The following is a 55,049-nucleotide window of genomic DNA, read 5'->3' as shown; positions in this document are numbered from 1 at the left end:
TGGATGCGGCCCTGCTCGTCATCGAAGCCGGGCGCTGGGACGACGAAGACACGCTGGCGTACGACGCACTGAAGGAAGCCGGCGTGCCCGTCGTGCTCGCGGTGAACCAGGTCGACCGCATCAAGGACAAGACCACGCTGCTGCCCTTCCTCGCGAAGATCGCGAAGGAACGGGACTTCGCCGCGGTGCATCCGATTTCCGCGCTGAAGAAGAAGGGCCTGGAGCCGCTGGTCGACGACCTGCTCAAGCTCGTGCCCGAGCAGGCCGCGCTGTACGGCGAAGACGAGATCACCGACAAGAGCCAGCGCTTCCTCGCCGGCGAACTGGTGCGCGAACAACTCATGCGCCAGCTCGGCGCCGAATTGCCGTACGCCACGACCGTGGAGATCGAGAAGTTCGAACTCGATGGGCGGATGTGGCGCATCAATGCCGTGATCTGGGTCGAACGCGACGGGCAGAAGGCCATCGTGATCGGCAACAAGGGCGAGCGCCTGCGCGAAATCGGCACGCGCGCGCGCGAACAGATGGAGCGCCTGTTCGACGGCAAGGTCTTCCTGGAGACCTGGGTACGCGTGCGCGAAGGCTGGTCGGACGACGAAGCCGCGCTGCGTACGCTCGGATACCACGACTGACGCGTGCGCATCGCCGGCGAAGCGGCGTACGTGCTGCACGCGCGCCCCTGGCGCGAGACGAGCCTGCTCGTCGAAGTCCTCGCCGACCAACAGGGCCGCATGGGCCTGATCGCGCGCGGCGTGCAAGGGCCGAAGCGGCACGTGCTGCGCGCGGCGCTGCAACCGATGCAATACATCCGGCTGGATGCAGTGCTGCGCGGTGAACTCGCGCAACTGCGCAGCGCCGAAGCGCTCGATGCCGCGCCGGTGTTGCAGGGCGACAACGCGCTCGCTTCCTTCTACGTCAACGAACTGGTCCTGCGCCTGGCGCCGCGCGGCGATGCGCTGCCGGAATTGTTCGATGCCTACGGCGAGGTGCGCACGCACCTGGCGAGCGATGCGCCGCTGGCGTGGACGCTGCGTCGATTCGAACGCGACCTGCTCGAAGCCCTGGGCTTCGGTTTGGTCCTGGATGCCGACACCGACGGCGTGCCGCTCGATCCGGCCGCACGCTATCGCCTGGATCCGGAACAGGGCGCGCGGCGCGTCCGCCACGACCGCGGGCAAGCCGATCGCGACAACGCGGCCACCGGTCGCGCGTTGCTGGCGCTTGCCGGCGACGTGCAACCCGAAGGCGACGACCTTGCGAGCCTGCGACGCACGATGCGCGAGGTGCTGGCGTATCACCTGGGGGCGCGCGGCCTGAAATCCTGGGAGATGCTGGCGGACCTGGGGCGCTTGTCGAAGCCGCGCTGATTCAGGGCGCGATCTGTTGCAGCACCGCTTCGGCCGCCAGTTGTTCGGCTGCGCGGCGCGAGGTCCCCTCGCCTTCGCATTCCACCGCGGGCTCGGCCACGGCGCAGGCGACGCGGAAGATCTTCGCGTGCTCGTCGCCGCTTTCGGACACCAATCGATAAACCGGCAGCGGTTTGCCGCGCCCCTGCAACCACTCCTGCAGACGCGTCTTCGCGTCCTTGCCGATCTTGTTCGGCGGCGGCAAGGCATCGATGGCCGCTTCGAACCACGGCAACACCGCGGCGCGACACGCCTCGAAACCGGCATCCAGGTGGATCGCGCCGACGATGGCTTCGACCGCATCGGCGAGGATCGAGTCGCGGCGATGCCCGCCCGACTTCATCTCGCCGGGGCCGAGCACCAGGTACGCGCCGAGATCGAGCGTGCGGGCGATCGATGCGAGCGCCGATTCGCGCACCAGTTCGGCGCGCGCGCGCGTCAGCGTGCCTTCGTCGGCGCGCGGCCAGCGTTTGTAAAGGGCTTCGGCGACGAACAGATTGACGAGCGAATCGCCAAGGAATTCCAGCCGCTCGTTGTGCAGCGGCGCGGCGCTGCGGTGCGTGAGCGCCTGCGCCAGCAGGCCCGGATCGACGAAGTCGTATCCGGGCAGGCGGAGGGCGTCAGTCGGCCGGACCACCGTGGGTCATGTCCTTTTCCGCGACGAAATTCCCCACCACATCCAGGTTGGCGATCAACGGACGGCGCACTTCGTACGACACCGTCATGTGCCAGCCGCCTTCCATGCGCTCGATCGAAACGTTCTCGGGCTTCACGTTTTCCGAGTAGTTCACGTCGAGGCGGCGGAAGAACATGGTCTTGAGGCGATCGGGCGGGGCGTTGTTGACGCCCGGCTCGAGCGAGACGCCCTCGAGCGACTTCTTCACCGTGTAGAACTCGATGTACATCGGGATGGTCTTCATGCCGACGTACACGCCGACGCCCACGACCGCGAGGATCATGATGAATCCCAACATCGAGATGCCGCTCTGCGAACGCTTCATGTTGTCCCCTTCCCCTCGGGTCGATCGAAATGCGGCGACGGTTACGGGATGTTCGAGCCGATCCTCGAGAAATCCACGCCGCCGGCCTGCTTGTCCCAGTTGAACCAGATCAGGAACGCTTTTCCGCGGAGGTTTTCCTCCGGCAGGAAGTGCACGGCCCAGAAACGGCTGTCCTCGCTATTATCACGATTGTCGCCCATCACGAAATAGTGACCGGGCGGGACCACCCATTCCCCTTCCCCCTGCATGGAGAACGGAGAGTCCTCGCGTTCCAGGACGGGGTGCGGCCGACCCGGCAGCCCTTCCTGCCGAAGGTCCGCGCCGGTCATGTCCGCCCCCTGCCCCTTGCCGGCATATTCGCCGATCTGCTGGTACTTCAGCGCGACGCCGTTCACGAACACGGTGTTGTCGCGGTAGGCGACCGTGTCGCCCGGCAGGCCGATGACCCGCTTGATCCAGTCCTGGTCGGGGTGGTGCGGCGGGCGGAAGACCACCACGTCGCCCCGCTTGGGCTCGCCGATGGCGACGAACTTCTTGTTGGAGATCGGCAGCCGGAGGCCGTAGGCGAACTTGTTGACCAGGATGAAGTCGCCGATCAGCAGCGAGGGCATCATCGAACTGGAGGGGATGCGGAAGGGCTCGGCCACGAAGCTGCGCAGGCCCAGCACGATCGCCAGGACCGGGAAGAAGGCGCGCGAGTAATCGACGAGCAGCGGCTCCTTCTCGTCGAGCAGGCCGGCCTCCTGCTTGCGACGCTTCGCGAACAACAGTTTGTCCCCCAGCCAGATGATCCCGGTGAGCAGGGTCAGCACCACCAGGATCGTTTCGAACCACACCATGCCAGCTCCTTGTTGCCGGTCCGTGCCGGGGCAAGCTTACTTGTTATCGACCTGCAGGACGGCGAGGAAAGCTTCCTGCGGGATCTCGACGCGTCCGACCTGCTTCATCCGCTTCTTGCCCTCTTTCTGTTTCTCGAGGAGCTTCTTCTTGCGGGTGGCGTCGCCGCCGTAGCACTTGGCCAGCACGTTCTTGCGCAGCGCCTTGACCGTGCTGCGCGCGATGATCTGCGAGCCGACCGCGGCCTGGATGGCCACGTCGAACATCTGCCGCGGAATCAGTTCGCGCATCTTCTCGGTGAGGTCGCGTCCGCGGCGGTCGGCGTGCGCGCGGTGGGTGATGATCGACAGCGCGTCCACCTTGTCGCCGTTGATCAGCGTGTCCACGCGGACGAACGGGCCGGGCTGGAAGCGGACGAAGTGGTAGTCCAGCGAGGCATAGCCGCGCGAGACCGACTTGAGCCGATCGAAGAAATCCAGCACCACTTCGGCCATCGGCAGCTCGTAGCTGATCTGCACCTGGCTGCCCATGTACGTGATGCCGACCTGCGAGCCGCGCTTTTCTTCGCACAGGGTGATCACGTTGCCGACGTAGTCGGGCGGCGTGAGCACGTTGGCGCGGATGATCGGTTCGCGGATTTCCTCGATCTGGTTCACCGGCGGCATCTTGGCCGGGTTGTCGAGCGGCATGACGCTGCCGTCGGTCTTGAGGATTTCGTAGATCACCGTCGGCGCGGTGGTGATCAGGTTGAGGTCGTACTCGCGCTCCAGGCGCTCCTGCACGATCTCAAGATGCAGCATGCCGAGGAAGCCGCAGCGGAAACCGAAGCCCATCGCCTCGGAGCTTTCCGGTTCGAAACGCAGCGCGGCGTCGTTGAGGCGCAGTTTTTCGAGCGCTTCGCGCAAGGCCGGGTAATCCTCGGCATCCACCGGGAACAGGCCCGCGAACACGCGCGGCTGCATTTCCTGGAAACCGGGCAGCGGCGTGGTCGCCGGATCGGCGGCCAGGGTGAGCGTGTCGCCGACCGGCGCGCCATGCACGTCCTTGATCGACGCGGTGATCCAGCCCACTTCGCCCGCGCCGAGTTTCTTCAGCGGCTTGCGCTTGGGCGTGAACACGCCGACGCCTTCGACCTGGTGCGTGCGGCCGGTGGACATCACCAGCATCTTCGCGCCCGGCACGATTTCGCCCTGCATCACGCGCACCAGGCTCACGACGCCGAGGTAGTTGTCGAACCACGAGTCGATGATCAGCGCCTGCAGCTTGTCGGTGTCGCGCGGCTTCGGCGGCGGGATGCGATGCACGATGGCTTCGAGCACGTCGGCGACGTTCAGGCCGGTCTTCGCGCTGATGGCCACGGCATCTTCGGCGTCGATGCCGATGACCGCTTCGATCTCTTTCTTGACGCGGTCGACGTCGGCCGTCGGCAGGTCGATCTTGTTCAGGACCGGCACGACTTCCAGCCCCTGCTCCACCGCGGTGTAGCAGTTGGCGACCGACTGCGCTTCCACGCCCTGCGCGGCGTCGACGACGAGCAGCGCGCCTTCGCACGCGGCGAGCGAACGCGAGACTTCATAGGAGAAGTCGACATGCCCGGGGGTGTCGATGAAGTTCAATTGATAGGTGATGCCGTCCTTCGCCGTGTAGGGAAGCGAGACGGACTGGGCCTTGATGGTGATGCCGCGCTCGCGCTCGATGGGGTTCGAGTCGAGGACCTGCGCCTCCATCTCGCGGGCTTCGAGGCCGCCGCAGAGCTGGATGATGCGGTCGGCCAACGTCGATTTGCCGTGGTCGACGTGGGCGATGATGGAAAAATTGCGAATGTGCTGCATCGAGCCTGGGCCGGGGAAAAAGCTCGCCATTATCGCACTGATTGGAGCGGGCACTGATTACAGCGACTTAGCCCGCGCCCGCCCCTTGGGCGGGGTGGACGCGGGTGCAGCTCGATGCGGCGGACGGATTTACTGCGTCTCGGCCGCCGGGCGCGGGGAGACGGCGACGTAGCGGCTGGTCCCGCCGCGCTGCACCAGCAGCATGGCGGTGTCGCCGGGCTTCACGGCCGCCAGTTCGCGATCCAGTTGCGCTGCCGAACCGACCGAATTGCGGCCGACCGCCAGGATGATGTCGCCCGGCTGCAGCCCCGCCTTGCGGGCGGCCAGGCCCTCGATGCGGGCGATCGCCACGCCCTCGTTGTCCTCCAGGCCGAGCCGGCGGCGCTGCGCGGCGTCGACGTCTTCACCGACGATGCCCAGCGGGTTGCGGTAGGTCGGCGCCGGCGTGGCGGAAGTCGGGATCACGCGCGGTTCGGCCACGGCGAGTTCGCCGAGCACCACGGTCACGTCGCGCGCCTTGCCGTCGCGCAGGATCGAGAGCGTCGTCTTCGCACCCGGCGGCAGCGCGCCCACCAGCGGCGGCAACGACGAGGCATCTTCGATCGGCGTGCCGTTGAACGCGCGGATCACGTCGAGCCGCTGCACGCCGGCCTTCGCCGCGCCGCTGCCCGGCTGCACTTCGCGCACGAGCGCGCCGCGTGTATCGGGCAGGCCGAGTGCGCGGGCCTGGTCGTTGTCGATGCCTTCCAGGCCGATGCCGAGCAGGCCGCGGCTCACGCGGCCCTTCGCCTTGAGCTGGTCGACCGCGTTCATCGCCACGTCGATGGGAATGGCGAAGCTCACGCCCATGTAGCCGCCGGAGTTGCTGAAGATCTGCGAATTGATGCCGACCACCTGGCCGCGCGTATCGAGCAAGGGACCCCCGGAGTTGCCGCGGTTGATCGCGACGTCGGTCTGGATGAAGGGGACGTACTGCTGGTTGGCGTAGGGATTGGAACGGCCGACGGCGCTGACGATGCCCGCGGTGACCGAGTGGTCGAGCCCGAAGGGCGAACCGATCGCGACGACCCACTGGCCCGGACGCAGTGCGCGCGAATCGCCCGCGCGCAGGAACGGCAGGTTGGTGGCGGCGATCTTGAGCAGCGCGACATCCGACTGTTCGTCGCTGCCGACCACCTTGGCCTTGTACTCGCGACGATCCGACAACCTCACCGTGACTTCGTCGGCGCCGTCGACGACGTGGTGGTTGGTCAGCACGTAGCCGTCGTTGGAAATGATGAAACCCGTGCCCATCGACACGCCGCGATCCTGGCCGCCGCCGCCGGGCGGCATCTGCGGCATCGGCATGCCCGGACCGAAGAAGCGCTTGAAGAACTCCGGCATTTCCTCTTCATCGTCCATCGCCGGCTGGTCGCCGGTGTCGGCGCCGATGTTGGCGGTGACATTGACGACCGCGGGACCGACCTGGTCGACGAGATGGGTGAAGTCGGGCAAGCCCGTGACCATCTGCGGCGCGGGCGCGGCCGCGGGTGCCGTGGTCTGCGCGGCCAGGTCGGTCGACAGCAGCACGGCGGAGGTGGCGGCCGCGGTCATCGCGACCAGGAATGCGTTGCGAGCGGGGAAGTGACGGAGCAGTTTGCGCATCGGGACCGGGGCCTCGAAATGGCGTGAACGAAGGGATGCGTGCGCCGGCGTGGCGTCAGGGTTCCGGCGGCGACGCCGGTGCGGTGTCGTCGTTCGCCGGTTGCAGCGTCGGGCCGGGCGAGAAGGGATAGAACGACGGGCCGGCGAAATCCGCCGACAGGGTGCCGCCGCCGTTCAAGCGCGGCAGCACGGCACGCGGCCACGGACGCGCGGGCTCGGCCTGGAGCGCTTCGCCCTGCAGCAAGCTAGTTTGCAACGTGCCCGGCTGCAGTGCCTGGCTCGCATGCACCTCGGGAACATCGGCGACCAATGCCGTGTTGATCGCGGTGACCGGTTGCGGCGCTTCGCCGGTGAACGGTGCGTTGGATTTGGACGCGCCCGAATGCGCGCCGACGGCGGCGCTCACCACGCGATCGGTGGCGGCGCGTGCGCGTTCGACGTTGCGCGAACGCTGCGCGACGCGCTCGGACAAGGGACGCGCGACGGCGGCGATCGCCACCGCGGCGGAGGCTTGCTGCAAACCCGGATCGGGCGTCGACGGCGATTGCGCGGGCGCCTGTTGCAGCGACTGCGCGGCCACTTGCGCAGGCGATGCCTTGTGCGCGGCGTCCAAACCGATCGGCATGCGCGCCAGCACGAAGGCGACCAGCGCGGCGGAGGCCGCCATGCCGACGCTGCCCCAGCGGATGCCACCACCGGCCGCGCGACGTGCAGGCACGGCGGCGACGGCGGCTTCGTCGCGCAAGGCATCGCGCACGCGCTCGGGGAAGGACAGCGGCAGCGCGGCGCTCTGCCCGCGCAGCGCATCGCCGATGCGTTGCCAGCGATCGCAGGTGCTGCGCCAGTTCTGGTCGTGGTCCAGGCGCTTGAGCGCGAAGCGCGCGACGTCGCCGACGAGCTCGCCATCGAACAATGCGCTGAGCGCTTCGCGATCGGAATCGAAATGGTTGTTCGGGGTCGTCGTGTTCATCGGGTGGCACGCTCGCGTTTCGGTTCGGTGTCGAGCACGGGGCGCAATTCCGCGTCGATGGCCTCGCGCGCGCGGAAGATCCGCGAGCGCACCGTGCCGATCGGGCATTGCATCCGTTCGGCGATGTCTTCGTAACTCAGTCCGTCCACTTCCCGCAGGGTGATGGCTTCGCGCAGTTCGGTGGGCAGGCGCTCCACCGCACGCATCACCGTTCTTTCGATCTCCTGCCGCATCAGCTCGCGCTCCGGGGTGTCGGTGTCGCGCAACCGGATGCCGGAATCGAACTGCTCGGCGTCGGAGACGTCGATGTCCTCGGTCGGCGGGCGGCGGTTGTGCGCGACAAGGTGGTTCTTGGCCGTGTTGACTGCAATCCTGTGGAGCCAGGTGTAGAACTGCGCATCGCCGCGGAAGTTCCCGATCGCGCGATACGCGCGGATGAACGTCTCCTGTGCGACGTCCTGGACTTCGCTCCAGTCGTGGATGTAACGCGCGATCAACGCCTGCACGCGATGCTGGTACTTCCGTACCAACAGATCGAAGGCGACGCTGTCGCCACGCTGCACCCGGGCGACGAGCGCCTGGTCCAGCTCCTGCGATTCGTTTTCGGTGGCCATGGCCGCGCCGGGGACTCCTGGATGCTCAGCTCGGCCGAGGCCGGGCATATGGACAAGTCGGCGGCGGGAAAGTTCACGGTGCCCGCCGCGCGCCGGTTCGGGCTTCACCCCCGCCTTCGCCCGACACGAGAAGACTAATGGGGGCGGCATTGACGGCATCCAAACCTCGCCGGGATCATAGACGCCTCTCCCGTACCTCGACGAATGGTGGCCGCATGCTTGCTGGTCTCGACGGTTTGCGCTTCAGCCACTGGCGTGCCGAATCCGCCGCCGACGGCATCGTCGTGCTCAGCTTCGACCGCGCCGGCGAAAGCGTGAATACGCTCGCGCAGGACGTCCTGCTGGAGCTCGACGCCATCCTCGAGCGCCTGGCGCTGGATCCGCCCAAGGGCCTGGTGCTGCGCTCGGCGAAGGTCGCCGGCTTCATCGCCGGCGCCGATATCCGCGAATTCGCGGCCTTCGACGCGAAGGGTACCGTCGGCGATGCGCTGCGCCGCGGGCAGCAGGTGTTCCAGCGGCTGGCGGAATTGCGCTGCCCCACGGTCGCTGCGATCCACGGCCATTGCATGGGCGGCGGCACCGAACTGGCGCTCGCCTGCCGCTATCGCGTGGCCTCCAACGACGCGTCCACGCGCATGGGGCTGCCCGAGGTGAAACTCGGCATCTATCCGGGCTGGGGCGGCAGCGTGCGCTTGCCGCGCCTGGTCGGCGCCCCCGCGGCCTTCGACATGATGCTGACCGGCCGCGCGTTGTCGGCCAAACAGGCCAAGGCGATCGGCCTGGTCGACAAGGTGGTCGAACCGGCGATGCTCACCGACGCGGCGATCGAACTCGCGCGCAAGGGCGCGGTGCATCCGTTCAAGCAGCGCGCGCTCGCATGGGTGACGAATACCTTCCCCGTGCGGCAGGCGCTGGCGCCGATGCTCGCCAAGCAAGTCGCACGCAAGGCGCGCAAGGAACACTACCCCGCGCCGTACGCGTTGATCGAAACCTGGCGTCGCGCGAGCGGCGGCGTGCAGTCGCTGCTGTCGGCCGAACGCAAGTCGGTGATGAAGCTCGCCTCCACGCCGACCGCGCGCAACCTCACGCGCGTCTTCTTCCTGCAGGAGCGTCTGAAAAGTCTCGGCGGCAAGGATCACGGCATCGTGCGCGTGCACGTGGTCGGCGCAGGCGTGATGGGCGGCGACATCGCGGCGTGGTCGGCCTACAAGGGCTTCGAAGTCACGCTCGCCGATCGCGAGCAACGCTTCATCGACGGTGCGCTGACGCGCGCGCAGGACTTGTTCGCCAAGCGGGTCAAGGAGGAGGCCAAGCGCCCGGCGGTGTCGGCGCGCCTGCGCGGCGACCTGCTCGGTGAAGGCGTGCACAACGCCGACCTGGTGATCGAAGCGATCATCGAACGGCCCGACGCGAAGCGCGCGTTGTACGCGGAAATCGAGCCGCACCTCAAACCCGATGCGTTGCTGACGACGAACACCTCGTCGATTCCGCTGACGGAGTTGCGCGAGGGCCTCGCGCAACCGGCGCGCTTCGCGGGCCTGCATTACTTCAATCCGGTGGCGTTGATGCCTCTGGTGGAAATCATCCGCCACGACGCGATGGCCGAAGACACCGAGCGTCGCCTGGCCGCGTTCTGCCGCGCGATCGACAAGTTGCCGGTGCCCGTCGCGGGCACGCCGGGCTTCCTCGTCAACCGCGTGTTGTTCCCCTACATGCTCGAAGCGATGGCCGCGTATGCCGACGGCATCCCCGGCCCTGCGATCGACAGGGCGGCGGTGAAGTTCGGCATGCCGATGGGGCCGATCGAATTGGTCGACACCGTCGGGCTGGATGTCGCGGCCGGTGTCGGTCGCGAACTGGCGCCCTTCCTCGGGTTGCCGATTCCCGCGGGACTGGAGAACAAGCTCGAATCGGGCAAGCGCGGCAAGAAGGACGGCCAGGGCTTTTACACCTGGGAAGAAGGAAAGCCGCGCAAGCCGGAGTTGCCGAAGGATTACAAGGCACCCGACGATCTCGAGGACCGCCTGATCCTGCCGATGCTCAACGAATCGGTCGCCGCCCTGCACGATGGCGTGGTCGCCGACGGCGATCTGCTCGATGCGGGCGTGATCTTCGGCACGGGCTTCGCGCCCTTCCGGGGCGGCCCGATCCAGCACATCCGCGCGGTCGGCGCCGATGTGATCGTGGCGAAGTTGAAGGCGCTGGAAGGCAAATACGGTGCGCGTTTCGCGCCGCGCGCGGGATGGGATTCGCCGGCGCTGCGCTGAGGCGCGGTTACATCGTGTGCGTCGGCTTGTCCGCCGTGAGCGTGCCCGCGAGGATCGTCTCGATCTTGTGGCGCACCGCTTCGCCTTCGGCGCTGTCGGCGAACTGCACGCCGATGCCCGCGGCGCGGTTGCCCTGCGCACCCGGTGGCGTGACCCAGACGACCTTGCCGGCGACCGGCAGGCGGTCCTTCTCTTCGAGCAGCGTGAGCAGCAGGAAGACCTCGTCGCCGAGGAAGTAACGCTTGGGCGTCGGCACGAAGATGCCGCCGGATTTCAGGTACGGCATGTACGCGTTGTACAACGCCGACTTGTCCTTGATGGCCAGCGACAGGATGCCCTGCCGTGCCCCGCCTGCCCCTGCGACTGCGCTCATCCCCTGCCCCCTCGTGCGACCGGCACCGGCGCATCGCCGCGCCAGGCCAACAACAATTCCGTGACCGCAAGATCGGCGCGCACCGTGGTGCGCAGCAACTCGCGGGTGCGGTTCGCTGCATCGAACCACGCGGCCAGACTGCGGGTTCGCCCCGGATCGGTCAAGCGCGTGGCGCGTTGCAAAGCCAGGTCCGCCGCATGTCTTAGACGCATTCCGGCGTATTCATCGGCCACCCACGCCTGCGCGGTGGCGAGCGCGCCGGCGGTGCCCTGTTCCAGTTTGTCGAGGTCGGCGGCGACCTGTCGACGCAACGCGAGCCCGTCGTTGCGCAACCAGTCGTCGGCCAGGCCCGGATGGCCGCGCGCTGCGTCGAGCGCTTCCTCGGCGGCCGCGGGCTTGTGGCCTTGCGTGGCAAGCCAGGCCAAGGATTCGTCGCGCGGGGGCAGATGGAATTCGACGCGGTGCGTGCGGCTGCGGATCGTCGCGGGCAGGCGCGAGGGATGCGCGCTCAGCAACCACAGATAACGACCGGGTTGCGGTTCTTCGAGCGTCTTGAGCAATGCATTCGCGGCGGCGTGGTTGATCGCGTCGGCCGGCGTGATCAGCGCGACCTGCGCGCCGCCGTACTGCGGCGTGAGCGCGAGGCGCTGGGAGAGTTCGCGGATCTGCTGGATGACGATCTCGGTGCGCAGCTTCGTGCCTTCGGTATTCGGCAGGAAACTCACGAAGCTGTAATCCGGGTGCGTGCCTGCGACGAACAACTGGCAGCTCTTGCACGTGCCGCAGGGGAGCCCTGAATCGGGCGGTTGACGGCACAACACGCGCTGCGCCAGACGTTCGACGACCGCGCGCTTGCCGATGCCCGCCGGCCCGACGAACAACACGCCATGCCCGAGCCGGCCGGCTTCATGCACCGACAGCAGGTGCGAATAGATGCGCTGCTGCCAGGGCGCGAGCGGCGTCACAGGGCGCGCTCGATGTAGTGCTGCAACAGTGCCGACGCGCGCAGGGCGACATCCTCGGCGGAGGCCGACGCATCGATGACGCGGATGCGCTCGGGCTCGGCGCCGGCGCGCGCCAGGTAGGACGCGCGGACGCGCTCGAAGAATTCGTCGCGCTCGCTTTCGATGCGGTCGGGCACCAGGTCGCGCCCGCGCGTGCGCTCGCGGCCCTGCTGCACGCGCAGGTCGAGCAGCAGCGTCAGGCCCGGCTGCACGACGACAAAACGGCGTTCGAGTTCGGCGATCAGCGCAGGATCCAGCCCGCGTCCGCCGCCCTGGTAGGCGTAGCTGGAATCGGTGAAGCGATCCGACAACACCCAGGCATTGCGTTCCAGCGCGGGCAACACCGTTTCGCGCACGTGCTGCGCGCGTGCTGCGAACATCAGCAGGAGTTCGGTTTCCGCGCAGGCCGGTTCATGCGTGGGATCGAGCAGCAGCGCACGGATGCGTTCGGCCAGCGGCGTGCCGCCCGGTTCGCGCGTGCAGACCACTTCGGCGCCGGTGGCCGCCAACGCATCGCGCAGCGCGTTGAGCACCGTGGACTTGCCCGCGCCTTCGCCGCCTTCCAGGGAAATGAAGCGCGGTTGCGTCACCAGGCCGTTCACTGCGCACGATTCCTTGCGCGATAACGCGCCATGTACGCGCGCCACGCGGCCTGGTGGTCGGCGTAGTTGCTGCTGAAGACGTGGCGCCCGCTGCCGTCGCCGACGGCCATGAAGTAGAGCGCGTTTCCGCCCGCAGGATTGACGACCGCGCGTAGCGCGTCGATGCCGGGCATCGCGATCGGCGTCGGCGGCAGGCCGGCGATCTTGTAGGTGTTGTAGGGCGAGTCGGCCTGCAGGTCCGCCTTGCGGATGTTGCCGGCGTAGGCGCTGCCCATGCCGTAGATGATCGTCGGGTCGGTTTCCAGGCGCATGCCGAGCCGGAGCCGCCGCGCGAAGACGCCCGCGATCTGCGGACGCTCATCGGCCACGCCGGTTTCCTTCTCGACGATCGAGGCGAGGATGAGGGCTTCGTCCTTCGACTTGAGCACCGTGTCCTTCGCGCGCGCTTCCCATGCCGCGTCCAGCGCGCGCGTCATCGCATCGTGCGCGCGTCGCAGGATGTCCAGATCGCTGTCGCCGCGGACGTACTGATAGGTCTCGGGCAGGAAGCGCCCTTCGGGATGTTCGCCCGCGTGGCCGAGCTTCGCCATCAGCGCGGCATCGGTCATCTCCGCGGTTTCGTGCTGCAGCGTGGTGTCGCGCGCGAGGGCGGCGCGGACATCGCGCATGGTCCAGCCGGGCACGATCATGAAGCCGCGGCTGATGACCCGGCCGTCTCGCAAGGCCTGCAGCAGGTCGCGCGGCGACATGTCCGGTTCCAGCGCGTACTCGCCCACCTGGATCTTGTTGGCCGCGCCGAGTTCGCGCGCGAGCGCCAGCCATTCGACCCGATGCCCGGTCTGCACGCCCGATGCGCGCAAGCGCGCGACGACCTTGGCGAGCGAATCTCCGGGCTTCACCACCAGGGTTTCCCCTTGTTCGATGCCCGCCATCGGCGCATCGGAGAATCCGGTGTAACGCTGCCACGCCCAGAAGGCGGCGCCCGCCAGTGCGAGCAGCACGACGAGCACGAAAAGCTTGGATATGCCGCGACTGCGGCGTGGGCCGGGCGGACGCCGGCTGCGTCGACTGCGTGTCACGCCACCTCCATGGTCATGGCAAAGGTCCTGCGGAGAAGCCCGGATGCGCACGCGACAAGTGCTGCACGAGCTCCGCCACGGCCGGGTGCGGTGCGAAGGTGCGCGCCTGAAGCCGGGCCACGGGCAGGATACCCCGCACGGCGTTGCAGAGCAGGACAGCGTCGGCGGTTTCGACGTCGACCGGGGCCAGGCGGTCTTCCGTCGCGCCGGTTTGCGACAGGAGCCACGCACGGCAGGTGCCGGCCACCCCGCATCGGTCGATGCGCGGCGTGGTCCAGCGATCGCCGCGGAGCACGAACAGGTTCGCGGCGGTCGCGCAGACCGCGTCGCCGTCGGTGCTGCACATCAGGCCTTCGTCGATGTCGGCATCGTTCCATTCGGCCCGCGCGAGGACCTGCTCGAGGCGATTGCAATGCTTGAGGCCGGCGAGCGCGGGTTGCACCGCGAGCCGGGTTTCGCACCAGCGCAGGACCAGGCCGCCTTCGCGCGCGGGCGCGGGAAGCGGATGGCGCGACAGCCGCCACACCGGCGGCGCATCGAAATCGGGCGCGTACCCGCGACCGCCTCCGCCGCGCGTGACGATCAGGCGCGCGACGCCGTCGCCCAAGTCGTCGAACAACTCGGCCAGCACGCCGTCGATCGCGGTGTCCGACGGCAACGACAGGTGCAACCGTTCGGCACCGGCTTCCAGGCGCGCACGATGCGCCGCCCACCACGGCACCGTGCCTGCCTGCACGCGCATCGTTTCGAACACGCCGTCGCCATAGGCGAATCCGCGCGCGTCGCCCGGCAAGGCATCGACGCGGTGATCGCCGATGAACGAGCGCCCGCTCATTCGCCCGCGCCCAGTGCGCGCAGCAACCCGCGCGCCTTCGCCCGCGTTTCGTCGAGCTCACGCTGCGGAATCGAATCGATGACGATGCCCGCGCCCGTGCGGAAGCGCAGCGTGTCGCCTTCGAGTTCCGCACTGCGGATCAGGATGTTGAGGTCCAGGTCGCCGTCGCGGTTCAACCAGCCGAATGCGCCGGTGTAGGCGCCGCGCCCCTGCCCTTCCAGCGCGGCGATGATCTGCATGCAGCGCACTTTCGGGCAACCGGTGATCGTGCCGCCGGGAAATACGGCGCGGATCACGTCGCCGGGGGTGGCGTCCGCGCGCAGGCGTCCGCGCACGTTGCTCACGATGTGGTGCACGTGCGCGTAGCTTTCGACCGTCATCAACTCGTCGACCTCGACGCTGCCCGGCGTGCACACGCGGCCGAGGTCGTTGCGCTCCAGGTCGATGAGCATCACGTGTTCGGCGCGCTCTTTCGGATGGCCGACCAATTCGCGGATGCGCGCGGCTTCGTCGTCGCCGGGCAAGCGCGGGCGGGTGCCGGCGATCGGACGCGTTTCCACTGCATCGCCGCGAATCGACACCAGACGCTCGGGTGAGGAACTGACAATGGCCCAGTCGGGCCCCGCGAACAGGCCGGCGAACGGCGCCGGATTCGCGGTACGCAAACGCGCATGCAATTCGGCGGGTGGCAACGGCGCATCGAAGCGCGCACGCCAACCGCGCGAGAGATTCACCTGGAACACATCGCCCGCGGCGAGGTGTTCGATCACGCGTTCGACGCCGCGCGTGAAGCGCTCCGGTTCGTCTTCTTCGATCGACGCGGGCGCGCGCCATTCCGGCAAAGGCGGCAACGAAGCCGCAGCCTGTGCGTCGGCGAGGAGCGTTTCGATCCACGCGCGTTGCCCCGCTTCGGCGATGGCGAACACTTCGCCCGTCGCGTGATCGCGCAACACCGCCGCGGGGCTGCGCATCGCATACGCGACGGGCACGTGGCCCTGCGCTTGCGGCAGGCGGAGCACGGGTTCGACTTCACCCGCGAGTTCGTAGGCGAGGAACACCACCCAGCCGCCGCGGAAGGGCCAGCGCGGTTCGTCGCGCGGCACGCGCGCGGCCTGCCACTGCGCATCGAGCGCCGCAAGGAAATCGCCGTCGCGCGCGGCGCCGTGCTGGTCGCGCACGACACCGTCGCGATCCAGCCGCACGGTTTCGCCGCCATCGACGAACAACATGTCCCAACGCCCCTGCGCGGTGCCGTGTGCGCTGGATTCCAGCAGCACCGGATAGCGCGCCGGCGCCTGCCGGTGCAGGGCCAGCAGGTCGAGGGCCGGGTCGAGTTGGTGCGTGACGAGCACGGGCCCGTCTCCTGCCATCAAATGCGGCGGAACACCAAGGTGCCGTTCGTGCCGCCGAAGCCGAAGCCGTTCGACACCGCGATGTCGATGTGCTTCTCGCGGGCCACGTTGGGCACGTAATCCAGGTCGCAGCCTTCGCCCGGGTTTTCCAGGTTGATGGTCGGCGGAATGATGCCCTGGTGCAGCGCCATCACCGAGAACACCGCTTCGGCACCGCCAGCCGCGCCGAGCAGGTGGCCGGTCATCGACTTGGTGGAGCTGACCATCGTCTTGTACGCGTGTTCGCCGAGCGCGCGCTTGATCGCGAGCGTTTCGGCCACATCCCCAAGCGGCGTGGACGTGCCGTGCGCGTTGAGGTACTGCACCTGGTCGGCGTTGATCTTCGCGTCGCGGAAGGCCGCGGCCATGCAACGCGCGGGGCCGTCGCCATCTTCGCTGGGCGCGGTCATGTGGAAGGCATCGGAGCTGGCGCCGAAACCGGCGAGCTCGCAGTAGATGCGCGCGCCGCGCGCCTTCGCGAATTCGTATTCCTCCAGGATGAGGATGCCGGCGCCGTCGCCGAGCACGAAGCCGTCGCGGTCCTTGTCCCACGGGCGCGAGGCGCGCGTGGGATCGTCGTTGCGCGTGGACATCGCCTTCATCGAGCAGAAGCCGCCCATCGAGGTCGGCGTCGAGCCGCGTTCGGCGCCGCCGGCGAACATGACGTCGGCGTCGCCGTGCTGGATCATGCGCATGGCGATGCCGATCGAATGGTTCGACGTCGCGCAGGCGGAGACCGCGGAAAAATTCGGACCCTTGGCGCCGGTGAGCAGCGACACCTGGCCGGGGACCATGTTGATGATCGTGCTGGGCACGTAGAACGGCGAGATCTTGCGCGGGCCGCCTTCGTGCGCCTTGATCGTCTGCTCTTCGATGCCGAGCAGGCCGCCGATGCCCGAGCCGATGATCGCGCCGATGCGCTCGGCATTGGACTCGTCGATGACCAGGCCCGCGTCGTCGCGCGCCATCAGCGAAGCCGCCACGCCGTAGTGGATGAACTCATCCATCTTCTTGGCGTCCTTCGGCCCCACCCAGCGGGTGACGTCGAAGTCGCGCACTTCGCCGGCGATGCGCGTGGTCAGGTTGGACGCATCGAAGTGCGTGACCGGGCCGATGCCCGAACGCCCGTTGACGATGCCGTCCCAGGTGCTTGCCAGGTCGTTGCCCAGCGGCGAGACGATGCCCATTCCCGTTACGACGACGCGACGCATAGAGTGCTCCTCAACTTCTTGGACCCGCCGTACGAGAATTCACGTACGGCGGCGAATGCAATCGCAGAAACACACAGGGCCGCGAAAGCGGCCCCGTGGCTGCGACGTCATGCCCTGCTTCAGGCCTTGACGTGCGCCTTGATGTAATCGATGGCCTGCTGCACCGAGGTGATCTTCTCGGCCTCTTCGTCCGGGATCTCGCACTCGAATTCCTCTTCGAGCGCCATCACCAGTTCGACGGTGTCGAGCGAGTCGGCGCCGAGGTCGTCGACGAACGAAGCGCTGTTGGTCACTTCTTCTTCCTTGACGCCAAGCTGTTCGATGACGATCTTCTTGACGCGTTCTTCGATGCTGCTCATGGATCGTGCTCCTCCAGGGAGTCTGTTCAGGCGGGTAGTGTAGTGGAAGCCGGGGGGCGGCGCGTGGGGGCCTGGCCCGGCAAGCCGGTGGGTGGAATTGGTGTGGCGGCTTGGCCCAGCCGTCAGGGCATGTACATGCCGCCGTTGACGTGCAGGGTCTCGCCGGTGATGTAAGCCGCCGACGGCCCGGCCAGGAAGGCCACGGCGCGGGCGATGTCGGCCGGCTCGCCGAGGCGGCCCAGCGCGATCTGGCCCACGAGCGCGGCCTTGGCGTCCTCGGGCAGGCCCGCGGTCATGTCGGTGGCGATGAAGCCCGGGGCGACCACGTTCACGGTGATGCCGCGGCTGCCGATTTCCTTCGCGAGCGACTTGCTGAAGGCGATGATGCCGGCCTTCGCGGCGGCGTAGTTCGCCTGCCCCGCGTTGCCGGTGACGCCGATGACCGAGGCGATGTTGATGATGCGGCCCTTGCGCGCCTTCATCATCGGGCGCATGACGGCCTTGGAGGTGCGATACACGCTCGTCAGGTTGGTGTCGAGGATCGCCTGCCAGTCTTCGTCCTTCATGCGCATCAACAGGTTGTCGCGCGTGATGCCGGCGTTGTTGACGAGGATGGAGACGCCGCCGAATTCCTTGCCGATCGCATCGATGAGCGCTTCGACCGACGCGCCGTCGGTGACGTTCAACATGCGGCCGTGGCCGCCCTTGGCCGCGAGGCGTTCGCCGATGGCGGCCGCGCCGTTGTCGGTGGTGGCCGTGCCGATGACGGTCGCGCCCAGTGCGGCGAGTTCGTCGGCGATCGCCGCGCCGATGCCGCGGCTGGCGCCGGTCACCAGCGCGACTTCGCCCTTCAAGGTTTGTTCGCTCATGCCTGGCTCCATTCGGTGAGCGCGGATTCGAAGTCGGCGGACGTGCCGATCGCACGCGCGTCGAGCGTTTTGTCGATGCGCTTGACCAGCCCCGTCAACACCTTGCCCGGCCCGCATTCGACGATGCGCGTGGCGCCGCGCGCGGTGAGCGCCTGCACGCAACCGGTCCATTGCACCGGCAGGTAGAGCTGGCGCACGAGCGCATCGCGGATCGATTGCACGCCCTCGTGCACTTCGGCGTCGACGTTCTGCACCACCGGGCGATCGGGCGCCGACCACGCCAGTGCATTCATCGCTTCGGACAGGCGGTTGGCGGCTTCGCGCATCAGCGGCGTGTGCGACGGCACGCTGACGGCGAGCTTCACGGCCTTGCGCACGCCGCGTGCGGCGAGCAACTCGAGCGCGCGATCCACCGCGGCCGCATGGCCACCGATGACGATCTGGCCCGGCGAGTTGAAGTTGGCGGGCACGACGATGTCGTCGCCCGAGGCTTCCTTGCAGACTTCCAGCACGAGCGCGTCTTCGGCGCCGAGCACGGCGGCCATCGCGCCGGTGCCGGCGGGCGCGGCGTCCTGCATCAGTTGGCCGCGCAGGCGGACGAGCTTGGCGCCGTCGTGCAGCGACAACGCACCGGCGGCGACGAGCGCGGCGTATTCGCCCAGGCTGTGGCCTGCGAACAACGCCGGCTGCGCACCACCGCGCGCCTGCCACGCGCGCCATGCGGCGACGCCGGCGGCGAGCAGCGCAGGCTGCGTGAATTCGGTCTTGTTGAGTTGCTCTTCCGGGCCCTGCTGCGAGAGCGACCACAGATCCGCGCCTGCGCCTTCGGAGGCTTCGTCGAACGCCGCGCGCACGCGCGCATCGCCCGCGGCCAGGTCGGAAAGCATTCCGACCGATTGCGAGCCCTGTCCGGGAAATACGAAGGCGAGTTGGGGATTGCTCACGCGGTCACCCGTTGCAAAGAGGGCGGCATGATAAGTGCGTTCGCCGCGGGGCGTCTGTACGACGACGTATGTAACGTGTGAACTGCGGAGTCCGACACGCCGCCGATGCGGCGCGAACGATCAGTAACGAAGCAGCGCCGAGCCCCACGTGAAGCCGCCGCCGAAGGCTTCCAGCAGCACCAGCTGCCCGCGCTGCACCTTGCCCGTGCGCACCGCTTCGTCCAGCGCCAGCGGCACCGAACCCGAAGAGGTATTGCCGTGCTTGTCGACGGTGACGACCACGCGGTCCATCGGCATGTCCAGGCGCTTGGCCGTGGCTTCGATGATGCGCAGGTTGGCCTGGTGAGGGATCAGCCAGTCGATGTCGTGGCGGTCCATGCCGTTGGCTTCGAGCGCTTCTTCGACCACCGAATCCAGCGCCTTCACCGCGTGCTTGAACACGTCGTTGCCGGTCATCTGGATGCGTACGCCGCCGTTTTCCTCGGCCTTGAAGCCGACCGAGACGCCGACCGGGCTCCACAGCAATTCCTTCCTGCTGCCGTCGGCGTGCATGTGCGTGCTGAGGATGCCGGTCTCGGTGTCGGCCTTGAGCACGACCGCGCCGGCGCCGTCGCCGAACAACACGCACGTGGTGCGGTCGGTCCAGTCGACCATGCGCGTCAGCGTTTCCGAACCCATCACCAGCGCGGTTTTCGCCGCACCGGAACGGATGAACTTGTCGGCGACCGTGAGCGCGTAGATGAAACCCGAGCAGGCGGCGTTGACGTCGAAGGCCGGGCAGCCGAGCGCGCCGAGGCGGTGTTGCACCAGGCACGCGGTCGACGGGAACACCAGGTCCGGCGTCGTCGTGCCCAGGATGATCAGGTCGAGCTCGGAGGCCTGCACGCCCGCGGCTTCGAGCGCGCGAACGGCTGCGTGGTACGCGAGGTCGCCGGTGGTTTCGCCTTCGGCGGCCACGTGGCGCTCGCGAATACCGGTGCGCGCGGTGATCCACTCATCGCTGGTATCGACGAGCTTGGCCAGATCGTCGTTGGTGAGGACCTTTTCCGGCAGATAGCTACCGGTACCGGCGATGCGCGCGAACACTTGCTGGGTCATGCCCCTGCCCTGGATGGAATTGGCCCGGGGGCGCCGGCGCTTTGGCGCGCCGGCGCCGCGATCGTCACTCTTCGACGACGCGGTTCTTCGACGGCACGACCTTCTTGCCGCGGTAGTAGCCGTCGGCGGTCACGTGGTGGCGCAGGTGCGTTTCGCCCGTGGTCGGGTCGGTCGACAGCTGCTTGGCCGTCAAGGCGTCGTGCGAACGGCGCATGCCGCGCTTGGACGGGGAAACACGGGACTTCTGGACAGCCATGGTCTTGCTCCGATGAAAGCTTTTTGAATTGTCGAAGGGCTGCGATCAGCCTTTCGGTTTGTCCTTCAGCGCCGACAGCCCGGCAAACGGGCTTGCGCGCTGCATTTCTTCTTCCGATGCGGTCCAGTCGCGCTCGACCGCCTCGGTACCGGGCGCCACGGGGACCACGGGGACGGCGAGGATCAGTTCGTCCTCCACCAGCTCCGCGAGCCGCAGCAGGCCATCGTCGCCGACCAGCAGCGCCTCGTAGCCTTCCGGCAATGCATTCTCCCCTTCCTCGTCGCGGATCAGACCGAGCCGTTGCACGATCGATACCGGCAGTGCGAATTTCTTCAGGCTGCGCTGGCATTCCAGCGGGAGCCTGGCATCGATCCGCAACTCGACGAAGGGGATGCGCAACATGTCCTGGCCGAATTCGACCTCGACGCGTGCGCTGCCTTCGGTGTCCGCGAGTGCGCCCTTCAACCGCTGCATGCCGGCCAGCGGCAGCGCGCCTTCGAAGGTGCGTTGCGCGGCGACCATGCGCCAGGCGTCCAATTGTTCCGGAAGCCCGCGTGGGTGACCGGCCGAATGGGTGGGCGTATCGGCGGACATAAGCCGGGAATTGTTAGGCACGCACCCCATCGGTGTCAAACCGCCGGACTTCGAACTGCTTGATAAGGCAGGGAATCGGACGGCAGACTGCCGAGCAGATTGTCCTCGGAAGCCTGCGTGACCACCACCCTGCTCATCCTCATCCTTGCGGTGGTCGTCACGGCCGCATTCATCCTGGCCCTGCGGCGCCGGGCGAACCGGGGCCGCCAGCGGGCCGTGGCCGCGCTCCTGGACTCCGCCGACGCCCTGGAAGCCCGCCTGCGCGTGGCCCGGGCCGAGATCGAGGCCGTCGCCGGCGACGACGACAACCCGGTCCAGCAGGCCCTGCGTGAAATGCTCCGCCAGCGGCTGTGGCTCCAGAAGCACGGCCAGACCGCCTCGCTGGGGGAACTGCAGACCGTGCGCACGTCGATCGACGCCGCCCGCGCCCGCATCGAGGCCCAGCTGGCCCTCATCGAACGCGCCCGCGCGCCGCTGGCCTGACCATGCACCTGATCCTCGCCTCCACCTCGCCCTACCGGCGCGAGTTGCTCGGCCGCCTGCGCCTGCCCTTCGATGTCGTGCGGCCCGAGGTCGACGAAACCCCGGCCCCGGGCGAATCCCCGGCCTCCCTCGCGCTCCGCCTGGCGCGCGCGAAAGCCGAAGCCGTCGCCGCCGCGCACCCCGGAAGCTGGGTGATCGGGTCGGACCAGGTCGCCGACCTCGACGGCACGCCGCTCGGCAAATCGGGCGATCGCGACACGGCGATCGCGCAACTGCTGTCGATGTCCGCGCGCACCGTGGTCTTCCGCACCGCGGTGAGTGTGCGGTGCGACGATGCCGCCTTCGATTCGGTCGATTGCACGCGCGTGCGCTTCCGTCGTTTGTCCCTAGATGAAGTGCAACGCTACGTCGATGCCGAGCAACCCTTCGATTGCGCAGGGAGCTTCAAATCCGAAGGCTTCGGCATCGCGTTGTTCGATGCGATCGAAACGCACGATCCCACGGCGTTGATCGGCCTGCCGATGATCGCCACGGCGCGCATGCTGCGCGCCGCGGGCTTCGCGCTTCCCTGAGGATCAGTCGACGATCCGCAGCGGTTGCTCGGACCATTGTTCGACACTGCCGTCGCGCCCGGTCAGCCGCAACCCGAGCCAATGCATGCCCGGCGACACGGCGCCCACGCGCACGCGCGCGGTCCACGCCACGTAGGGGTGTTGCGGATCGTTCGAATCGCGCCAGTAACCGCGGATGCCGACGTGTTGCTGCCCGTAATCGGCCAGGCCGACCACTTCGCCATCCAGCGTGACTTCCACGCGCGCGATGCCCACGCCATCCTTGAACGCCCAGCCCGCCGCTTCGAAATCGCGCGACACGCGCGCCTTCGCCAGCGGCGAATCGATGTAGGCCATCGCCGGCGCCGTGCATTGGCCCGCCGCGCGTTTGGCGGGCATGCGAAACAACAGGAACCGCTGCCGCCCGTGGTCGATGTTCACCACGCGCGGCGGCGGCAGCGGACCGAGCATGTCGCACAGGGCGTGGTAGTGCTGCAGCAAGTCGCGATACCGCACTTCCGAGGCCCCCACCACGAGCAGCAGTTCACGTGCGCCCAGCGACGCGCGGTCGTGGACGCTCAGCTTCCACAAATCCAATTGCGGCGCGCGCCCGTGCGCCATGTTGAGCGCATGCGGCAGGACTGCGATGTCCGGATCGTCGAGCGCGAATCCGAGTTCCGCGCCGACCTTGAAATTGTCGGCGACGATGCGCGCATCGGGCCGCAGCTTGGCGCGTTCCTCGCGCACCGCGTCGGCGAGCGCACTCCAGCCGGCGAAATTGGCCGGATACCATTTCGCCGCCGCGAACCGCGCACGCGCGACCGGACTGGAAACCACCAGGTAATACCCGAGGATCGCGACCAGCCCCGCCACCGCGAGCGCCCAGGTCGCGCGCCGCCAGCCGCGCGGCCATTGCGCGAGCGTCGCCGGCACGAGCGGCACCAGCGCGTACAGGCCGGCGAGCGTCCAGTGGAAACTGATGCGCTCGTTGTCGGCGAAGAAGCCGAGCAGGCAGAACGCCACCACCGTGCCGCCGCCGAGCAACGCGAAATACCGGGCATGGTTGCGATCGTCCGCGCCCTGCCCGTGCCAGCCGCGCACCGCCGCGTGCGCCATCGCGGCGAACAACAGCGGCGTGGCGAGCAGCGCCTGGATGACGAAGAACCACGCGCCGTCGAAATGGAAATTCCACGGATGGCGATCGACGAGCTGGAAGCGCAGGCCCGCATCGGCGTTGTCGAGGTTCCACACGACCAGCGGCGTCCATGCGACCGCGCCGATCGCGAGCGCGACCCACGTGCGCACATCCTTCAACACATGGCGCCCGCGCGGGATCATCAGCAACGCGACCAGGCCCACGCCGATCACGGCCGCGAAGCGATAGTGGCTCAACGCGCCGATGGCCAGGCCCGCGGCGAGTTCGAGCGCGCCGGCGGGATCGACCTTGCGCAACAACCGCGCACCGGCATCCACGCACAACAAGGTCGCCAGCGCGAGCGGCACGTCGGGCACCGCGAGCAAGCCGAGCGTGCCGCCCAGCGGCAACAACACTGCGAGCAAGCCGGCCTGCCATGCGAAGACATCGCACGTGCGGTCGCCATCCTTCGGCGCGCACGCATGCCGGGCGATGCGCACGATCAGCCACGGCAAGGCCATGCCGATCAACAGGAACGGCCAGCGCAACCCGAAGACGTTGGTGCCCGCCACGGCCGTGCCCAGGCGCGCGAGCCACGCGGTGAGGCCCGGAACGTCGGAATAGGCGAGCGCCAGATGCCGGCCCTCCTGCCAGTAGAAGGCTTCATCGACGAACGGCGGCAGGCGCACCGCGACCCACAACTTGATCGCAGCCACCACGGCCCATGTCCACAGGAACGCGCGTCGCGCGCGCCGTGCGTCTTCTTCGTTCCGCATCGACCCCGGCCTCGTTAGACTCGAACTCGTACACTCCATCGAACATCGTGCCCAACCCAGCAGGAAGCGTATGTCTGCACTCCCGGCCGCGAAGATGCTACCCGATGCGCTCCGCCAGACCCTCGGGGATGCCCAGGGCCAGGTCAACACGCTGGTGCTGGGCAAGCCGCAGGCGGTCCGGCTGGCCTTCGTGGCCTTGCTGTCCGATGGCCACCTGTTGATCGAAGACCTGCCCGGCCTGGGCAAGACCACGCTCGCCCATGCGATGGCGGCCACGCTCGGCCTGGGGTTCCAGCGCGTGCAGTTCACCTCGGACCTGTTGCCTGCCGACATCCTCGGCGTCTCGGTGTTCGATGCGCAATCCCGGCGTTTCGATTTCCATCCCGGACCGATCTTCGCGCACGTGCTGCTCGCCGATGAAATCAATCGCGCGCCGCCACGCACGCAGAGCGCGCTGCTCGAGGCGATGGCCGAACACCAGGTCACCGTCGACGGACGCACGCATGCCCTGCCCTCGCCGTTCTTCGTGATCGCCACGCAGAATCCGGTGGACCTGGCGGGCACGTATCCGTTGCCCGATTCGCAGCTCGATCGCTTCCTGCTGCGCCTGACGCTCGGTTATCCGGGCGAAGAGGCCGAACGCGCCTTGCTCGCGGGGACCGACCGACGCGAGTTGATCGCGCAGGCCAAGCCCGTGCTCGGCAACGCCGACGTGCTCGCGCTGCGCACTGCCGCGAACGATGTGCACACCGGCGAGGCGCTGGTGTCCTACGTGCAGGCCTTGCTTGCGCGCAGCCGTCGCCATCCGGGCGTGCGCGTCGGGCTGTCGCCGCGCGCCGGCCTGGCCTTGCTGCGTGCGGCGCGCGCGTATGCGTTGTTGCTCGGTCGCGAACACGTCGTTCCCGAAGACGTGCAGGCCTTGTTCGCGCCCGTCGCCGCGCATCGCCTGGGCGCGGACGCCGATGTCGGCGATGGTGCGTCGCTGGCGCGCGCGATCCTGCACGCGGTTCCCGTCGACTGACGATGCGTGCCACGCTGCACGCGCTGCGCGCATGGATCGAGACCTTCGCGCGCCCGCGCGGGCCCGAGGCGGTGCCGATCCAACTCCATCGCGGCCGCATCTACGTCCTGCCCACGCGCTTCGGGCTGTTCTTCTGCGCCGCGCTGATGGCGATGGGGCTGGGCGCGCTCAACTACAACAACAATCCGGCGCTGTTGCTGATGTTGCTGCTCGCCGGCGCCGCGATGACGAGCCTGCTCAGTGCGCACCTGCAGTTGAGCGGCATGCGCTTCGTCGCCGTCGGCGGCGACCCGGTTCCCGCCGGCACGCCGATCCTGGTGCGCATCCATGCGCGCGCCGATCATCGCGGCCGCGCGCGGCGCGGCTTGCGCGTGGATTGCGCCGGCGGTGCCGGCAAGTTGTCGCTGCAAGAAGGTGCGGGCGAGGTGGAAATCGCGCTGCCGACTTCGCAGCGCGGCTGGTTCGACCTTCCGCGCCTGCGCGTGTCGACCACGCGCCCGCTCGGCATCGTGCGCGCGTGGTCGTGGATCTGGCCCGAGCAACCGTTGCTCGTGTATCCGCATCCCGAAGCCGATGGCCCACCGCTGCCCGAAGGCGCGGGCGAGGCCGCCGCCGCGCGGTTGCATCCGCTCGGCGACGACGTGCACCACCTGCGCGCGTACCGCCGCGGCGATCCGCCGCGCACCATCGCGTGGAAACCCACCGCGCGCCTGGGCAACCTGCTGGTGCGCGAATACGAACGGCCGCAATCGGCGGACATCGTGCTCGACTGGCAGGTGTTGGCCGGGATGGACACCGAGGCACGCATCCGTCGGCTCGCGCGCTGGGTCGATGAAGCCGAACGCGATGCGCGGCGTTATCGCCTCGTCGTGCCCGGCCATGCGCCGATCGGCCCGGCGCACGGGCCCGCGCATCGCCACGCATGCCTGCGCGCCCTCGCCCTGCTGCCGGGGCACGCATGAGCGCCTCGCCTTCCACCTCGCGCATCCGCCTGGATCCGCGCTCGCGCGCGACGGTGCTCATCGCGGGCGCCGCGTGCGTCGCACCCTTGTTGCTGCGGCTGGATCCGAAGCTCGCGACCGGCATCCTCGTTGCCGGCATCGCCGTCGCGGTGGGCGCATGGCGGCGTCCGTTGCCGGCGTGGTTGCGCGTGATCCTTGCGCTGGGCATGTCCGGTGCGGTGTTCGCGACGATGGGCGTGAACTTCGGCCGCGACACCGGTTGCGCGATCCTCGCCGCGATGCTCGCGGTGAAACCTGCCGAGACCGACAGCGTGCGCGATGCACGCAGCCTGCTGGGCTTCGCGCTGTTCGCGCCGTTCGCGACTTTCCTCCTCGACCAGGGGCCCTTGTCGCTCGGCCTGGGCCTGGTCGCCGCGGTCTGCGCTTTGATCGCGATGCAGCGCCTGTCGGACCTGGAATCGGGCGAACTGTCCGACGCCACGCCGTGGTTCAAACGCCTGGCGAGCACCGGACGCATGATCGGCCTCGGGCTGCCGATCGCCTTGGCGGCGTTCTGGCTGTTCCCGCGCCTGCCTACGCCGCTGTGGGGCGTGCCCGACCGCGCGATTTCGCGCCCGGGCCTGGCCGACAGCATGTCGCCCGGCCGGTGGGAAGACCTGATGTTCGACGATACGCCCGCCGCACGCGTGCGTTTCTTCGGCCGCACGCCGCCGAAGGACGCGATGTATTTCCGCGGGCCGGTATTCAGCGATTTCGATGGGCGCACGTGGTCGCGCGGCGCATGGGCGTCGGGCTATCCGGCCGCCGCGGTGGCGGGCGCGCGCGTGCAGTGGAACTACGAGTTGTCGATGGAACCCACCGACCGCCGGCAATTGATCGCACTGGACGTGCCGCTGTCGGCGCCGGCCAACGCGACCCTCGGGGAAGACCGCGCATTGCGCGTGGAGCGGCCGCTGGATTCGGTGACGCGCTGGCGCATGCGATCGGGCAACGTCGCGCAGTTCGGGGCGCAGCCGCTCGCGCCGTTCCTGCGCGCACGCAACCTTCGCTTGCCTGAAGGCTTCAATCCGCGCGCGGTCGCGCTGGCGCAGCAATGGCGGCGGGATGCGGGGAACGACGACGCGGCGATCGCCCGCCGCGCGCTCGCGTGGTTCCACAAGGAGTTCGGATACACGCTGGCCTCCTCGCTCGCGGGACGCAATGCGGTCGACCAGTTCCTCTTCGTCGACAAGCGCGGGTATTGCGAGCAGTTCAGCTCGTCGTTCGTCGTGCTCATGCGCGCGGCGGGGATTCCGGCGCGCGTGGTGGGCGGTTATGCCGGCGCGGACTACAACCCGGTCGGCGATTACTGGATCGTGCGCCGCTCCGACGCGCATGCCTGGGCGGAAATCTGGATCGCCGGACGCGGGTGGGTGCGCATGGACCCCACCGCGGCGGTGGCGCCCGAACGTGTGTTCGGCACCATCGCCGATCGCGCGGGCGCGGGCGACCTGCTGGCCTCGCTGCAACCGGTCTTCAATGTCGGCGACTGGATGTTGAATGGCTGGAACGACTTCGTGCTGGGGTTCAACGCCGATCGGCAGCGGGCGCTGTTCCGTCCCTTCGGCCTGGGCGACATCGATACCGAGATGTTGTTGATGCTGTTCTCGCTGGTCGCGTTGTCCTGCCTGGCCGCGACGGTGTGGCTCCTGAGCCGCGACGTGCGGGAGCGCGACCCCTTGCTGCGCGCCTGGCATCGCCTGGCGGGTCGTTACGGAAAACTGGGCCTGGGCCGTGCGTCGCACGAGCCGGCGCTGGATTGGGCCGAGCGGGTCCACCGTGCGCGGGCCGGGGGCGACGAGGGGCTGCGGGCCCTCGGCGTCCGGTTCAGCCGATGGCGGTATGGGCCGGGCCGGGGGGAAGCCGACGAATCGCTGAACGCCCTGCTCCGGGACCTGCGCGCACACCGCCCGTAACGCCGGCTGCGCGTATCGTGTGCATCATCAAGCCCCGGGCGGGCGGATTTCCTGGAGACGTGCCATGACAACGTTTCGATATGCGGCGCTGGTCGTGGCGGGTGTCCTGCTCGCTGCCTGCGCGACTCAGCCGACGCCCTTGCAGGGCGAGTATCTGGCGATGACGCCGCGCGATGCGGCCGCGGCGCAGCAGATCGGTTCGGTCGTGCGTTGGGGCGGGCGGATCGTGCAGACGTTGCCGCGCGACAACAACACGTGTTTCGAGGTGTTGGCGACGCCGTTGGATTCCAGTGCGCGTCCGCATTACAACTCCGACACCGACGACGGGCGTTTCATCGCGTGCCGCAACGGGTTCTACGATCCGGCGGTGTTCGAGCCCAATCGCGAGGTCACGTTCACGGGCCGCATCGAGGCGTTCGATACGCGCAAGATCGGGGACCACGATTATCGTTTTCCGCGCGTTGCGGCGGATGTCGTTTATCTGTGGCCGATCCGGGATCGCGTGGATGTGCTGACGTATCCGGCGCCTTGGCCCTGGTGGGGTTACTGGTAACTGCAAAAGCGGTAACGCCCGTCAGGGCTTTACACCCTCCGCTTTCGCGCCGCCCGAACGTTGTGCGTTCCAAACTTTTTTGGGAAAAAAATTTGAAACGCACAACGCTGGGGCATCACCTTTCGAGCGTTGGCTCTCGATCGGGCGCTTCGCCCGAGCAGTTGCTTGCCGGTGCGAAGCAAGCTTCGCACTGCCCCGATGGCTGTCGAAGAGGCAGCCATCTCAGTTGAGATGAGCCTCGCCGCGAGGCGTCCCACCGAAGGAGGTGCGTCAGCGAAACGCCAAGCTACTTCGGCGTTCCGAAGCGGCCTAGCTGTGCCCCGGCCAACAAGTGCAGGTGCAGTTGGAACACCGTCTGCCCGCCGTGGGCGTTGCAGTTGATGACCACGCGATATCCATCGTCGGCGAAGCCTTCCTGCCTCGCATACTCGGCGGCCGCGTAAGCCAGCTTGCCGACGATCTGCGCCTGCGACGGTTTCATCGCATCCAGCGTCCGCACCGATTCCTTCGGCACGAACAGCACGTGCACCGGTGCCTGTGGCGCGATGTCGCGGAAGGCGAACACCTCGTCGTCTTCGTAGACGATGTCCGCGGGAATCTCGCGGCGCGCGATGCGATGGAAGATCGTGTCTTCGTTGCTCATGTCCGACTCCTTCAAGGCATCTCGCTCCGCGTCCCGAAGGCGTGCGACAGCGTGCCGCGGTCAACGTATTCCAGTTCGCCACCCAACGGAACGCCGTGCGCGAGCCGGCTCGGCCGCACCTTGTGCCGCCGCGCGAGTTGCGCGAGGTAATGCGCCGTGGCTTCGCCTTCGACGGTCGGGTTGGTGGCGATGATGAGTTCCTGCACCTCGCCCTCGCCCATGCGCGCGTCGAGCTGGTCCAGGCCCAGTTCGCGCGGGCCGATGCCGTCGAGCGGGCTCAGCCTGCCCTGCAGGATGAAGTAGAGGCCGCGGAAGCCCGTCGCCTGTTCGATCGCGAGGCGATCGGCCGGCGATTCCACGGCGCACAGCAAGTGCGCATCGCGCGAGGCGCTGGCGCAGATCGCGCAGACTTCGGTTTCGCTGAAGTCGCGGCAGCGCGCGCAGTGGCGGATCTGTTCGACGGCCTGCGCGAGGACTTCGGCCAGGCGTTTGCCGCCCACGCGTTCGCGTTCGAGCACGTGATAGGCCATGCGCTGCGCCGACTTCGGGCCCACGCCCGGCAGTACGCGCAACGCTTCGATGAGTTGGTCGATCAGTGCCACGCAGCGGCGCCGATCAGAACGGCATCTTCATGCCCGGGGGAATCGGCATGCCGGCCGTCGCGGCGGACATGCGCGACTGGGATTCGGCGTTGACCTTGTTCACCGCGTCGTTGAAGGCGGCGGCGATCAGGTCTTCGGCCATTTCCGGATCGGCCATCACGGACGGATCGATGCGGACCTTGCGGCATTCCATGCGGCCGCTGATCGTCACGCTCACCATGCCGCCGCCGGACTGGCCGGTGACTTCGAGCTTGGCGAGTTCTTCCTGCGCGCGCTGCATGTTTTCCTGCATCTTCTGCGCTTGCTGCATGAGCTGGGCGATGTTTCCACGCATGGGGGCGTTCTCTCGTGTTTGGCGACGAGGCTCAGGCGTCGTCGAAGGGTCGGATGGAATCGGGCACGACGCTCGCGCCATGGCGCTGCATCAGGCGCTGCACGTCGGGGTCGCCGAGGAAGGCTTCCTCCGCGGCCACCTGGCGCGCGTCGCGTTCGCGGGCGGTGCGCTGGTGCAAGGTTTCGCCGCGCGCGGATTCGGCTTCGAAACGGATCTGCGGCGTCACGCCGAGCGTGCGCGCCAGCGCATCGGCCAGGCGCTTCACCAGGCCGTCGGCCTTGAGATGGTCGTCGGCCGGCGAAAGCGAGAGGCGCAGGATGCCGTCCTCGTAGGCGATGAAGCCTGCGTGCGCCGCGAGTTCTTTCGCGGGCCCGCCGAGGCCGAGGTTGGCGGCGAGGTCGGGCCAGGTGGTGGCGTCGATCGTCGTGGAAGAGGCGGGAATGGGGAGCGGGGAATGGGGAATGGGCGATTCGACGCGGGGTTGGGGTGCGTCCGTCGACGAGATGCTGGGTTTCGGGGGCGCGGGGGCCGCGACTGGCGCGGCTTGTTTTTCCATGAGCGCTTCGCGCGCGGCCTTCGGCCCGCGCACTTCACCGCCCTGCGGAATGCTTCCCTCCCTATTCCCTATTCCCGCTTTTCCATCCCCCGCACTTGGCCGAAACGCCAACATCCGCAGCACCGTCATTTCGAACCCGGCGCGCGGGCTCGGTGCGAGCGACAAATCGCGGCGACCGTTCAAGGCCATCTGGTACCAAAGCTGCACGAGTTCGGGCCGCAGCTTCGCCGCAAGCACGTCGACCGGCACGCTGTCTTCGTCGATCTCCGCGCCCGGCACGAGCTGGCGCACCTGCACGCGATGCAAGGCATCGGCGAGTGCATCGAGCACGCCGTTCCAGTCGGGCGAGAACTCGGCGAGCGTGCCGACGATATCGAGCATGCGCGCGCCATCGCCCTGCGCGAGTGCGTCGAGCAGGCCGGCGACCTGCGTGCGATCCACGGTGCCGAGCATGGCGGCGACGGCGTCATCGTCGAGTTGGCTGCCGGTGTAGGCGATGGCCTGGTCGAGCAGCGAAAGGCCGTCGCGCAGGCTGCCGTCGGCGGCGCGCGCGAGCTGGCGGATGGCGCCGGGCTGCGCGGGAATCGCCTCGGCTTCCAGGATCTTCGTGATCTGGCCGGTGATCTGCGCCTCGTCCAGCCGCTTGAGGTTGAACTGCAGGCAGCGCGAGAGGACGGTGACGGGGAGTTTCTGCGGGTCGGTGGTCGCCAGCAGGAACTTCACGTGGCCCGGCGGCTCCTCCAGCGTCTTGAGCAGTGCGTTGAAGGCCGACTTCGACAGCATGTGGACTTCGTCGATCAGGTAGACCTTCACCCGGCCGCGGCTGGGCATGTATTGCGCGTTGTCGATCAACTCGCGGACGTCATCGACGCCGGTGTTGCTGGCCGCGTCGATCTCCAGCAGGTCGACGAAGCGGCCCGCGTCGATGTCGCGGCACGCGTTGCATTCGCCGCACGGTTCGGCGGACGTGCCGCGTTCGCAATTGAGCGACTTGGCGAAGATGCGCGCGATCGTCGTCTTCCCCACCCCGCGCGTGCCGGTGAAGAGGAAGGCGTGGTGGACCCGCCCGGAATCGAGCGCATTGGTGAGCGCCCGCACGACGTGTTCCTGACCGACGAGCTCGGCGAACCGCCGGGGCCGCCACTTCCGCGCAAGGACGAGATAAGACATGGGCGAATGATGCCACGTCGCCGGAATGGCGATGACCCCGCCAGCTGACCTCGGCACCCGCATCGACCGATACCGTTGCTGCCTTCCGGCCCTGGCGGGATTTTCGATCTAGCGTCGCGAGGGGCCGACGGGGCCACCATAGGACTGTTCAGCGCAACGGCCCGCCTGGCGGGCCGTTGCCGAATGTGGCGGAGAGAGCGGGATTCGAACCCGCGAAGCGGGGTTTAGCCGCTTACACACTTTCCAGGCGTGCTCCTTCAACCGCTCGGACACCTCTCCGCTGGAACCCCTGGGACGGCTTGCGGCCGACGTTCGGGCCGCGAATTCTAGCCCCCGCCCCTGCGCCGAACAAGCGCGGGCGTTCCAGGTTCACTCCGGATGCAGCCAATCCGCATCGCCCTGCGCGTAGCGTTCATGCTTCCAGATGGGCACGCGCTGCTTCACTTCGTCGATGATCCAGCGGCAGGCGGCGAAGGCGGCGTCGCGGTGCGCGGCGGCCACGCCGACCCAGACGGCGAGTTCGCCGATGGCCAGATCGCCCGTGCGGTGGATGCAGCGCGCGTCGAGGATCGCGAAGCGTTCGCGGGCCTCGGCCAGCACGCGCTCACCTTCGGCCTCCGCCAGCGCGGCGTAGGCCTCGTAGCGCAAACCGATGACCGCGCGCCCGGCATTGTGGTCGCGCACCCAGCCTTCGAAGCTCGCGTAGCCACCCACGCGCGCGTCCAGCAATTGCGCCCGCAGGGAAGCGACGTCGAAGGGGGTGTCCGACAGCGCGAACCGATGCATCTAACCGCCCGACACCGGCGGGATGAATGCGATCTCGCTGCCATCGCGCGGCACGTCTTCCCAGCGCGCGAAATCGCCGTCGACCGCCACGCGCAGGCGCTCCACGGGCAAGGCGAAGCCGTAGCGCGCGCGCAGTTCGAGATACAGCACGCGCAGGTCCGGTGCATTCGTATCGAAGGTCTCGTGGTCGACCTCCGCCTGGTCGCGCAGGGAGGCGAAGTACAGCACGGTCACGTGGGCGCTCATCCGACGTCTCCCACGTCGCGCTTGCCGCCGCGCTTGGCCGTCAGTTTCGCCGGGCCGATGACGATCGCGTGCGAAAGCGCCTTGCACATGTCGTAGACGGTGAGCGCGGCGACGGTCGCGCCAGTCATCGCTTCCATCTCCACGCCCGTGCGGTGGATGGTGCGCACCGTGCAGGTGATGGTGAGTTCGCTGGCGTGCGACCAGTCGATCGCGATCGCACAGCCATCGATCGGCAGCGGATGGCAGAACGGGATGAGTTCCCAGGTCTTTTTCACCGCCATCGTGCCGGCGATGATCGCGGTGTCGACGATCGCGCCCTTCGCGCTGCGCAGGCCGTTGGCGCGCAGTTGCCGCGCGACATCGGCGGGGAATTTCACGCGGCATTCGGCGCTCGCCACGCGTGCGGTGACCGCCTTGTCGGCGACGTCGACCATCGCGGGCCGGCCGTCGGCGGACACATGCGTCAGGGACTGCTTGCGCGTCATCGTTCAGCCTCCGACCAGGTACATTTCGACATGGCGCCGCGATGCCGTCGCCGCGCCGCGGATTTCGCTGTAACGGTCCGCGCGACGCGACCAGGCTTGGGCGAGCGCATCCACGACGGCGTCTTCCCCTTGTCGCGCGACCGTGCGCAAGGGTTGCCCGTCGGCGGCGAACAGGCAGGTGTAGAGCGTGCCGTCCGCCGAGACGCGCGCGCGATGGCAATCGCCGCAGAACGGAACGGTCACCGAACTCACGAACCCCACTTCACCGGCGCCGTCGTCGTAGGCGTAACGCGCCGCGACTTCGCCGCGGTAATTCGGGTCCAGCGCGCGCATCGGCCAGCGGGCATGCAGGCGGTCGCGCAATTGCGCCGAGGGCACGACGTTTTCGCGACGCCAGCCATTGCACGTGCCGACGTCCATGTATTCGATGAAGCGCAGCACGTGCCCGTTCGCACGCGCGAACTCCGCGAGCGGCAACACTTCGCCTTCGTTCACGCCGCGCTGCACGACGCAGTTGAGCTTGATCGGCGCGAAGCCCGCGGCGCGCGCGGCGTCGATGCCTGCGAGCACCGTTTCGATGCGCCCGCGGCCGCCGGACATCGCGGAAAACATGGCAGGCGACAGCGCATCCAGGCTCACCGTGATGCGATGCAGGCCGGCCTCGCGCAAGGCCTGCGCATGCGCGGCGAGCAGGCTGCCGTTGGTGGTCAGCGCCAGATCTTCGAGACCCTCGATGCGCGCCAGGCGCCGCACGAGATCCGGCAAACCCCTGCGCAACAGCGGTTCGCCGCCGGTCAAGCGCAACTTGCGCACGCCCAGGCGCACGAACCCGCGCACCAGCGTTTCGATTTCGTCGAAGGACAAACGCGCCGCCGCATCCAGGCCGTGATCGTCGGGAATGCGGTCGGCCGGCATGCAATACGGGCAACGGAAGTTGCACGCGTCGATCACCGACAGGCGCAGGTCGCGCAACGGGCGACCGAGCGCATCCAGCGGCTGCGTGCCTTTTTGGGGCGCGTGCACCGGCGCGAAGGGCACCTGCGCGCTCATCGCATCGGCGCCATCGTCGCCGTCGTCGGTGCCAGCGCGATCACTTCGCCCGCGCGCGCGATGCGATGCCCACGCACTTCCAGGTGCGCGCCGTCGGTCTGGCTCGCGTAGTGGTACAGGCAGCAGCGCGCGAGCAGTTCGGCGGGATATTCGCGTTCCAGATCCTCGATGCCGCTATGCGAGGGATTGCCGTGCAAGGCGCAATCGTGGAAGACGATTTCATTGTTGTCGGCGAATTTCGCGAGCTGTTCGGGGATCGGCCGCGTATCGCCCGTCCACACCATGCTGCCGCGCAGGCGCAGGCCGAAGCTGGTGTCGGGCCAGTGGTGGCGCGTGGGGAAGACTTCCATGCGCACGCCGTCGTGCCAGAAGTGATCGCCGACGGGCACCAGATGGAAGGCATCCCAGAAATTCGCGCCGCCCTCGGCGAGCACGTTCGGATACGAGGCGATGCGCTGCTGCAGGATCGGCACCAGCGGCGCGGGGATGTACAGGGCGACGCGGCCGCGCCGTGCATCGTCCCAGTAGCTGGCGCCGAAGAGGCGTTCGAACCCGCCGACGTGGTCCAGGTGCGCATGCGTGATGAACACCGCGCGCGGCGCGGTGCCGTAGTGCGCCAGGTAATGGGTGAGACCGTCGCTGCCGCAATCGATCGCCAGCCACGGCGCGCCGTCGCGTTCGATCGTCGCCATCGCCGAACCCAGTTCGGTGGCGAAGGCGTTGCCGACACCCTGCAGGCGCAGGGACCATGCCGCGGCGGTCATTTCAGTAGCCCTTGTTCCATTGCGCTTCGTAGGCCTGCAGCAGGCGCTGGAAGTCGCGTTCGACATCCTCGGTGCCGCGCTCGCCGCGCAGCTTGAGCAAGGATCGCTTCAGGCGCGCGAGGTTGCGTTCACGCCACTTGGTGGCGGGGATGCGCAACACGCAGCGGTCCAGGTCGATCATCCAGCCGTTGCCCGCATCGTCGAAGAGCAGATTGTGGGCGTTGAGGTCGATGTGGTCGAGGCCGGCGCGATGGAAGCGCGCGACCAGGCGGCCGGCTGCTTCCCAGGGCGCGGTATCGCCGGGGGTGTTGGCGCGGTGGCCGAGGGAATGCACGTGTTCGATGCGTTCGAGCAGGATCGCCGCGCGATAGCGGTGGCCCTTGCGCACGTAATAGGCCGCGATCGGCACGGGCACGGGCAACTGCTTCCTGCGCAGTTCGCGCAACAGGCGGAACTCGGCGAAGCTGCGCACGCGGGCGTTGCCCCGCCACAGGTGGCGGTCGCGGCTGATGCGCGCAGCGAGCCCGCCGCGCAGGTAATGGCGCAATACCGCGCCGCCGAAGGGCCCGTCCACGAACCATGCCGCGCCGCGCCCACCGGAGGAAACCGGGTGCGCGTGGCTGCCCCAGTGCTGCGGATCGAACCATTCGGGCACGGCGTGTTCCACGCCTGCTTGCCGCAGGTATGTGCGGTCGAACAGAATCGCCCCATACCCCATCCCTTCGCGGAACGGCGTCAGGCTTTCATTGGCGTCGAACGCGGCCATGTCCGAACGAGTCTAGCAAGCATCGTGCCCGCAACGTCGCCCCCGCCCCGCTCGCTCTGCCTGCTGCGCCTTTCGGCGCTGGGCGACGTGACGCACGTGGTTCCGCTGGTGCGTACCCTCCGCCAGGCCTGGCCGGAGACCGCGATCACCTGGGTCATCGGGACGGGCGAATTCAAATTGCTCGAGGGGCTGCCGGGCGTGGAGTTCCTCGTTTACGACAAGCGCAGCGGCCTGCGCGGCATGCTCGCCTTGCGCCGGGTGCTGGCGGCGCGGAAGTTCGATGCCTTGCTGCAGATGCAGGTGGCGATGCGCGCGAACCTGCTTTCGGCGTGCATTCCGGCAGAGCGGCGCATCGGTTACGACGCGGCGCGTTCGAAGGATCTGCACGGCTTGTTCGTCAACGAGCGCATCCCCGATCGCCCGGGCATCCACGTGCTCGATGCGATCGGGAGTTTCTGCGAGCCGCTGGGCATCGTGCAGAACGAAGTGGTCTGGAACATGCCGGTGCCCGAGTCGGCGCACGCGTGGGCGCGCGCGCAGTGGGACGAAGATGGGACGCCGACCTTGGTCGTGTCGCCGTGTTCGAGCCACGTGTTGCGCAATTGGCGGCCGGAGCGTTACGCCGCGGTGGCCGATCACGCGGTGTCGAAGGGTTGGCGCGTTGTGTTGTGCGGGGGGCGCAGTGCGCTGGAGCGTTCGGTCGCCGACGCGATCCTCGCGGCGATGAAGGCGCCTGCGCTCGACCTGGTCGGCAAGGACACGTTGAAGCAGTTGCCGGCGTTGCTGGCGCGCGCGGATCTGGTGATGACGCCCGATTCGGGGCCGACGCATATCGCCAATGCGATGGGGACGAAGGTGTTGGGGTTGCATGCGCCGAGTAATCCGCGTCGCAGCGGGCCGTATTCGGATCTGCGGTATTGCGTGGATCGTTATGACGATGCGGCGCGGAAGTTTCTCGGCAAGTCGGGCGAGGAGCTTCCGTGGGGGACGAAGATCGAGCGCGAAGGGGCGATGGATCTGATTACCGTGGACGATGCGGTGCAGGCGTTTGATCGGTTTTGCTCCGATCGTCGCGCGGGGCGGTATTAACGTCTTGGGCTGATGGAGCTACACCCTCCGCTTTCGCGCCGCCCGAACGTTGTGAGTTCCAAATTTTTTTAGGAAAAAAATTTGAAACTCACAACGCTGGGGCATCACCTTTCGAACGATGGCTCTCGATCAGGCACCTCGCTCGAGCATTCTCTTGCCGGTGCGAAGCAAGCTTCGCACTGCCCCGATCTTTGTCGAGAAGCGGCTTTGCCTTTCCAACCCAAAGACGGCAAAAAAAAACGCCCCGTTCAGGGGCGTTCTCTTTACATGGCGGAGAGGGAGGGATTCGAACCCTCGGTGCGCTATAAACGCACGCCTGATTTCGAGTCAGGTACATTCAACCGCTCTGCCACCTCTCCTGGAAGCGGGCGTGCCCAATGGACCGGGCTGCGGGGCGTGCATGATACGGGCGTGCCTCCCGCGGGACAAGCGCGGGTAGACTGTGCGCCCCCGTTCCCTCATCGCGGCGCGCCCATGTCCGAACTCCTGGTCCCGGTCTCCTACGGCGAACTCCTCGACAAGATCGCGATCCTGCAGATCAAGTCCGAGCGCATGACCGACCCCGCCAAACTGGCGAATGTCCGCAACGAACTGTCCGCGCTCGAGAAAACCTGGATGGCGCACCCGGCCGCCGGCGGCGACGTCGCCAAGCTGCGCGCCGATCTCAAGGCCGTCAACGAACGGCTGTGGGTGATCGAGGATGACATCCGGGTGAAGGAGAAGGACCAGGCCTTCGACGAGGAATTCGTGCGCCTGGCGCGCAGCGTGTATTTCGAGAACGACGAACGCGCGCGGATCAAGAAGGACATCAACCTGGCGCTGGGCTCTGCCTACGTCGAGGAGAAGTCGTACCAGGACTACCGCACGGGCGCTGCGCCCTGAAGCGGCCCTGCTCCGTGGGGTGGCGTACGGACAACGTGACCGCCTCCGCGGATCGGCAGGTTCGCGTGGCATGCACGGCCGGATCGCAACGATCATGCCGTTGATGAATGCAACTCCCCTTGCGGGCCCTCCCTCCTCGTCATCCGCCATGATCGAATTCGGACACCTGACCCACGTCGGCCTGCGTCGGGAATTGAACGAGGACACCTACTACGGCGACAGCGAGTTGGGGTTGTGGCTCGTTGCCGACGGAATGGGCGGCCACGAATACGGCGAAGTCGCCAGTGCCCTGGCGCGCGAGACCATCGTGCGCGAAGTGCGCGACGGCACGCCGCTCGCGCAGGCGATCCGCATCGCCGACGAGGAAATCATCCGCGCCTCGCGCCGCCGCAACGACGCGCTGCCCATGGGCACGACCGTCGTGGCCGCGCGCATTTCCGGCAATCGCTTCGAAGTGGCATGGGTCGGCGACAGCCGCGTGTACATCTGGCGCGAGGGACACCTGGCGCAGTTGTCGCAGGATCATTCCTACGTGCAGGAGTTGATCGCGCAGGGCGCGATCTCCGCCGAGCAGGCGCGCAGCCACCCGCACCGCAACGTGGTGACGCAGGCGCTGGGCGTGACCGATCCCAACCAGCTCAACGTCGAAACCATGACCGGCGAACTCCGCCCGGGCATGCAGCTGCTGTTGTGCAGCGATGGGCTGACCGAGGAAGTCGAGGACGGCAACATCGCCGACGTGCTCGGGCACGATGAGTGCAGCGCGCAGGAATGCGTCGACACCCTGGTGGCGGCGGCGCTGGACGGCGGTGGGTCGGACAACGTGACCGTGGTGCTCGTCCGGCGCCACTGACTTACGCGGGGACGGCCTCCATCGGCGCGTCTTCCTCAAGCAACACATCCCACACCGCCCGCCCGGCCTTCTTCCGAAGCGTCGCCAGCCGCGCATCGTGCGCGGCCAGTTCGTCCACGGTGGCCGTGATGCGCGGGCGCGGGCCGCCGGTGGCGGCGAATTCGGCGACCACCACGCGCGCCGGATCCTCGGCGGCGGCGAAGCCGATTTCGCCCTGGCCGGAGGTCAGTGCAAGGTAGGCCTCGGCGAGCAGCTGGGCGTCGAGCAAGGCGCCGTGCAACTGGCGATGGGAGTTGTCGACGCCGAGGCGGCGGCACAGCGCATCGAGCGAATTGCGCTGGCCGGGAAACCGCTGGCGCGCAAGGGCCAGCGAATCTTCGACGTTGCAACGATCGCGCACGCAGCCCAGGTGCGCGCCGATGCGCGAGAGCTCGTAATCCAGGAAGCCCAGGTCGAAGGCCGCGTTGTGGATCACCAGTTCGGCGCCGTCGATGAAGGCGAGGAATTCCTCGACGATGTCTTCGAACTTCGGCTTGTCGGCGAGGAATTCCAGCGTCAGGCCGGTGACTTCCTGCGCGCCGGGTTCGAAGCTGCAATCGGGCTTGAGGTAACGCTGGAACGTGCGGCCGGTGGGGCGGCGCTCCACCAGTTCGACGCAACCGATTTCCACCACGCGATTGCCCTTGTCCCAGGACAAGCCCGTGGTTTCGGTATCGAGCACCACCTGCCTCATTGCGTCGCCATCCCCTTGAACTTCAATGCCTGGTCGCGTGCGAGTTGATCCACGCGCTCGTTGTCCGGATCGCCGCTGTGCCCTTTCACCCAGCGCCAGTCGATCGCGTGGCGTTGGGTGGCGGCATGCAGGCGCTCCCACAGGTCGCGATTCTTGACCGGATCGCCTGCCGCTGTCTTCCAGTTTCGACGCACCCAGTTGGGCATCCAGTCGCAGATGCCCTGGCGCACGTACTGCGAGTCGGTGAACAGGACGATGGTGCACGGCTCGCTGAGCGATTCCAGGCCGCTGATGGCGGCCATCAGTTCCATGCGGTTGTTGGTCGTGTGCGCTTCGCCGCCGACGACTTCGCGTTCGCGGCCCTTATAGCGCAACAGCGCCGCGTAGCCGCCGGGACCGGGATTGCCGAGGCAGGCGCCGTCGGTATGCACTTCCACCTGCTTGTTCGTCATGCGGCGGAGACACCGTTGGAAAGGCGCACGACCGGACGGGGGCGGATCGGGATCAAGGGCACGACGCGTTTCTCCGCGCGCAGCAGGAAGGCGGCGCGCATGCCTGCGCCCTGTTGCAGGGACGCATTGGGGATGGGATTCCACCGCGGTCCCACGCCTTGCGACACCGCTTCGGGCTCGAGGCCGGCGGTGCGCAGGCGGCGACGCCAGCGGACGGGTTCGGACGCCGACGGCCCCTGTCGCAGCCAACGCATGCGATAGGGCGCCAGCGGGTTGAGCGTGAACAGCCACAGCCGGCCGCCGGGGACCAGGACGCGCGCGATTTCCTCGAGCAGCGCCGCCGGCAGCACCGCGCCGTCGGCGACATGCTGGACGACGACAGTGCCCATCGCCTCGGATGCGAAGGGCAGCGGCAGCGCGCACCGCACCGGTCCGAGGAACGCGCCGTCGGCGACGTGGAACGCCAGCTCGCGTTCGCCGACCGCCGCCAGCCCTTCGACCGGCATCAGGCGCAGCCAGGGCTGGCCGGGGCGCTCGGCGGCGGCCCTGCGGACGATCTCGTCCTCGCTGTCGAGCACGGCGCGGCCGGCAACGCTGGCGAACCAGGCGCCCGCGGGCGGGGCTTGTTCAGGTTGACGGGGCGTTCCGGGGAGCGGCATGGTCCCTATTCTGCGGGATGCCCCTTCCGCGTGGAGAGGCCATCGATGCGATTGCGACCGCTGCCGGCGTTCGAGGACAACTACATCTGGGCGCTGGTCGACGACGACGGGAGCGCGCTGGTCGTGGACCCGGGCGAGGCCGCGCCGGTCCTGCGGGCGGTCGGCGAAGGCCTGTCGCTGCGCGGCATCCTGCTCACGCATCACCACAACGACCACATCGGCGGCGTGCCCGCCCTGCTGGCCGAGTATCCCGACTTGCCGGTCATCGGCCCGAACGACGAGCGGATCGCGACCGCCACCCAGCGCGTCGGCGCCGGGGACACCGCCCGGATCGGCGACTGGGTCTTCGAGGTCCATGAGATTCCGGGCCACACCGTGAGCCACATCGCATTCCACGGCCATCAAGTCTTGTTTTGCGGGGACACCCTCTTCAGCCTCGGCTGCGGCCGTTTGTTCGAAGGGACTCCCATGCAGATGCTGGACTCGCTGGACCGCCTGGCCGCGCTGCCCGGTTCGACCCGGGTGTGCTGCGGCCACGAGTACACCGTGGCCAACGCGGCCTTCGCGCTGACGGTCGAGCCATCCAACACCGCGCTGCAGGATCGGAGCACGCAGGCGCAGCGCCTGCGCCTGGCGTCGCAGCCGACGGTCCCGACCACGCTGGACGACGAACGGGCCACCAATCCGTTCCTGCGCATCGACATCCCGGACGTGCGCGGTGCGGTGTCGAAGCACGTCGGCCGCGCGCTGCTCGATCGGGTGGATGCGTTCGCGCAATTGCGGCGCTGGAAAGACGGGTTCCGCGCATGAGGTTGCGCCGGCGCCTGGCGTTCGGCCTTGCCGCGAGTCTCGTGCTCGCGGCGTCGAATGCATCGGCCGCCTCGCAGGAAATCCCCCGCACGCCGCCCCACGCCGAACAGGCACCGGTCGACGATGTCATCGCCGCGCGCAACACCCGCAGCGGCCGCGAGATCTACGCAAGCTTCCGCGAGGGCCTGGCCGATCCCACTTGTCCGTCGGGCGGCAACGCACGTTGGAAACAACACTTCGCGAACGCACCGCGCCGCATGGCCAGTGCGAACGACGATGTCCTGCCCTTGTTCGGTTACGTCGTCGACGCCGTGCGCGAAGCCGACCTGCCGACCGAATACGCACTCATTCCCTTCGTCGAGAGCGGCTACAAGGCCGGCGCGCGCAGCCCGAGCGGCCCCGCGGGCCTGTGGCAATTCATCCAGTCCACGGCGCGCAACCACGACATCGCCATGCGCGCCGGTTACGACGGGCGCCTGTCGCCGGTGGATGCCACGCGCGCGGCGGTGCGTTACCTCAAGACCTTGCACGGCATGTTCGCGGGCGATTGGCGCCTGGCGGTGATGGCGTACAACGCGGGCGAATATCGCGTGCTCGGTTCGCTGCGCAGCGCGGGCCAGAACGCGCGCAACGCCAAACCCGAAACGCTGCCCGGCCTTTCGCCGATCACGCACGCCTACGTACAGAAGTTGCGCGCGCTCTCGTGCCTGCTCGAACAGGCCGACGACCGCGAGGAATGGTTGCGTTCGCTCGATCGTCCGGTCGCGCACCTGGATGCGCAGGTGCTGCCGGCCGGCGTGAAGTCGCTCGATGCCTTCGCGCAGATGCGCGGGCTCGATGCGGCACAGTTGCGCCGCTTCAATCCCGCGTTCGAAGGCGGCCGCGTCGTCGCACGCAAGGACGGCGCCTTGCGCGTGCTCGCACCAGTGCCGATGGACGATGGCGTGCGCGTCGCGCTGGATGCGCCGGACACGGCCGCCAAGGTATCGACGCCCTCCCCCATCGTGGGTGAAGCGTCGCCGCAGGTGGCCGCGTCGAAGCGTTCGCATACCGTGGCGCGCGGCGAATCGCTGTGGACCATCGCCCACCTTTATGGCCTGGAAACCGGCGAACTCATCGCACGCAACAAGCTCGACAAGGGCGCGAAGATACGCCCGGGCATGGTGCTGCGGATCGATGCGGAAGACGCGCCGGCGACCGCGGCGGCTGGCCCCTGAGGCGCGGCACAGGCACACTTGTCGCCCCCGCCGCCCCGCCGGCGCGCAGCAACATCGGAGGTTCCATGGGTTTCCTGCAGGGCAAACGCGCGCTGATCACCGGCGTCGCCAGCCAGCGCTCCATCGCCAGCGGCATCGCCGAGGCGATGCATCGCGAAGGCGCGCAGCTCGCCTTCACCTACCAGAACGAAAAACTGAAGTCGCGCGTGGAAGACGCCGCGAAGGAATACGGCAGCGACATCGTCATTCCGCTCGACGTCGCCGACGACAAGCAGGTCGAAGCCTGCTTCGACGAGTTGAAGAAGCACTGGGATTCCTTCGACATCCTCGTGCACGCGATCGCCTATGCCCCGCGCGAAGCGATCGAAGGCGAATTCCTCGACGGCCTCACGCGCGAGACCTGGAACATCGCGCACGAGATCTCCGCCTACTCGCTCGCGGCGATGGCCAAGGCCGCGCGTCCGATGATGGCCCACCGCAACGGCGCCATCGTCACCCTGAGCTACCTGGGCGCCGAACGCGCGCTGGCCAACTACAACGTCATGGGCGTGGCGAAGGCCAGCCTGGAAGCGACGGTGCGTTATCTCGCGCTCAACCTCGGCCCGGAAGGCACGCGCGTCAACGCGATCTCCGCCGGCCCGATCAAGACGCTCGCCGCCGCCGGCATCGCGAACTTCCGCAAGATGCTCGGCCATGTCGAAGCCTACGCACCGATGCGTCGCAGCGTGAAGATCGAAGACGTCGGCAACGTCGCCGCGTTCCTGTGCTCGGACCTGGCCGCGGGCGTGACGGGCGAAGTGACGTACGTGGACGCCGGTTACAACATCCTCGGGATGACCGGGATCGAGTGATCGCGCGCACGTCGCGATAAAAAAAAGCCCGGCGATCGCCGGGCTTTTTTGTTGCGCTTGGGTGCGGCGCGCTTACATCCGTTCTTCGGCGACCTGCACCTTCATCGACTTGCGCATCGTCGCAACGTAGGCCTTCGCATCGTCGGTACCGCCCGACTGCGCGAGCTGGCGCTGCAACTGCGCGCGTTCTTCGGCCGTGGCCTTCGCCGGATCGCCCGCGATGACCTTGTCGACGACGAACACGACATGGCTGCCGTCGGGCAGACGGACACTGCCGGGCGACACCTTGCCCGCGGCGGGCGCCGGCACGGAGAAATACGCTTCCGATGCTTCGCGCGTCGGCAGCGGCGCGCCGCGCGGAACGGCCGGCATCGCGGTGGGTGCCAGGCCGCGTTCGGCGGCAACGGCGTTGAGCGGCGTGCCGGCCTTGAGCTTGGCGACCATCGCATCGGCGACGGCCTGCGCGGCCTTCAGCGAACGCTCGAGGCGGATCGCCGAAACGATCTGGCCGCGCACCTGCGCCGCCGGCAATTCATGCGCCGGCGAATGCTGCGTGACGCGCAACATGACGACGTGGTCGGTGCCGACTTCGATCGTGTCGCTGACCAAACCGTCCTGGATCGCCGAATCGGCGAACGCGGCGCGCTGCACTGCGCGGTTGCCGGCGATGCCGGGACCACCGCCGCGCGGGAACGGTCCGAGCGTCTTCACTTCCAGGCCCGAAGCCTTCGCGGCCGGATCCAGCGCGGTCGGATTCTTGTTGACCAGGTCGACCATCTTCGTGGAGAGGTCGTTGAAGATGCGTTCGCGATCGGCATCGGCCTGTTCGGTGGCCAGGCGTGCGCGCACTTCATCGAAGTTCGCATCGGTCGCGCCCTTGACTTGGCGCACCTGCACCACGTGCCAGCCGTACTTCGTGCGCACCGGACCTGCGACCTGCCCGCCCTGCATCGCGAACACCGCGTCTTCGAAGGGCTTTTCTTCCATCCCGCCCTTGGCGATCCAACCCATGTCGCCGCCCTTGACCTTCGACAGGGCGTCGTCGGAGTTGGCGGTCGCGAGCGCGGCGAAATCCGCACCCGGCGCCTTCGCCTGTTCGGCGAGCTTCTTTGCCTTCGCTTCGGCGGCCTGCTGCTGCGCGGGCGTGGCATCGGCCGGCACCGCGACGAGGATTTGCGAGACCAGGCGTTCACCACCGCTGCCCAGGCCGCTCTTTTCCTTGTCGAAACGCTGGCGCAACGTGGCTTCGTCCGCCGGCGGCACGGTGAGTGCGTTGGCGTCGATGTCGACGTATTCGATGGTGACCTGTTCTGGCGCGCGGAATTCGGTGCGATGCGACGCCCAATACGTATCGATTTCCTTGCCCGACACCGGGCCGGTGTCCGGCGTCGGCGCCGGCAACTGCACCCACGCCACGCTGCGCTCTTCGGCGAGCAGCTTGAGCAGGCGATCCATTTCCGAATTGGTGACGAACGCCGACTGGGCCAGGCCCTGCGGCAGGGCGTCGACCGCCAGGCCGTCGCGCACTTCGTTCTCGAAGCCCTTGGGCGTGAGGTTCTGCGAGGCGAGCGCGATCTGGTAACGCTCGGGGCTGAACTTGCCGTCGACCTGGAAAACCGGCATTTCCAGGATCGCGCGCTTGACCTGCGCATCGCTCGCGGCGATGCCGGCGCGGCCCGACGCCATCTTCAGCACGCGCTGGTCGATCAGTTGTTCGAGGATCGCGCGCTTGTTGTCGACGGTGTCGAAGGCCTGCGGATCGTAGTTGTCGCCCAGCTGCTGGCGCTGTTCGGCGCGCGCGCGCTCCAGCTGCTGGCGCCAGTCGCGCGAATCGATTTCGTCCTTCGACCACAGATAGGAGACGGGCCAGACGTTGGGCGCGCCCTCCCACCACGTCGGCGGCGCTTCCACCTTCGCGACCCAGTCTTCGTTCTGCTGCTGCATGTATTGCTCGACGCCGAAGAAGGCGAAGGGAATCGTCAGCAGGCCGAGGATGGCCGATGCGATCCAGCCGGAGGTTTTGTCGCGGAGTTTCTGCAGCATGGTCGGCGGTGAGGGATTCGTGAGCCGGGCAGTTTAGCCGCTTCGGCCCGCGCGCGCCGGAATGCACGGGAGGCCCAAAACAAAAGCGCCCTTTCGGGCGCTTTGGTCTGGAACTAGTGGCGGAGTGGACGGGACTCGAACCCGCGACCTCCGGCGTGACAGGCCAGCATTCTAACCGACTGAACTACCACTCCGCTGAGCCCGAAATGATACAAGAGCTGAGTTCGTTCCTGCAACACTTCGATCGAACAACAACACGCATCGGCATCGGGTGGTGGGTGCTGAGGGGATCGAACCCCCGACCCTCTCCGTGTAAAGGAGACGCTCTACCGCTGAGCTAAGCACCCGTCCCGAACGTTGAATCAGTTGACCGCGTCCTTCAGCGCCTTGCCGGCCTTGAACGCGGGGTTCATCGACGCGGCGACCTTGATCGTTTCGCCCGTGCGCGGGTTGCGGCCTTCGCGCGCGGCGCGCTTGCGCACCGCGAAGGTGCCGAAGCCCACGACGGTGACGGTGTCGCCCTTCTTCAGGGCCTTGGTGATCGCAGCGATGACGGCATCGACCGCGCGGCCGGCATCGGCCTTCGTCAGTTCTGCGCCTTCGGCGACGGCATCGATCAATTCGGCTTTGTTCATGCTTTGGGAACTCCCGGAAATAAACCGCGGATGGGGACCGGGGCAGGCCGATGCGCGCGCGGGTTGCGCGGGCATCCTGGCTGGCGTTCCCCGGTCGACGAGCCGCAATGCGCTTCACGCATTGGCGGCGGACGCGGTCGTTATACCAGCGGGGTATGGCCCGAGCAACCGGAAAACCGCGCAACTGCGCGGTTTCCGGGATATGCCGATTGTCAATGGCCGATTGGTGCGGCGATGTTCAGTGGCGTGCGGTTCAGTCCCGCAAGCGTCAGTGAGTGATGTCGTGCTGCTGCGAGGGCGGCGTGGCGGGCGGCGCGACCTCGCTCTTCGCACCGGCCGGGGTGGCGGCGGTGTTGGGCGAGAGCGGGCGTTCCAGGGCGAGGTCGAGCACTTCGTCGATCCACTTCACCGGCACGATCTTCATGCCCGAGGTCACCGCCTTGGGGATGTCCGCGAGGTCCTTGCGGTTCTCCTCGGGGATGATCACCGTGCGGATGCCGCCGCGCATGGCGGCCAGCAGCTTTTCCTTCAGGCCGCCGATGCCCAGCACCTTGCCGCGCAGGGTGATCTCGCCGGTCATCGCGACATCCGCCTTGACCGGGATCTTGGTGAGCGTCGACACCAGCGCGGTCGCCATCGCGATGCCGGCGCTCGGACCGTCCTTCGGCGTCGCGCCTTCGGGCACGTGCAGGTGGACGTCGTAGCGGGTGAGGAAATCCAGGTCGATGCCGAAGCGATCGGTGCGCGCGCGCACCACCGACAGGGCCGCCGACGCCGATTCCTTCATGACATCGCCGAGCTGGCCGGTGAGGATCAACTGCCCCTTGCCCGGCACCAGCGTGGATTCGATCTGCAGCAGGTCGCCGCCGACTTCCGTCCATGCCAGGCCCGTGACCAGGCCGATCTCGTTTTCCTGTTCGGCGCGGCCGTAATCGAAGCGGCGCACGCCCAGGTACTTGTCGAGGTTCTTGGAGGTGACGGTGACCGTGCTCGCCTTGCGCTTGGGGCCGGCCAGCGCGAGTTCCTTGACCACCTTGCGCGCGATCTTCGCCACTTCGCGTTCGAGGTTGCGCACGCCCGATTCGCGCGTGTAGTAACGCACGATGTCGCGGATCGCGTTCTCGGAAATCTTCAGCTCGTCTTCCTTCAGGCCGTTGGCCTTCAACTGCTTGGTGACGAGATAACGCAGCGCGATGTTGAGCTTCTCTTCCTCGGTGTAGCCCGGGATGCGGATCACTTCCATGCGATCGAGCAGCGGGCCCGGGATGTTGAGCGAGTTGGAGGTGGCGACGAACATCACCTCCGACAGGTCGAGGTCGACTTCCAGGTAGTGGTCGTTGAACGCGCTGTTCTGCTCGGGATCGAGGACTTCCAGCAGCGCCGAGGACGGATCGCCACGGAAGTCCATCGACATCTTGTCGATCTCGTCGAGCACGAACAGCGGGTTCTTGCTGCCCACCTTGTTGAGGTTCTGCACGATGCGGCCCGGCATCGAACCGACATAGGTGCGGCGATGCCCGCGGATTTCCGCTTCGTCGCGCACGCCGCCGAGCGACATGCGCACGAACTTGCGGTTGGTCGCCTTCGCGATCGATTGGCCGAGCGAGGTCTTGCCCACGCCGGGCGGGCCGACGAGGCACAGGATCGGGCCGCGCAACTTCTGCACGCGCGCCTGCACCGCGAGGTATTCCAGGATGCGTTCCTTGACGCGCTCCAGGCCGTAGTGGTCGGCGTCGAGTACTTCCTGCGCGACCTTGAGGTCCTTGCGCACCTTGGTCTTCTTCTTCCACGGCACGCCGAGCAGCCAGTCCAGATAGTTGCGCACGACCGCGGCCTCGGCCGACATCGGCGACATCTGCTTGAGCTTGCCCAGTTCGGCGCGCGCCTTGGCTTCGACCGGCTTGGGCATGCCGGCTTCGGCGATCTTGCGCGCGAGTTCATCCAGGTCGTTGGGCGCTTCGTCGATCTCACCCAGTTCCTTCTGGATCGCCTTCATCTGTTCGTTGAGGTAGTACTCGCGCTGGCTCTTCTCCATCTGCGACTTCACGCGGCCGCGGATGCGCTTCTCCAGCTGCTGCACGTCGATCTCGCCTTCGACCAGGCCCACCAGCAATTCCAGGCGGCCGCCGATGTCGAGGGCTTCGAGCAGCTTCTGCTTGTCGGACATGCGCACGCCCAGGTGCGCGGAAATCGTGTCGCCCAGACGGCTGGGATCGTCGATGCCGCTAAGCGTTTGCAGCAGTTCCGGCGGCAGCTTGCGGTTGGTCTTGACGTACTGTTCGAACAGGGACAACAGCGAACGCGCGATCGCTTCGACTTCGCGCGTTTCGCGCGCCGATTCGGATTCGACCACGGTGCCGGTGCCCTTCAGCGCACCGTCGTGTTCCTCGACGTCGGTGACGCGCGCACGCGACAGGCCTTCGACCAGCACCTTGATCGTGCCGTCGGGCAACTTCAGCAATTGCAGCACCTGCGCCAGCGTGCCGATCTCGTGCAGGTCCTTCGCACCCGGCGCATCGGTGTCGGCGGACTTCTGCGCGACGAGGAGGATGCGCTTGTCGGCTTCCATCGCCTGGTCGAGGGCGCGGATGGATTTGTCGCGGCCAACGAACAGGGGAATGACCATGTGCGGAAACACCACGACATCGCGCAGCGGCAGCACCGGCAGGTCGAAGGTTTCGGCGGTCTGGGTCATGGGATCTCCGGCAAGAAAAACGCGATGGACGAAATTCGGCGCGACCGCCCCCGGACCTTACCGGGGAGCGAGTCAAGGCGGCGCACACCCTGCGCCGTAGCCTCGGTTATGGGGCGCGAAAGACGGGGATGCAAGCGCCCGTAGGCGCAATCGTGACCGCGTCCGAACGCGTTCATGCAGCTGTCCGGACAAGCGGCGGCGGCGCCCATCCGGGGGACGGGCGACGCGATGCGGCGGTGGAGGCGGACCGGCGGGTTCCACGCCGGTCCGGGGCTCATTCGGCGCCTGCGGCCTTGGGCGTGGCGGGCGGCGTCTGGTAGATCAGGTAAGGCTCGGACTTGTGCTCGATGACCGACTCGTCGACCACCACCTTGCTGACGTTTTCCAGCGAGGGCAGTTCGTACATCGTGTCGAGCAGCACCGACTCCACGATCGTGCGCAGGCCGCGCGCGCCAGTCTTGCGCTTGAGCGCCTTGCGGGCGATCGCGTTGAGCGCGTCGGGGCGGATTTCCAGTTCCACGCCTTCCATCTCGAACAGCTTGCGGAACTGCTTGCTGATCGCGTTCTTGGGCTCGGTGAGGATCTTCACCAGCGCCGGCTCGTCGAGTTCCTCGAGCGTGGCGACCACCGGCAGGCGGCCGACGAACTCGGGGATCAGGCCGAACTTGATCAGGTCTTCGGGCTCGACTTCCGACAACACCTTGCCGATGTCGGTCTTGCGCTCGGCGCTCTTGACCTTCGCGCCGAAGCCGATGCCGCCGGCTTCGGTCGAACGCTGCTGGATGATCTTGTCCAGGCCGGCGAACGCACCACCCACGACGAACAGGATGTTGCGCGTGTCGACCTGCAGGAATTCCTGCTGCGGGTGCTTGCGGCCGCCCTGCGGCGGGACGCTGGCCACGGTGCCTTCGATGAGCTTCAGCAGCGCCTGCTGCACGCCCTCGCCCGACACGTCGCGCGTGATCGACGGGTTTTCGCTCTTGCGCGAAATCTTGTCGATCTCATCGATGTACACGATGCCCTGCTGCGCCTTCTCGACGTCGTAGTCGCACTTCTGCAGGAGCTTCTGGATGATGTTCTCGACGTCCTCGCCGACGTAGCCGGCCTCCGTCAACGTCGTCGCGTCGGCGATGGTGAACGGCACGTTGAGCAGGCGCGCCAGCGTTTCGGCCAGCAGCGTCTTGCCCGAACCGGTCGGACCGACCAGCAGGATGTTCGACTTCGCCAGTTCGACGTCGTCGTTCTTCTGCCGGCTCTCGATGCGCTTGTAGTGGTTGTACACGGCCACGGCCAGCGTCTTCTTGGCGCGCGACTGCCCGATGACGTACTGGTCCAGCACGTCCAGGATCTCGCGGGGCTTGGGCAGGTGGCTGCGAGCCGACTGCGCCTTCTCCTCGAGCTCCTCGCGGATGATGTCGTTGCACAGCTCGACGCATTCATCGCAGATGAATACGCTCGGGCCCGCGATCAGCTTGCGGACCTCATGCTGGCTTTTCCCGCAGAACGAGCAATACAGGATCTTGTTGCTGTCGCCGGATCGGCCTTGACGGTCTTCGCTCATTCCCCACACCTGCTTCGGCCACACGGTAGCGGCCCGAGAATAGCATCCGCGGCCCGGTTGTCCACCGAGCCGAAGGTGCAATGATTTGGTTCCACGATCAGGAGGCCGGGCCCGACTCAGGCGGCCTGGATCGAATCGTCGGGCCTGCGCTCGAGGACCTGGTCGACCAGGCCGTATTCACGCGCGGCCTCGGCGCTCTTGAAGTTGTCGCGTTCGGTATCGCGGGCGATGGTCTCGAGGGCCTGGCCCGTATGGCGGGACAGGATCTCGTTCAGGCGCTGGCGCAGGGTCAGGATTTCGCGGGCATGGATGTCGATGTCCGTGGCCTGGCCCTGGAAGCCGCCCAGCGGCTGGTGGATCATCACGCGGGAATTGGGGAGCGCATAGCGCTTGCCCTTGGCGCCCGAAGCCAGCAGCAGCGCGCCCATCGAGGCGGCCTGGCCGACGCAGATGGTGCTCACGTCGGGCTTGATGTACTGCATGGTGTCGTAGATCGCCATGCCCGCCGTGACGATGCCGCCCGGCGAGTTGATGTACAGGCTGATGTCCTTTTCGGGGTTTTCGGCCTCGAGGAAGAGCATCTGCGCGACGATCACGTTGGCCACGTGGTCGTCGATGCCACCCACGAGGAAGATCACCCGCTCCTTGAGCAACCGCGAATAAATGTCGTACGCGCGCTCGCCGCGGCTGGTCTGTTCGACCACCATCGGCACGAGGTTCAGGGCTTTCGTTTCGAGGCTCATGGGTGTCCGGTTCTCGTTGTTACTGGCGGATGGCGTCCTGGAAGGATAGTGCCTGCTCCGTGTGCGTGGCGCGTTCGGCGATCCAGTCGATCACCTGCTCCTCCATCACGCGATTCTGCAGACCTGCCATGAGCTGGGGGTCGTTGCGGTACAACTCAATGACCTGCTCCGGCTGTTCGTAGGTGGATGCGATCAAACGCATCGTCTCGTTCAAACGGCGCTGGTCCAGGCGCAGCTCGTTGCGGCGGGCGATCTCGCCCACCAGCAGGGCCACGAGCACGCGCTTGCGCGCCGGCTCCATGAACTGCGACTGGTCGACGGCCACCTGCTGGCCCTGGCGGCGGGCCTGGTCGGCCATGCCGTTGGCCAGCGAGCGCGCTTCGGCCTCGACCAGGCGCGGCGGCATTTCGACCGAGGCGTACTTGGCGACGAGCTGCTCGCCCACTTCCTTGCGCAGGCGCTGCATCAGCGCGCCCTTGAGCTCGCGCGCCAGGTTGCTGCGGATTTCGGCGCGGAACTGCTCGGGCTCGCCCGACTTCACGCCGAAGCTGCGGATGAACGCGGCATCGACTTCCGGCAGCACCGGCTCGGAGACTTCGAGCACCTTGACGGTGATGGCCACGGTCTTGCCGGCGAATTCGGGGATGCGCCAGTCGGCCGGGAAGTCGACCTGCACGGTCTTCTCTTCATCGGGCGACATGCCGACGACGGCGGTTTCGATTTCCTTGAGCATCGCGCCGGAACCCACGACGGTGCTGCCCTTCTCGGCGCCTTCCGGCGGACGGCGCACGCCGTCGACTTCGGAGAAGTTTTCCATCGTGACCAGGTCGTTTTCCTTCGCCGCGCGCTCGACGCGGTTCCAGCCCTGGCGCTGCATGCGCAGGTTGTCGATCATGCGATCGATGTCGGCGTCTTCGACTTCGGCCGTGTGGCGCACGACTTCCAGACCGGTGACATCGACGTCGCCGAAGTCCGGCACGATCTCGAAGGTGGCGACGAACGCCAGCTCGCCTTCGCCGGCCACGTCGCTGCTCGGCTCGATGCGCGGGGCACCGGCGAGGCGGAGTTCGTTTTCGCGAACGGCACCGTCGAAGCTCTCGCGCAGCATGCCATCCAGGATTTCCTGGCGGACCTGGTCGCCGTAGCGCTGCTCGATGACCTTGGTCGGCACCTTGCCGGGGCGGAAGCCCTTGATGCGCGCGGTCCGCGCGATTTCCTTCAGGCGACCACCGACCTGGGTGTCGATTCGCTCCGCCGGCAGGCGGAAGGTCATGCGGCGTTCGAGGTTGCCAAGGGTTTCGACCGAGACTTGCATTGCTGGGAGCTCTTCGTGATGAGTGGCAGGCCCGGCGCGGGAGCGCGGCGGGCGGAACGAGGTAGTTTGGCCGAAAGCGGCCCGGGCCGCCACCCGGCGGCCGTCCGGATCGTGCGAAAGGCGGGACTCGAACCCGCACGCCTTGCGGCGCTGGAACCTGTCTCCCGTACGTTTTCGCCTAAATCCTTGCGGCTTCTGGAAATAAGCAGCGGAACTGTGCCCAACGGCAGCTGGATGCGCCTCCAGCACCGGATTTCGGTCCGTCAGTGGAGGCACATCCGCCTTGGACGTCGTTTTTGGACTTGCGGTGGGCGGGACTCGAACCCGCACGGACTCTCGCCCTACGGCACCTAAAGCCGCCGCGTCTACCAATTTCGCCACCACCGCACAGCGGCTTCAGTCTATCAACGCATCGGGGCGCCATGGCGCGGGTTCATGCGCGGGTCTTTGCGTCTCCTCCGACCGAGTCTTTAGCCACTGCCCCGCAAGCAGCGCAGAACGCTGCCCGCGGCGTGCGAAGTGGTTTGCCACAGCCGTTGCATGGAGGACCGTACATGGAAGATCGGTGATGCCAGATCGCATCTGCGTTCGTTTCAGCGTATCCCGTCATCTCACGGTACAGGTGAAGCGCAGACGCGCCGTAGTTTTGACGTAGTGCTTCCGACAGCGTCGAGCCATGCAGGGACCGATACGCCTGCACATCTGCAATTGCCCGGTGGAGGACTGGTTCCATGGCCTCCCACTCTTTCTCGGTGAGCATCGGAACCACCATGTCGCAACGCCAGCAATAGAGGTCCTGCGCCATCTTGTCCTCGAAGGGAATCGACGTTTGCGACGGATCGAAGGCCGAAGTGGGTGTGTCAACGCAGGCACAGTCGTGGCACAGAAGGTGTTCCCGTGTGCCCGCTGTGCCGGGAGTAGCCGGGCTAAGCCGCTGATGCAGCTCAAATTCCCCGGGAACCTAAATCCAGTGCGTCTACCAATTCCGCCACTCTCGCGAGCCCGCATTGTGCCCGCCGCCGGCACCCCGGCGCCACGGCGGGGCCCGGGCTATTCGCGATGGACCGAAGCGCGCGTGGCCACGTCATCCTTGAAATCGACCTGCAGGACGATCGGCGCCCCGGTGTCCTCGTCCAGCCCCACGTCCCAGGTACACATCTCGTGCCCGCGCGTGCGCCCGGGGCCGAGCATGTGCTGCACCTCGCCCCAGCCTTTCCCGATCAACAGCCGCCGCGCGATGAGATCGGAGGTGAAGGCCTGCCGCTGGAACCGATCCTCCTGCGCCCAGGCCTCCGGCGAGAAACGGCGCGCATCGGAACAGGCGGCGAGCAGCAGCAAACCCAGGATGAGCAGGGACCGGCGCATCGGGACCTCCAAAGCGCGGAGGCGCTCAAGGACTCCTACGCAAGCTACCGATCATGGCGGACGCGTCCGTGCCGTGCGTCGCGCCAAAGAACTCGCGCCAAAGAAAAAGGGACCTGGCATCGCTGCCAGATCCCTCTTCTTTTTGGTGGGCCGTCAAGGATTCGAACCTTGGACCTATTGATTAAGAGTCAACTGCTCTACCAACTGAGCTAACGGCCCGTAGCGGCGCGCATTGTAAACGTGCGGGCTGCGAAACGGAATGGGGTGGCTGAGGGGACTCGAACCCCCGACATCTGGAATCACAATCCAGTACTCTAACCAACTGAGCTACAGCCACCACGGCGCACGCGATCCACTGCGGGCGGCCGGCTATTCTTCAGGAGTCGGCGTGGGGATGCAAGCCGCCGGCCTCCGATCTCCCCTTTTGCGATGCCACGATCCTTCAGATCGCAACGCAACCAAGAAGTCGAAGTAGCCCCTTTCGGTAAAAAAGTTCGCACGCCAAATTGCTTCGCAATTTGGCGCGCCCGACAGGAATCGAACCTGTAACCGCCGGCTTAGAAGGCCGGTGCTCTATCCAGTTGAGCTACGGGCGCTTCGATTGGTCGGGGTAGAGGGATTCGAACCCCCGACATCCTGCTCCCAAAGCAGGCGCGCTACCAGACTGCGCTATACCCCGATGTTTGACGGCCCGGGCTGCCGGGACGCGGGATTCTGGGAACCCGCCGCCCCGCCTGTCAACGCGGGCGGTCCACGCTATGCTCCATCGATCGTTCATACAAGGGGAAGAGGCATGCTTCGCAGCGGAAATCCGGCGCTCAAGGACTCCACGTTCCTCGACATCGGCAGCGGCGCGGTCGTCACGCGCGACGGCCAGGCGATGACGCTCAACGGCACGGTCAACAAGACCGGCCTGCTGCTCCTGCTCGCGGTACTCACGGGCGCCTACGCCTGGAACGCCGTCGCGCCCACCGAAGCCAGCATGTCGCCCCAACTTCCGATCTTCCTGATCGGCGGCATGGTCGGCGGGCTGGTGTTCGCGCTGGCGACGATCTTCAAGAAGACCTGGGCACCGGTCACCGCGCCGCTGTACGCGCTGTCCGAAGGCCTGTTCCTCGGTGC

The 55,049-nt window shown here is 67.5% G+C and carries 57 protein-coding genes, 9 tRNA genes and 1 other RNA gene (2 of these 67 only partly in view); 16 read left to right on the top strand and 51 right to left on the bottom strand.

Annotation, left to right across the window (positions count from 1 at the left end):
- Together era and recO are read left to right on the top strand one after the other, a co-directional pair.
- Window positions 1-632 carry the 3' portion of a GTPase Era gene (gene era / locus AB4059_RS12780; protein ID WP_498979375.1) on the top strand. It extends 265 nt beyond the left edge of the window, so 632 of the gene's 897 nt are visible here — the last part of the coding sequence; the start codon falls outside the window, past its left edge; it ends in the stop codon at window positions 630-632.
- 3 nt (window positions 633-635) lie between these two features.
- The gene (gene recO / locus AB4059_RS12775) at window positions 636-1,367 is read left to right on the top strand and encodes a DNA repair protein RecO (protein WP_498979373.1); all 732 of its coding nucleotides are present in this window, start codon (window positions 636-638) and stop codon (window positions 1,365-1,367) included.
- Window position 1,368: 1 nt separating this feature from the next.
- Here recO and rnc read toward each other — a convergent pair whose 3' ends face one another.
- The 7 genes from rnc to rpoE form a co-directional block, all read right to left on the bottom strand.
- A complete protein-coding gene (gene rnc / locus AB4059_RS12770; RefSeq protein WP_498979372.1) occupies window positions 1,369-2,043 on the bottom strand; it encodes a ribonuclease III in 675 nt (224 codons plus the stop codon).
- Window positions 2,027-2,407: a DUF4845 domain-containing protein gene (locus AB4059_RS12765; protein ID WP_498979371.1), complete on the bottom strand. Its 381-nt coding sequence runs from the start codon at window positions 2,405-2,407 to the stop codon at window positions 2,027-2,029. The genes rnc and AB4059_RS12765 overlap by 17 nt, the downstream gene beginning before the upstream one ends.
- 41 nt (window positions 2,408-2,448) lie before the next feature.
- A complete protein-coding gene (gene lepB, locus AB4059_RS12760; RefSeq protein WP_498979370.1) occupies window positions 2,449-3,246 on the bottom strand; it encodes a signal peptidase I in 798 nt (265 codons plus the stop codon).
- A gap of 36 nt (window positions 3,247-3,282) precedes the next feature.
- A complete protein-coding gene (gene lepA / locus AB4059_RS12755) occupies window positions 3,283-5,076 on the bottom strand; it encodes a translation elongation factor 4 (protein ID WP_498964000.1) in 1,794 nt (597 codons plus the stop codon).
- 129 nt (window positions 5,077-5,205) lie between these two features.
- Window positions 5,206-6,720 (bottom strand): DegQ family serine endoprotease, encoded by a 1,515-nt coding sequence (locus tag AB4059_RS12750; protein ID WP_498979369.1) that lies wholly within the window; start codon window positions 6,718-6,720, stop codon window positions 5,206-5,208.
- A 55-nt stretch (window positions 6,721-6,775) separates the two neighbouring features.
- Window positions 6,776-7,690 carry a sigma-E factor negative regulatory protein gene (locus AB4059_RS12745; RefSeq protein WP_498979368.1) on the bottom strand — a complete coding sequence of 305 codons (915 nt, stop codon included), beginning with the start codon at window positions 7,688-7,690 and terminating at the stop codon, window positions 6,776-6,778.
- The gene (gene rpoE / locus AB4059_RS12740) at window positions 7,687-8,304 is read right to left on the bottom strand and encodes an RNA polymerase sigma factor RpoE (RefSeq protein WP_498979366.1); all 618 of its coding nucleotides are present in this window, start codon (window positions 8,302-8,304) and stop codon (window positions 7,687-7,689) included. Before rpoE ends, AB4059_RS12745 begins: the two co-directional genes overlap by 4 nt.
- Window positions 8,305-8,519: 215 nt before the next feature.
- Between rpoE and AB4059_RS12735 the strand changes: the two genes are divergently transcribed.
- Window positions 8,520-10,571: a 3-hydroxyacyl-CoA dehydrogenase NAD-binding domain-containing protein gene (locus tag AB4059_RS12735; RefSeq protein ID WP_498979365.1), complete on the top strand. Its 2,052-nt coding sequence runs from the start codon at window positions 8,520-8,522 to the stop codon at window positions 10,569-10,571.
- A gap of 7 nt (window positions 10,572-10,578) precedes the next feature.
- Here AB4059_RS12735 and AB4059_RS12730 read toward each other — a convergent pair whose 3' ends face one another.
- From AB4059_RS12730 to AB4059_RS12670, 13 genes are all read right to left on the bottom strand, one after another.
- On the bottom strand, window positions 10,579-10,944 hold the full coding sequence (locus tag AB4059_RS12730; protein WP_156641539.1) for a PilZ domain-containing protein: 366 nt from the start codon (window positions 10,942-10,944) through the stop codon (window positions 10,579-10,581).
- Complete coding sequence (locus tag AB4059_RS12725; RefSeq protein WP_498979364.1) at window positions 10,941-11,909, bottom strand: DNA polymerase III subunit delta'; 969 nt, start codon at window positions 11,907-11,909, stop codon at window positions 10,941-10,943. The genes AB4059_RS12730 and AB4059_RS12725 overlap by 4 nt, the downstream gene beginning before the upstream one ends.
- Window positions 11,906-12,550 (bottom strand): dTMP kinase, encoded by a 645-nt coding sequence (gene tmk / locus AB4059_RS12720; RefSeq protein WP_498979362.1) that lies wholly within the window; start codon window positions 12,548-12,550, stop codon window positions 11,906-11,908. Before tmk ends, AB4059_RS12725 begins: the two co-directional genes overlap by 4 nt.
- Window positions 12,547-13,560 carry an endolytic transglycosylase MltG gene (gene mltG / locus AB4059_RS12715; protein ID WP_498979361.1) on the bottom strand — a complete coding sequence of 338 codons (1,014 nt, stop codon included), beginning with the start codon at window positions 13,558-13,560 and terminating at the stop codon, window positions 12,547-12,549. The genes tmk and mltG overlap by 4 nt, the downstream gene beginning before the upstream one ends.
- Before the next feature lie 82 nt (window positions 13,561-13,642).
- Window positions 13,643-14,464 (bottom strand): aminodeoxychorismate lyase, encoded by an 822-nt coding sequence (gene pabC, locus AB4059_RS12710; RefSeq protein ID WP_498979359.1) that lies wholly within the window; start codon window positions 14,462-14,464, stop codon window positions 13,643-13,645.
- Window positions 14,461-15,816: an aminodeoxychorismate synthase component I gene (locus tag AB4059_RS12705; protein WP_498979357.1), complete on the bottom strand. Its 1,356-nt coding sequence runs from the start codon at window positions 15,814-15,816 to the stop codon at window positions 14,461-14,463. Before AB4059_RS12705 ends, pabC begins: the two co-directional genes overlap by 4 nt.
- A 17-nt stretch (window positions 15,817-15,833) precedes the next feature.
- A complete protein-coding gene (gene fabF, locus AB4059_RS12700) occupies window positions 15,834-17,066 on the bottom strand; it encodes a beta-ketoacyl-ACP synthase II (protein ID WP_498963979.1) in 1,233 nt (410 codons plus the stop codon).
- 119 nt (window positions 17,067-17,185) lie between these two features.
- Window positions 17,186-17,425 carry an acyl carrier protein gene (gene acpP, locus AB4059_RS12695; RefSeq protein ID WP_036169052.1) on the bottom strand — a complete coding sequence of 80 codons (240 nt, stop codon included), beginning with the start codon at window positions 17,423-17,425 and terminating at the stop codon, window positions 17,186-17,188.
- Window positions 17,426-17,547: 122 nt separating this feature from the next.
- Window positions 17,548-18,294, bottom strand: coding sequence for a 3-oxoacyl-ACP reductase FabG (gene fabG / locus AB4059_RS12690; RefSeq protein WP_498979355.1), 747 nt, complete (start codon window positions 18,292-18,294; stop codon window positions 17,548-17,550).
- The gene (fabD, locus tag AB4059_RS12685; RefSeq protein WP_498979353.1) at window positions 18,291-19,238 is read right to left on the bottom strand and encodes an ACP S-malonyltransferase; all 948 of its coding nucleotides are present in this window, start codon (window positions 19,236-19,238) and stop codon (window positions 18,291-18,293) included. The genes fabG and fabD overlap by 4 nt, the downstream gene beginning before the upstream one ends.
- A 120-nt stretch (window positions 19,239-19,358) precedes the next feature.
- On the bottom strand, window positions 19,359-20,336 hold the full coding sequence (locus AB4059_RS12680; RefSeq protein WP_498979351.1) for a beta-ketoacyl-ACP synthase III: 978 nt from the start codon (window positions 20,334-20,336) through the stop codon (window positions 19,359-19,361).
- A 64-nt stretch (window positions 20,337-20,400) separates the two neighbouring features.
- Complete coding sequence (gene rpmF / locus AB4059_RS12675) at window positions 20,401-20,592, bottom strand: 50S ribosomal protein L32 (RefSeq protein ID WP_498963971.1); 192 nt, start codon at window positions 20,590-20,592, stop codon at window positions 20,401-20,403.
- Window positions 20,593-20,637: 45 nt separating this feature from the next.
- Window positions 20,638-21,186, bottom strand: coding sequence for a YceD family protein (locus tag AB4059_RS12670; protein ID WP_498979700.1), 549 nt, complete (start codon window positions 21,184-21,186; stop codon window positions 20,638-20,640).
- Window positions 21,187-21,303: 117 nt separating this feature from the next.
- Between AB4059_RS12670 and AB4059_RS12665 the strand changes: the two genes are divergently transcribed.
- Both AB4059_RS12665 and AB4059_RS12660 read left to right on the top strand, forming a co-directional pair.
- Window positions 21,304-21,669: a hypothetical protein gene (locus AB4059_RS12665; protein ID WP_498979350.1), complete on the top strand. Its 366-nt coding sequence runs from the start codon at window positions 21,304-21,306 to the stop codon at window positions 21,667-21,669.
- Window positions 21,670-21,671: 2 nt separating this feature from the next.
- The gene (locus AB4059_RS12660) at window positions 21,672-22,241 is read left to right on the top strand and encodes a Maf family protein (protein ID WP_498979349.1); all 570 of its coding nucleotides are present in this window, start codon (window positions 21,672-21,674) and stop codon (window positions 22,239-22,241) included.
- Window positions 22,242-22,244: 3 nt separating this feature from the next.
- On the opposite strand, the gene AB4059_RS12655 is transcribed toward AB4059_RS12660, so the two are convergent.
- Window positions 22,245-24,131 (bottom strand): ArnT family glycosyltransferase, encoded by a 1,887-nt coding sequence (locus tag AB4059_RS12655; protein ID WP_498979348.1) that lies wholly within the window; start codon window positions 24,129-24,131, stop codon window positions 22,245-22,247.
- Window positions 24,132-24,201: 70 nt separating this feature from the next.
- On the opposite strand from AB4059_RS12655, the gene AB4059_RS12650 reads away from it, so the two are divergent.
- The 4 genes from AB4059_RS12650 (at window position 24,202) to AB4059_RS12635 (ending at window position 28,622) form a co-directional block, all read left to right on the top strand.
- The gene (locus AB4059_RS12650; RefSeq protein ID WP_498979347.1) at window positions 24,202-25,152 is read left to right on the top strand and encodes an AAA family ATPase; all 951 of its coding nucleotides are present in this window, start codon (window positions 24,202-24,204) and stop codon (window positions 25,150-25,152) included.
- A gap of 2 nt (window positions 25,153-25,154) precedes the next feature.
- A complete protein-coding gene (locus AB4059_RS12645; RefSeq protein WP_498979345.1) occupies window positions 25,155-26,114 on the top strand; it encodes a DUF58 domain-containing protein in 960 nt (319 codons plus the stop codon).
- On the top strand, window positions 26,111-28,069 hold the full coding sequence (locus AB4059_RS12640; RefSeq protein WP_498979344.1) for a transglutaminase TgpA family protein: 1,959 nt from the start codon (window positions 26,111-26,113) through the stop codon (window positions 28,067-28,069). The genes AB4059_RS12645 and AB4059_RS12640 overlap by 4 nt, the downstream gene beginning before the upstream one ends.
- Window positions 28,070-28,133: 64 nt before the next feature.
- Window positions 28,134-28,622 (top strand): Slp family lipoprotein, encoded by a 489-nt coding sequence (locus AB4059_RS12635; protein ID WP_498979342.1) that lies wholly within the window; start codon window positions 28,134-28,136, stop codon window positions 28,620-28,622.
- Between the two features lie 286 nt (window positions 28,623-28,908).
- On the opposite strand, the gene AB4059_RS12630 is transcribed toward AB4059_RS12635, so the two are convergent.
- From AB4059_RS12630 to AB4059_RS12575, 12 genes are all read right to left on the bottom strand, one after another.
- Window positions 28,909-29,265 (bottom strand): histidine triad nucleotide-binding protein, encoded by a 357-nt coding sequence (locus AB4059_RS12630; RefSeq protein ID WP_498979341.1) that lies wholly within the window; start codon window positions 29,263-29,265, stop codon window positions 28,909-28,911.
- An 11-nt stretch (window positions 29,266-29,276) separates the two neighbouring features.
- On the bottom strand, window positions 29,277-29,867 hold the full coding sequence (gene recR, locus AB4059_RS12625; RefSeq protein WP_498979340.1) for a recombination mediator RecR: 591 nt from the start codon (window positions 29,865-29,867) through the stop codon (window positions 29,277-29,279).
- Window positions 29,868-29,880: 13 nt separating this feature from the next.
- Window positions 29,881-30,201: a YbaB/EbfC family nucleoid-associated protein gene (locus AB4059_RS12620; RefSeq protein WP_498979339.1), complete on the bottom strand. Its 321-nt coding sequence runs from the start codon at window positions 30,199-30,201 to the stop codon at window positions 29,881-29,883.
- A 31-nt stretch (window positions 30,202-30,232) separates the two neighbouring features.
- Window positions 30,233-31,927, bottom strand: a complete 1,695-nt coding sequence (gene dnaX, locus AB4059_RS12615; RefSeq protein WP_498979337.1) for a DNA polymerase III subunit gamma/tau — start codon at window positions 31,925-31,927, stop codon at window positions 30,233-30,235.
- Between the two features lie 34 nt (window positions 31,928-31,961).
- Window positions 31,962-32,058, bottom strand: an RNA gene (gene ffs / locus AB4059_RS12610) — signal recognition particle sRNA small type.
- 55 nt (window positions 32,059-32,113) lie between these two features.
- Window positions 32,114-32,206: transfer RNA gene (locus AB4059_RS12605), tRNA-Ser, on the bottom strand.
- Window positions 32,207-32,296: 90 nt separating this feature from the next.
- The gene (locus AB4059_RS12600; protein WP_498979335.1) at window positions 32,297-32,713 is read right to left on the bottom strand and encodes a molybdenum cofactor biosynthesis protein MoaE; all 417 of its coding nucleotides are present in this window, start codon (window positions 32,711-32,713) and stop codon (window positions 32,297-32,299) included.
- Window positions 32,714-32,959, bottom strand: coding sequence for a MoaD/ThiS family protein (locus AB4059_RS12595; RefSeq protein ID WP_498979334.1), 246 nt, complete (start codon window positions 32,957-32,959; stop codon window positions 32,714-32,716).
- Window positions 32,956-33,444, bottom strand: coding sequence for a cyclic pyranopterin monophosphate synthase MoaC (gene moaC, locus AB4059_RS12590; protein ID WP_498979333.1), 489 nt, complete (start codon window positions 33,442-33,444; stop codon window positions 32,956-32,958). Before moaC ends, AB4059_RS12595 begins: the two co-directional genes overlap by 4 nt.
- Before the next feature lie 3 nt (window positions 33,445-33,447).
- Window positions 33,448-34,494 (bottom strand): GTP 3',8-cyclase MoaA, encoded by a 1,047-nt coding sequence (gene moaA / locus AB4059_RS12585; protein WP_498979332.1) that lies wholly within the window; start codon window positions 34,492-34,494, stop codon window positions 33,448-33,450.
- Window positions 34,491-35,258, bottom strand: a complete 768-nt coding sequence (locus AB4059_RS12580) for an MBL fold metallo-hydrolase (protein WP_498979331.1) — start codon at window positions 35,256-35,258, stop codon at window positions 34,491-34,493. Before AB4059_RS12580 ends, moaA begins: the two co-directional genes overlap by 4 nt.
- A gap of 1 nt (window position 35,259) precedes the next feature.
- The gene (locus tag AB4059_RS12575; protein WP_498979329.1) at window positions 35,260-36,024 is read right to left on the bottom strand and encodes a 3-deoxy-D-manno-octulosonic acid kinase; all 765 of its coding nucleotides are present in this window, start codon (window positions 36,022-36,024) and stop codon (window positions 35,260-35,262) included.
- Between the two features lie 24 nt (window positions 36,025-36,048).
- On the opposite strand from AB4059_RS12575, the gene AB4059_RS12570 reads away from it, so the two are divergent.
- The gene (locus AB4059_RS12570; protein ID WP_498979328.1) at window positions 36,049-37,113 is read left to right on the top strand and encodes a glycosyltransferase family 9 protein; all 1,065 of its coding nucleotides are present in this window, start codon (window positions 36,049-36,051) and stop codon (window positions 37,111-37,113) included.
- A 268-nt stretch (window positions 37,114-37,381) separates the two neighbouring features.
- Here the strand turns inward: AB4059_RS12570 and AB4059_RS12565 are convergent.
- Window positions 37,382-37,472, bottom strand: a tRNA-Ser gene (locus AB4059_RS12565).
- A 115-nt stretch (window positions 37,473-37,587) separates the two neighbouring features.
- On the opposite strand from AB4059_RS12565, the gene AB4059_RS12560 reads away from it, so the two are divergent.
- Window positions 37,588-37,995: a DUF6165 family protein gene (locus AB4059_RS12560; protein WP_498979327.1), complete on the top strand. Its 408-nt coding sequence runs from the start codon at window positions 37,588-37,590 to the stop codon at window positions 37,993-37,995.
- Window positions 37,996-38,143: 148 nt separating this feature from the next.
- On the top strand, window positions 38,144-38,848 hold the full coding sequence (locus AB4059_RS12555; RefSeq protein WP_498963931.1) for a PP2C family protein-serine/threonine phosphatase: 705 nt from the start codon (window positions 38,144-38,146) through the stop codon (window positions 38,846-38,848).
- Between the two features lies 1 nt (window position 38,849).
- Here AB4059_RS12555 and dnaQ read toward each other — a convergent pair whose 3' ends face one another.
- From dnaQ to AB4059_RS12540, 3 genes are read right to left on the bottom strand one after another with little or no spacing between them, the layout of a single operon-like run.
- A complete protein-coding gene (gene dnaQ, locus AB4059_RS12550) occupies window positions 38,850-39,581 on the bottom strand; it encodes a DNA polymerase III subunit epsilon (RefSeq protein WP_498979326.1) in 732 nt (243 codons plus the stop codon).
- Window positions 39,578-40,033 (bottom strand): ribonuclease HI, encoded by a 456-nt coding sequence (gene rnhA / locus AB4059_RS12545; RefSeq protein WP_498979325.1) that lies wholly within the window; start codon window positions 40,031-40,033, stop codon window positions 39,578-39,580. Before rnhA ends, dnaQ begins: the two co-directional genes overlap by 4 nt.
- Complete coding sequence (locus AB4059_RS12540; protein WP_498979324.1) at window positions 40,030-40,692, bottom strand: methyltransferase domain-containing protein; 663 nt, start codon at window positions 40,690-40,692, stop codon at window positions 40,030-40,032. Before AB4059_RS12540 ends, rnhA begins: the two co-directional genes overlap by 4 nt.
- Window positions 40,693-40,737: 45 nt before the next feature.
- Here AB4059_RS12540 and gloB point away from each other — a divergent pair, with 45 nt between their 5' ends.
- From gloB to AB4059_RS12525, 3 genes are all read left to right on the top strand, one after another.
- Entirely contained in the window at window positions 40,738-41,502 is a 765-nt protein-coding gene (gene gloB / locus AB4059_RS12535) for a hydroxyacylglutathione hydrolase (RefSeq protein ID WP_498979323.1), read from the top strand.
- Entirely contained in the window at window positions 41,499-42,719 is a 1,221-nt protein-coding gene (locus tag AB4059_RS12530; RefSeq protein ID WP_498979322.1) for a lytic transglycosylase domain-containing protein, read from the top strand. Before gloB ends, AB4059_RS12530 begins: the two co-directional genes overlap by 4 nt.
- A gap of 65 nt (window positions 42,720-42,784) precedes the next feature.
- A complete protein-coding gene (locus AB4059_RS12525) occupies window positions 42,785-43,570 on the top strand; it encodes an enoyl-ACP reductase FabI (protein WP_498963919.1) in 786 nt (261 codons plus the stop codon).
- Between the two features lie 72 nt (window positions 43,571-43,642).
- Here the strand turns inward: AB4059_RS12525 and AB4059_RS12520 are convergent, their stop codons facing one another.
- The 14 genes from AB4059_RS12520 to AB4059_RS12455 all read right to left on the bottom strand — a co-directional run bounded on the left by AB4059_RS12520 (window position 43,643) and on the right by AB4059_RS12455 (window position 54,606).
- Complete coding sequence (locus AB4059_RS12520; protein WP_498979321.1) at window positions 43,643-45,613, bottom strand: SurA N-terminal domain-containing protein; 1,971 nt, start codon at window positions 45,611-45,613, stop codon at window positions 43,643-43,645.
- 117 nt (window positions 45,614-45,730) lie between these two features.
- A tRNA-Asp gene (locus tag AB4059_RS12515) sits at window positions 45,731-45,807 on the bottom strand.
- Between the two features lie 78 nt (window positions 45,808-45,885).
- Window positions 45,886-45,960: transfer RNA gene (locus AB4059_RS12510), tRNA-Val, on the bottom strand.
- 15 nt (window positions 45,961-45,975) lie between these two features.
- Window positions 45,976-46,248: a non-specific DNA-binding protein Hbs gene (locus AB4059_RS12505; RefSeq protein WP_156641506.1), complete on the bottom strand. Its 273-nt coding sequence runs from the start codon at window positions 46,246-46,248 to the stop codon at window positions 45,976-45,978.
- Window positions 46,249-46,516: 268 nt separating this feature from the next.
- Complete coding sequence (gene lon / locus AB4059_RS12500; protein ID WP_498979320.1) at window positions 46,517-48,943, bottom strand: endopeptidase La; 2,427 nt, start codon at window positions 48,941-48,943, stop codon at window positions 46,517-46,519.
- A gap of 274 nt (window positions 48,944-49,217) precedes the next feature.
- On the bottom strand, window positions 49,218-50,504 hold the full coding sequence (clpX, locus tag AB4059_RS12495) for an ATP-dependent Clp protease ATP-binding subunit ClpX (RefSeq protein WP_498963913.1): 1,287 nt from the start codon (window positions 50,502-50,504) through the stop codon (window positions 49,218-49,220).
- A gap of 116 nt (window positions 50,505-50,620) precedes the next feature.
- Window positions 50,621-51,247, bottom strand: coding sequence for an ATP-dependent Clp endopeptidase proteolytic subunit ClpP (gene clpP / locus AB4059_RS12490; RefSeq protein WP_036167511.1), 627 nt, complete (start codon window positions 51,245-51,247; stop codon window positions 50,621-50,623).
- A 19-nt stretch (window positions 51,248-51,266) separates the two neighbouring features.
- Window positions 51,267-52,562 (bottom strand): trigger factor, encoded by a 1,296-nt coding sequence (gene tig, locus AB4059_RS12485; protein WP_498979318.1) that lies wholly within the window; start codon window positions 52,560-52,562, stop codon window positions 51,267-51,269.
- A 303-nt stretch (window positions 52,563-52,865) separates the two neighbouring features.
- Window positions 52,866-52,949: transfer RNA gene (locus AB4059_RS12480), tRNA-Leu, on the bottom strand.
- Between the two features lie 663 nt (window positions 52,950-53,612).
- The gene (locus AB4059_RS12475; RefSeq protein ID WP_498979316.1) at window positions 53,613-53,927 is read right to left on the bottom strand and encodes a hypothetical protein; all 315 of its coding nucleotides are present in this window, start codon (window positions 53,925-53,927) and stop codon (window positions 53,613-53,615) included.
- Between the two features lie 143 nt (window positions 53,928-54,070).
- A tRNA-Lys gene (locus tag AB4059_RS12470) sits at window positions 54,071-54,146 on the bottom strand.
- Between the two features lie 41 nt (window positions 54,147-54,187).
- A tRNA-His gene (locus AB4059_RS12465) sits at window positions 54,188-54,264 on the bottom strand.
- 182 nt (window positions 54,265-54,446) lie between these two features.
- Window positions 54,447-54,523 (bottom strand) — tRNA-Arg (locus AB4059_RS12460).
- Window positions 54,524-54,529: 6 nt separating this feature from the next.
- Window positions 54,530-54,606 (bottom strand) — tRNA-Pro (locus AB4059_RS12455).
- Window positions 54,607-54,720: 114 nt separating this feature from the next.
- On the opposite strand from AB4059_RS12455, the gene AB4059_RS12450 reads away from it, so the two are divergent.
- Window positions 54,721-55,049, top strand: the 5' portion of a protein-coding gene (locus AB4059_RS12450; protein ID WP_498979315.1) for a Bax inhibitor-1/YccA family protein. 430 nt of this gene lie beyond the right edge of the window; 329 of the gene's 759 nt are visible here — the first part of the coding sequence; it begins with the start codon at window positions 54,721-54,723; its stop codon lies off the right edge, out of view.

Origin of the sequence: Lysobacter sp. 2RAF19 (genome assembly GCF_052115395.1) — a bacterium.
GTDB lineage: Bacteria > Pseudomonadota > Gammaproteobacteria > Xanthomonadales > Xanthomonadaceae > Noviluteimonas.
The sequence above is the reverse complement of the archived record's forward strand: the minus strand, read 5'-3'. Positions and strand labels throughout refer to the sequence as shown.

Coding starts and splice junctions, on each gene's coding strand:
- AB4059_RS12765 (WP_498979371.1), bottom strand. CDS start 2,407: ATGAAGCGTTCGCAGAGCGGCATCTCGATGTTGGGATTCATCATGATC.
- lepB (WP_498979370.1), bottom strand. CDS start 3,246: ATGGTGTGGTTCGAAACGATCCTGGTGGTGCTGACCCTGCTCACCGGG.
- lepA (WP_498964000.1), bottom strand. CDS start 5,076: ATGCAGCACATTCGCAATTTTTCCATCATCGCCCACGTCGACCACGGC.
- AB4059_RS12750 (WP_498979369.1), bottom strand. CDS start 6,720: ATGCGCAAACTGCTCCGTCACTTCCCCGCTCGCAACGCATTCCTGGTC.
- AB4059_RS12745 (WP_498979368.1), bottom strand. CDS start 7,690: ATGAACACGACGACCCCGAACAACCATTTCGATTCCGATCGCGAAGCG.
- rpoE (WP_498979366.1), bottom strand. CDS start 8,304: ATGGCCACCGAAAACGAATCGCAGGAGCTGGACCAGGCGCTCGTCGCC.
- AB4059_RS12735 (WP_498979365.1), top strand. CDS start 8,520: ATGCTTGCTGGTCTCGACGGTTTGCGCTTCAGCCACTGGCGTGCCGAA.
- AB4059_RS12730 (WP_156641539.1), bottom strand. CDS start 10,944: ATGAGCGCAGTCGCAGGGGCAGGCGGGGCACGGCAGGGCATCCTGTCG.
- pabC (WP_498979359.1), bottom strand. CDS start 14,464: ATGAGCGGGCGCTCGTTCATCGGCGATCACCGCGTCGATGCCTTGCCG.
- fabF (WP_498963979.1), bottom strand. CDS start 17,066: ATGCGTCGCGTCGTCGTAACGGGAATGGGCATCGTCTCGCCGCTGGGC.
- acpP (WP_036169052.1), bottom strand. CDS start 17,425: ATGAGCAGCATCGAAGAACGCGTCAAGAAGATCGTCATCGAACAGCTT.
- fabG (WP_498979355.1), bottom strand. CDS start 18,294: ATGAGCGAACAAACCTTGAAGGGCGAAGTCGCGCTGGTGACCGGCGCC.
- AB4059_RS12680 (WP_498979351.1), bottom strand. CDS start 20,336: ATGACCCAGCAAGTGTTCGCGCGCATCGCCGGTACCGGTAGCTATCTG.
- rpmF (WP_498963971.1), bottom strand. CDS start 20,592: ATGGCTGTCCAGAAGTCCCGTGTTTCCCCGTCCAAGCGCGGCATGCGC.
- AB4059_RS12670 (WP_498979700.1), bottom strand. CDS start 21,186: ATGTCCGCCGATACGCCCACCCATTCGGCCGGTCACCCACGCGGGCTT.
- AB4059_RS12660 (WP_498979349.1), top strand. CDS start 21,672: ATGCACCTGATCCTCGCCTCCACCTCGCCCTACCGGCGCGAGTTGCTC.
- AB4059_RS12655 (WP_498979348.1), bottom strand. CDS start 24,131: ATGCGGAACGAAGAAGACGCACGGCGCGCGCGACGCGCGTTCCTGTGG.
- AB4059_RS12650 (WP_498979347.1), top strand. CDS start 24,202: ATGTCTGCACTCCCGGCCGCGAAGATGCTACCCGATGCGCTCCGCCAG.
- AB4059_RS12645 (WP_498979345.1), top strand. CDS start 25,155: ATGCGTGCCACGCTGCACGCGCTGCGCGCATGGATCGAGACCTTCGCG.
- AB4059_RS12640 (WP_498979344.1), top strand. CDS start 26,111: ATGAGCGCCTCGCCTTCCACCTCGCGCATCCGCCTGGATCCGCGCTCG.
- AB4059_RS12635 (WP_498979342.1), top strand. CDS start 28,134: ATGACAACGTTTCGATATGCGGCGCTGGTCGTGGCGGGTGTCCTGCTC.
- AB4059_RS12630 (WP_498979341.1), bottom strand. CDS start 29,265: ATGAGCAACGAAGACACGATCTTCCATCGCATCGCGCGCCGCGAGATT.
- AB4059_RS12620 (WP_498979339.1), bottom strand. CDS start 30,201: ATGCGTGGAAACATCGCCCAGCTCATGCAGCAAGCGCAGAAGATGCAG.
- dnaX (WP_498979337.1), bottom strand. CDS start 31,927: ATGTCTTATCTCGTCCTTGCGCGGAAGTGGCGGCCCCGGCGGTTCGCC.
- AB4059_RS12600 (WP_498979335.1), bottom strand. CDS start 32,713: ATGCATCGGTTCGCGCTGTCGGACACCCCCTTCGACGTCGCTTCCCTG.
- AB4059_RS12595 (WP_498979334.1), bottom strand. CDS start 32,959: ATGAGCGCCCACGTGACCGTGCTGTACTTCGCCTCCCTGCGCGACCAG.
- moaC (WP_498979333.1), bottom strand. CDS start 33,444: ATGACGCGCAAGCAGTCCCTGACGCATGTGTCCGCCGACGGCCGGCCC.
- moaA (WP_498979332.1), bottom strand. CDS start 34,494: ATGAGCGCGCAGGTGCCCTTCGCGCCGGTGCACGCGCCCCAAAAAGGC.
- AB4059_RS12580 (WP_498979331.1), bottom strand. CDS start 35,258: ATGACCGCCGCGGCATGGTCCCTGCGCCTGCAGGGTGTCGGCAACGCC.
- AB4059_RS12575 (WP_498979329.1), bottom strand. CDS start 36,024: ATGGCCGCGTTCGACGCCAATGAAAGCCTGACGCCGTTCCGCGAAGGG.
- AB4059_RS12560 (WP_498979327.1), top strand. CDS start 37,588: ATGTCCGAACTCCTGGTCCCGGTCTCCTACGGCGAACTCCTCGACAAG.
- AB4059_RS12555 (WP_498963931.1), top strand. CDS start 38,144: ATGATCGAATTCGGACACCTGACCCACGTCGGCCTGCGTCGGGAATTG.
- dnaQ (WP_498979326.1), bottom strand. CDS start 39,581: ATGAGGCAGGTGGTGCTCGATACCGAAACCACGGGCTTGTCCTGGGAC.
- rnhA (WP_498979325.1), bottom strand. CDS start 40,033: ATGACGAACAAGCAGGTGGAAGTGCATACCGACGGCGCCTGCCTCGGC.
- AB4059_RS12540 (WP_498979324.1), bottom strand. CDS start 40,692: ATGCCGCTCCCCGGAACGCCCCGTCAACCTGAACAAGCCCCGCCCGCG.
- gloB (WP_498979323.1), top strand. CDS start 40,738: ATGCGATTGCGACCGCTGCCGGCGTTCGAGGACAACTACATCTGGGCG.
- AB4059_RS12530 (WP_498979322.1), top strand. CDS start 41,499: ATGAGGTTGCGCCGGCGCCTGGCGTTCGGCCTTGCCGCGAGTCTCGTG.
- AB4059_RS12525 (WP_498963919.1), top strand. CDS start 42,785: ATGGGTTTCCTGCAGGGCAAACGCGCGCTGATCACCGGCGTCGCCAGC.
- AB4059_RS12520 (WP_498979321.1), bottom strand. CDS start 45,613: ATGCTGCAGAAACTCCGCGACAAAACCTCCGGCTGGATCGCATCGGCC.
- AB4059_RS12505 (WP_156641506.1), bottom strand. CDS start 46,248: ATGAACAAAGCCGAATTGATCGATGCCGTCGCCGAAGGCGCAGAACTG.
- lon (WP_498979320.1), bottom strand. CDS start 48,943: ATGACCCAGACCGCCGAAACCTTCGACCTGCCGGTGCTGCCGCTGCGC.
- clpX (WP_498963913.1), bottom strand. CDS start 50,504: ATGAGCGAAGACCGTCAAGGCCGATCCGGCGACAGCAACAAGATCCTG.
- clpP (WP_036167511.1), bottom strand. CDS start 51,247: ATGAGCCTCGAAACGAAAGCCCTGAACCTCGTGCCGATGGTGGTCGAA.
- tig (WP_498979318.1), bottom strand. CDS start 52,562: ATGCAAGTCTCGGTCGAAACCCTTGGCAACCTCGAACGCCGCATGACC.
- AB4059_RS12475 (WP_498979316.1), bottom strand. CDS start 53,927: ATGCGCCGGTCCCTGCTCATCCTGGGTTTGCTGCTGCTCGCCGCCTGT.